12 protein-coding genes and 3 pseudogenes are annotated in these 48,398 nt (G+C 77.1%); 12 read left to right on the top strand and 3 right to left on the bottom strand.

Annotation, left to right across the window (positions count from 1 at the left end; translation table 11 throughout):
* The 4 genes and pseudogenes from OSB71_RS21815 to OSB71_RS21845 all read left to right on the top strand — a co-directional run.
* Positions 1-3,189, top strand: a 3,189-nt coding sequence (locus tag OSB71_RS21815) for a type I polyketide synthase (protein ID WP_265950501.1), incomplete at its 5' end; no start/stop codon positions are given.
* A gap of 126 nt (positions 3,190-3,315) precedes the next feature.
* A complete protein-coding gene (locus tag OSB71_RS21820) occupies positions 3,316-8,301 on the top strand; it encodes a type I polyketide synthase (protein ID WP_441005706.1) in 4,986 nt (1,661 codons plus the stop codon).
* 49 nt (positions 8,302-8,350) lie between these two features.
* Positions 8,351-17,884, top strand: a complete 9,534-nt coding sequence (locus OSB71_RS24555; protein ID WP_323055330.1) for a type I polyketide synthase — start codon at positions 8,351-8,353, stop codon at positions 17,882-17,884.
* 28 nt (positions 17,885-17,912) lie between these two features.
* Positions 17,913-22,124 (top strand): annotated as a pseudogene (locus tag OSB71_RS21845) (type I polyketide synthase); the annotation flags it as partial.
* 324 nt (positions 22,125-22,448) lie between these two features.
* On the opposite strand, the gene OSB71_RS21850 reads toward OSB71_RS21845, so the two are convergent.
* Both OSB71_RS21850 and OSB71_RS21855 read right to left on the bottom strand, forming a co-directional pair.
* On the bottom strand, positions 22,449-25,502 hold the full coding sequence (locus OSB71_RS21850; protein WP_265950503.1) for a non-ribosomal peptide synthetase: 3,054 nt from the start codon (positions 25,500-25,502) through the stop codon (positions 22,449-22,451).
* Between the two features lie 5 nt (positions 25,503-25,507).
* Positions 25,508-26,530 (bottom strand): TauD/TfdA family dioxygenase, encoded by a 1,023-nt coding sequence (locus tag OSB71_RS21855; RefSeq protein ID WP_265950504.1) that lies wholly within the window; start codon positions 26,528-26,530, stop codon positions 25,508-25,510.
* Between the two features lie 616 nt (positions 26,531-27,146).
* On the opposite strand from OSB71_RS21855, the gene OSB71_RS21860 reads away from it, so the two are divergent.
* Both OSB71_RS21860 and OSB71_RS21865 read left to right on the top strand, forming a co-directional pair.
* Complete coding sequence (locus OSB71_RS21860) at positions 27,147-28,004, top strand: menaquinone biosynthetic enzyme MqnA/MqnD family protein (protein ID WP_265950512.1); 858 nt, start codon at positions 27,147-27,149, stop codon at positions 28,002-28,004.
* Between the two features lie 132 nt (positions 28,005-28,136).
* Positions 28,137-36,821, top strand: coding sequence for a type I polyketide synthase (locus OSB71_RS21865; protein ID WP_265950505.1), 8,685 nt, complete (start codon positions 28,137-28,139; stop codon positions 36,819-36,821).
* Positions 36,822-37,118: 297 nt separating this feature from the next.
* Here OSB71_RS21865 and OSB71_RS21870 read toward each other — a convergent pair whose 3' ends face one another.
* The gene (locus OSB71_RS21870) at positions 37,119-37,346 is read right to left on the bottom strand and encodes a DUF5988 family protein (RefSeq protein ID WP_265950506.1); all 228 of its coding nucleotides are present in this window, start codon (positions 37,344-37,346) and stop codon (positions 37,119-37,121) included.
* Positions 37,347-37,522: 176 nt separating this feature from the next.
* On the opposite strand from OSB71_RS21870, the gene OSB71_RS21875 reads away from it, so the two are divergent.
* The 6 genes and pseudogenes from OSB71_RS21875 to OSB71_RS24735 form a co-directional block, all read left to right on the top strand.
* Complete coding sequence (locus tag OSB71_RS21875) at positions 37,523-38,578, top strand: LuxR C-terminal-related transcriptional regulator (RefSeq protein ID WP_265950507.1); 1,056 nt, start codon at positions 37,523-37,525, stop codon at positions 38,576-38,578.
* Between the two features lie 68 nt (positions 38,579-38,646).
* Positions 38,647-39,987, top strand: coding sequence for an FAD-dependent oxidoreductase (locus OSB71_RS21880; RefSeq protein WP_265950508.1), 1,341 nt, complete (start codon positions 38,647-38,649; stop codon positions 39,985-39,987).
* Between the two features lie 335 nt (positions 39,988-40,322).
* Positions 40,323-41,093: a thioesterase II family protein gene (locus OSB71_RS21885; RefSeq protein WP_265950509.1), complete on the top strand. Its 771-nt coding sequence runs from the start codon at positions 40,323-40,325 to the stop codon at positions 41,091-41,093.
* Positions 41,094-41,255: 162 nt separating this feature from the next.
* Positions 41,256-41,306: pseudogene (locus OSB71_RS24725) on the top strand (polyketide synthase docking domain-containing protein); the annotation flags it as partial.
* Between the two features lie 69 nt (positions 41,307-41,375).
* Positions 41,376-43,865 (top strand): annotated as a pseudogene (locus tag OSB71_RS24730) (type I polyketide synthase); the annotation flags it as partial.
* Between the two features lie 408 nt (positions 43,866-44,273).
* On the top strand, positions 44,274-48,398 hold a 4,125-nt coding region (locus OSB71_RS24735; RefSeq protein ID WP_502362185.1), incomplete at its 3' end, for a type I polyketide synthase.

Genomic DNA, 48,398 nt, shown 5'->3' on the forward strand with positions numbered 1-48,398 from the left:
CGCGAGACGGTGGAGTTCGAGCGGGCCACCCGCACCGCCCTGACCGCGGGCCACACCCTGTTCATCGAGGTCAGTCCGCATCCCGTGCTCGCGCTCGGGCTCCAGGGGACGATCGAGGACGCGGGTGTCGAGGCGGCCGCCGTCGGCACGCTGCGGCGCGAGGAGGACGAGGCGCACCGCCTGCTGACCTCGCTCGCCGAGGCGCACTGCCACGGCGCGGAGGTCGACTGGGGCGCGGTGTTCGCCGGTACCGGCGCCCGCCGGGTGGACCTGCCCACCTACGCCTTCCAGCACGAGCGCTACTGGCTGCCGATGCCCGCGGACGGCGCGGGCGACCTCGCGTCGGTGGGCCTGACCCCCACCGAGCACCCGATGCTCGGCGCGGGCGTCCCGCTCGCCGACTCCGACGGTCACCTGTTCACCGGCCGCTTCTCCACCCGCAGCCACCCGTGGATGGCCGAGCACGTCGTCATGGGCACCGTCATCGTGCCCGGCACCGGGTTCGTGGAGATGGCCACGCACGCCGCGCACCACACCGGCTGCGACACGGTGGAGGAGCTGACCATCGAGGCGCCGCTCGTGCTGGCCGAGGGCGCGGCGCGGCAGGTGCAGGCCGTCGTCACCGCCCCCGACGCCACCGGGCGGCGCGGCCTGAGCGTCCACTCCCGCCCCGCCCCGGACGACGACAGCGGCTACGCGGCGCCCTGGGTGCGGCACGCCACCGGCGTCCTGGCCAGCCGCGAGGACGCCCCGGCGTTCGACCTCACCGCCTGGCCGCCGCCGGGCGCCACCGAGCTGCCGCTGGCGGGCTTCTACGAGCAGGCGCAGGCCACCGGCTTCGCCTACGGCCCGATGTTCCGCGGCATCACCCGCGCCTGGCAGGCCGGGGAGGACGTCTACGCCGAGCTCGCGCTGCCGCAGGAGGGCCGGGCCGACGCCGCCGCCTACGCGGTGCACCCGGGCCTGCTGGACGCCGCGTTGCAGTCCATGGGCGTGGGCGACTTCGGCCCCGGCACCGGCAAGGGCGAGGACGCGGGCAAGCCCCGGCTCCCCTTCGCCTGGCGGGACGTGACCGTGCACGCCACCGGCGCCGGTGCCCTGCGGGCCCGGCTGCTGCCCGTGGGCGCCACCGGCATCGGCTTCCAGCTCGCCGACGCCACCGGCGCGCCCGTCGTCAGCATCGGCGAACTGGCCATGCGGCCCGTCGAGGCGGACCACCTGCGGGCCGCCGCCCGCGACGACGGCCCCGACGCGCTGTTCACCCTCGACTGGACGCCGCAGACCCCGGCCGCCCCCGCGCCGGAGGGCCCCTGGGCCTACGTCGGCGCGGAGCCGGACGCCCCGTTCACCGTCCCGGGGTCCCACCCCGCCGCACACGGCACGCTCGACGCGCTGGCCGCGGCCGTGGCGGGCGGCGCCCCCGTGCCCGGCGTGGTCGTGGCCGACGTGCGCGGCACGCCGGGGACACCGGTGGCCGACGCCGCCCACGCCGCCACCGCCGCCGCCCTGGAGCTGCTCCAGCGCTGGCTGGGCGAGGCGGCGTTCGCCGACGCCCGGCTCGTCGTCCTGACCCGGGGCGCGCTGGCCGTCCGGGCCGGGGAGGACGTGCCCGACCTGGCCGCCGCGCCGGTGTGGGGCCTGGTCCGCGCGGCGCAGGCCGAGAACCCCGACCGGATCACGCTCGTCGACACCGACTCCGCCGAGGCGTCCCGCGCCGCCCTGCCGGCCGCGCTCGCCCTGCCGGAGCCCGAACTCGCCCTGCGCGACGGTGCGGTGCTGGCCCCGCGCCTGGCCCGCGCCCCCGCGCCCCCCGCCTTGGAGGCCGCCGACCCCGACGGCGCCGCCGACGCCGGGTGGGGGCTCGACCCGGCGGGCACCGTCCTGGTCACCGGAGGCACCGGTGTGCTCGGCGGGCGGCTGGCCCGGCACCTGGCCACCCGGCACGGCGTGCGGCACCTGCTGCTGGTCGGCCGGCGGGGTCCGGCCGCGCCCGGCGCCGCCGAACTCGCCGCCGAACTGGCCGACGCCGGGGCCGAGGCCCACCTGGCGGCCTGCGACGTCACCGACCGCGCCGCGCTCGCCGCGCTGCTGGCGGCCATCCCGGCCGAGCGCCCGCTGACCGCCGTCGTGCACGCCGCGGGCGCCCTGGACGACGGCGTCGTCACCTCCCTCACTCCCGAGCGGCTGGCCGCCGTCCAGCGGCCCAAGCAGGACGCCGCGCTCCACCTGCACGACCTCACCCGTGACGCGGACCTCGCCGCGTTCGTGCTGTTCTCCTCCGCCGCCGGCACGCTGGGCGGCTCCGGGCAGGGCAACTACGCGGCCGGCAACGCCTTCCTGGACGCGCTCGCCCAGCACCGCCGTGCCGCGGGCCTTCCGGCCACCGCCCTGGCCTGGGGCTACTGGGCCCGGGCCAGCAGCATGACCGGGCACCTGGACGACGCCGACCTGCGCCGCATGAGCGGCGCCGGCGTCCTCGGCCTCACCGACGACCAGGGCCTGGACCTCTTCGACCGGGCCGCCGCGCGCGCCGAGCCCGTGCTGCTGCCCGTCCGGCTGGACTTCGCCGCGCTGCGGGCGCGGGCCGCCGCAGGCGGTCTGCCGCCGGTGCTGCGCGGGCTGGTGCGGGTTCCGGCGCCGCGCGCCACCGACGCGGGCGGCGCGCCCGCCGTGCCGCTCGCCCAGCGCCTGGCCGGGCTCACCGAGGAGGAGCGCGACCGCGTGGTGCTGGACCTGGTGCGCACCCACGCCGCCGCCGTCCTCGGCCACGCGGCGTCCGACGCCATCGAGCCCGGCGGCGCGTTCAAGCAGCTCGGCTTCGACTCACTGCTCGCCATCGACCTGCGCAACCGGCTCAACTCCGTGACCGGGCTCCGGCTGCCCGCCACCCTCGTCTTCGACTACCCCACCCCCGTCGAACTCGCCGCCCACCTGCGCGCGGAGGTGGTGCCCGAGGCCGGTGGCGCCGCCGACCCGGTCCTGGCCGAAGTCGACCGGTTCGCGGCGCTGCTGGCGGGCGTCGCCGACCCGGCGGCCCGCACCGAGATCGGCGACCGGCTGCGGGCCGTGCTCGCCCAGTACGAGGCGCCGCCCGCCAGGGCGGCCGAGGGCGGTGGCGAGGACAGCCTCGACGAAGCCAGCGACGAGGAGATCTTCGAGCTGCTCGGCCGCGAGTTCGGCATCTCGTGAGCGCCCGCACCCGCCCGCACCGCGCCCCCCGGCGCCGCCCGCGCCGCCCCCGGACGGCCCCCGCACCCCTTCCCTTCCAGGAGCGACACCACCATGGCTGACGAAGCGAAGACCGACGAGCAGAAGCTGCGCTACTTCCTCAAGCGGGTCACGGCGGACCTCAAGGAGACCCGCGGCCGCCTCCAGACCGCCGAGGCCAGGGACCGCGAGCCGCTCGCCATCACCTCCATGAGCTGCCGCTTCCCCGGCGGCGTGCGCAGCCCCGAGGACCTGTGGCGGCTGGTGATGTCCGGCACCGACGCGCTCTCCCCGTTCCCCGAGGACCGCGGCTGGGACTTCGACGGGCTGTTCTTCAAGGACCCCGCCGAGCCGGACCGCTCCTACAGCCTGGAGGGCGGCTTCGTCTACGACGTGCCCCAGTTCGACGCCGCCTTCTTCGGCATCTCGCCCCGCGAGGCGCTCGCCATGGACCCGCAGCAGCGCATCGTGCTGGAGTCCGCCTGGGAGTGCGTGGAGCGCGCGGGCATCGACATGGCCGCCCTGCGCGGCAGCCAGACCGGCGTGTTCATCGGCACCAGCTTCCAGGGCTACGGCGCCTCCATCGAGAACCCGCCGGAGGGCACCGAGCTCTACCTCGGCATCGGCACCACCATCAGCGTGGCCTCCGGCCGCGTCGCCTACACCTTCGGCCTCAACGGGCCGGCCGTCACCATCGACACCGCGTGCTCCTCCTCGCTCGTCGCCCTGCACATGGCCTGCCAGTCGCTGCGCAAGAACGAGTGCGACATGGCCCTCGTCGGCGGCGTCACCATCATGGCCAACGCCGGTGCCTTCACCGAGTTCAGCCGCCAGCGCGGCCTGTCCACCTCCGGGCGCTGCAAGGCGTTCTCCGCCGACGCCGACGGCACCGGGTGGGGCGAGGGCATCGGCATGTTCCTCGTCGAGCGGCTCTCCGACGCCCGCCGCGCCGGACGCCAGGTCCTCGCCGTCGTCCGCGGCTCGGGCATCAACCAGGACGGCGCCTCCAACGGCCTGACCGCGCCCAACGGCCCCGCCCAGCAGCGCGTCATCCGCGCCGCCCTGGACGACGCGGGCCTGTCCCCGGCGCAGATCGACCTCGTCGAGGCGCACGGCACCGGCACCCGGCTCGGCGACCCCATCGAGGCCCAGGCCCTGCGCGCCGCCTACGGCCGCAGCCGCCCCGAGGGGCGGCCGCTCATGCTCGGTTCGGTGAAGTCCAACATCGGCCACACCCAGGCGGCGGCCGGTGCCGCCGGGCTGGTGAAGACGGTCATGGCCGTCCGGCACGGCATCGTGCCGCCCACGCTGCACGTCGAGCGGCCCTCCGAGCACGTCGACTGGAACGCCGGGGAGCTGGCGCTGGCGACCGAGCCCACCGCGTGGCCGGAGACCGGAGCGCCGCGCCGCGCGGGCGTCTCCTCCTTCGGCGTCAGCGGCACCAACTCCCACGTCGTCATCGAGCAGGCGCCCGAGGACGCCCCCGGCGAGGAGCCGCCCGCCGAGCCCGCGCGGACGCTGCCTGCCGTGCCGTGGGTGCTGTCGGCCAAGTCCGAGCAGGCGCTGCGCGCACAGGCCGACCGGCTGCTGGCCAGGCTGCGCTCGGACGACACCGGCCCCGGCGTGCTCGACGTCGGCTCCTCGCTCGCCCTGACCCGCTCGCGCTTCGAGCACCGCGCCGCCGTCGTCGCCGCCGACCGGGGCGCCTTCGAGACCGCGCTCGCCGCCCTGGCCGCGGGCGAACCGGGCGACGCCGTCCTCACCGGCACCGCCGCCCGCGCCGTTCGGCCGGTGTTCGTCTTCCCCGGTCAGGGCGCGCAGTGGGCGGGGATGGCCGTCGAGCTGCTGGGGTCTTCGCCGGTGTTCGCGGCGCGGATGGCGGAGTGCGCCGCCGCGCTGGAACCCCACGTGGACTGGTCGTTGCTGGATGTGGTGCGCGGGGTGGAGGGCGCGCCCGGACTGGACCGCGTGGACGTCGTGCAGCCGGTGTTGTGGGCGGTGATGGTGTCGCTGGCCGAGGTGTGGCGTGCCCACGGTGTGGAGCCGGCCGCCGTGCTCGGTCACTCGCAGGGTGAGATCGCGGCCGCGGCGGTGGCCGGGGTGTTGTCGCTGGCGGACGCGGCGAGGGTGGTGGCGTTGCGCAGCCGCGCGATCACCGCGTTGGCCGGGCACGGTGGGATGGTGTCCGTGGCCCAGTCGGCGGACCGGGTGCGTGAGCGGATCACCGCCTGGGGCGGGCGGATCTCCCTGGCCGCCGTCAACGGGCCCTCCTCGGTGGTGGTCTCCGGCGACCGGGAGGCGCTGGCCGAACTCGTCGCCGACTGCCACACCGCGCACGTGCGCGCCCGCACCGTCGAGGTGGACTACGCCTCGCACTCCGCGCACGTGGCGGCGATCGAGGAGGAGTTGGCCCGGGTGCTGGACGGGATCGCACCGCAGTCCGGCAGCGTCCCCGTCTACTCCTCCCTCACCGGCGCCGAGTTGGACGGCACGGAGATGGACGCCGCCTACTGGTACCGCAACCTGCGCGAGACGGTGGAGTTCGAGCAGGCCACCCGCACCGCCCTGACCGCGGGCCACACCCTGTTCATCGAGGTCAGCCCGCATCCGGTGCTCGCGCTCGGCCTCCAGGGGACCATCGAGGACGCCGGGGCCGAGGCCGCCGCGCTGGGCACCCTGCGCCGCGACCACGGCGGGCTCGCCCGGTTCCTCACCTCACTGGCCGAGGCCCACGTGCACGGCGCCGAGGTCGACTGGCACGCGGTCTTCGACGGCACCGGCGCCCGCCGCACCGACCTGCCCACCTACCCCTTCCAGGGCCGGCGCTACTGGATCGCCGACGAGATCCAGCCCCCGCAGCCGCCCGGCGCCGCCCAGGACCCGGCCGACGCCGCCTTCTGGGACGCCGTCGAGTCCGCCGACCTGACCGCGCTCGCCCAGACCCTGCGCGTGGCCGGGGACGACGCCGAGCACACCCTCGGACAGCTCGTCCCGCTCCTGGCGTCCTGGCGCAAGCGGCTGCGGGAGAGGTCGGCCGGCGACGACTGGCGCTACGAGACCACCTGGCGCGTGCCCGCCCAGCCGCCCTCCGGACGGCTCACCGGCACCTGGCTCGTCGCCGTGCCGGCCGCGCTCGCCGACGCCCCGCACACCGCCGCCTGCCTGGCGGCCCTGCGCGACCACGGCGCGACCCCGCGCCCGCTGCTCGTCCCCGAGGAGCACACCGCCGACACCGCCGCGCTCGCCGCCGCCCTCACCGCCGCCACCGCGCCCGCCGCCACGGACCCGGCCGTCGACGGGACGGCCGGGTCCGCGGCCGGCGGCGGGCCCCAGCCCGCGGCCGACCCCGGGCCCGTCACCGGCGTGCTGTCCCTGCTCGCGCTCGACGGCGAGCCGCACCCGCTGGCGCCCGCCGTGCCGCGCGGCTACGCCGCCACCGTGCATCTGCTCCAGGCCCTGGGCCGCGCCGGGGTGCACGCCCCGCTGTGGTGCGCCACCCGCGGCGCCGTCTCCGTGAGCGTCACCGACCCGCTGGACGCCCCCGAGCAGGCGGCCGTGTGGGGCCTGGGCCGCGTCGCCGCCCTGGAGCACCCCGACCGCTGGGGCGGCCTGGTCGACCTCCCGCCCGTCCTCGACGAGCGCACCTCCCGCCTGCTGGCCGACGTGCTCGGCGGCGCCGGACCGGAGGACCAGCTCGCCGTGCGCGCCGCCGGGGCCTTCGTCCGCCGCCTGCGCCGCCTGCCCCCGGGCGCCGAGACCACCGGCGACACCTCCTGGCGTACCCAGGGCACCGTGCTCGTCACCGGCGGCACCGGCGCGCTCGGCGGGCAGGTCGCCCGCTGGCTGGCCGCAGGCGGTGCCGAGCACCTGCTGCTGGTCAGCCGACGCGGGCCCGAGGCCCCCGGCGCCGACGCGCTGCGCGCCGAACTCACCGCGCTCGGCGCCCGCGTCACCCTCGCCGCCTGCGACACCGGCGACCGCGACGACCTGGCCGCGCTCCTGGACGGCCTGCCCGCCGACCTGCCGCTCACCGGCGTCGTCCACACCGCCGCCGTCCTGGACGACAGCGTCATCGACTCCCTCACCCTGGACCAGCTCGACCGCGCCCTCCACGCCAAGGCCCGCACCGCGCTCCACCTGCACGAGCTCACCCGGGACAAGGACCTGGGCGCCTTCGTCCTGTTCTCCTCCTTCGGCGGCACCGTCGGCACCCCGGGCCAGGGCAACTACGCCCCCGGCAACGCCGTCCTCGACGCCCTGGCCCTGCACCGCCGCGGCCTCGGCCTGCCCGCCACCTCCGTCGCCTGGGGCGCCTGGGGCGGCGGTGGCATGGCCGACGGCGACTTCGGCGCGACCCTCGACCGCCACGGCCTGCGCGAGATGGACCCGGCGCAGGCCACCGGCGCGCTCCAGCAGGCCGTCGAGCACGGCGAGTCCAGCCTGCTCATCGCCGACATCGACTGGGAGCGGTTCTACGTCGCCTTCACCGCCATCCGCAGCAGCCCGCTGCTGGAGGACGTCCCCGAGGTCCGGGAGATCGCCCGGGCCATGGCCGAGGCCCAGGGCGGCGACGCGCCCACCGAACTCGTCCAGCGCCTGTCCGGCCTGAGCGCGGACGAGCAGGAGGGCGCGCTCACCGAGCTGGTCCGCGAGTGCGTCTCCGCCGTGCTGGGCTTCGCCGGCGGCGAGGCCGTACCGGTGAAGAAGGCGTTCCGCGAGATGGGCTTCGACTCGGTCACCGCCGTCGAACTGCGCAACCGGCTCTCCGCCCGCACGGGTCTGAAGCTGCCGGTGACCACCGCGTTCGACTACCCCACAGCCCGGAATCTGGCCGCGTTCATGCGCGAGCGGCTACTCCAGAACGGGGAGGCCGCCACGACGGCGGCCCTCGCGGAGCTCGACCGCGTCGAGGCCGCGATGGCGGCCGTCGAGCCCGGTGACGCCGGCCGCGCCAGGGTCCTGCTCCGCATGAAGGCCCTGGTCGCGAGCTGGCAGGAGGAACCGCGCGCCGAAGCGTCGGCGGCGGCGGAGATCGAGTCGGCGTCGGACGACGAGATGTTCCAGCTCCTCGGCACCAAGTTCGGCATCTCCTAGCAAGCGCTGCCCGACGCGGCAAGAACACGTCACGGGAAAGGACGTCAGGGTGGCGAACGAAGACAAGCTCCGCTACTTCCTCAAGCGCGTCAGCACCGACCTCGACGCGGCGCGGGAACGCCTGCGCGAGCTGGAGGCGCGCGACCGGGAGCCCATCGCGATCGTCGGCATGAGCTGCCGCTTCCCGGGAGGCGTGCGCACCCCGGAGGACCTGTGGCGGCTCGTCTTCGACGGGACCGACGCCATGGCGCCCTTCCCCGAGGACCGCGGCTGGGACCTCGGCGCCCTCGTCGACACCGACGCCGGAGCCGACCAGCAGGGCACCACCTACGTCGCCGAGGGCGGGTTCCTGGACGGCGTCGGCGAGTTCGACCCCGGCTTCTTCGGCATCTCCCCGCGCGAGGCGCTGGCCATGGACCCGCAGCAGCGGCTCCTGCTGGAGACCTCCTGGGAGACCTTCGAGCACGCCGGCATCGACCCGGAGACCGTCCGCGGCCACCAGGTCGGCGTCTTCGCCGGAACCAACGGCCAGGACTACCCGCTGCTGCTCGTCGGCGCGCCCGCCGCCGGTCTCGAGGGCTACCTCGGCACCGGCAGCGCGGCCGCCGTCGTCTCCGGCCGCGTCTCCTACACGCTCGGCCTCGAAGGACCGGCCGTCACGGTGGACACCGCCTGCTCCTCCTCGCTGGTGGCCCTCCACCTGGCGGTGCAGTCCCTGCGCAACGGCGAGTGCGCCATGGCGCTGGCCGGCGGCGTGACCCTGATGGCCACCCCCGGCATGTTCGTCGACTTCAGCCGACAGCGCGGCCTGGCCGCCGACGGCCGGTGCAAGCCCTTCGCCGACGCCGCCGACGGCACCGGGTTCTCCGAGGGCGTCGGCATGCTCCTCGTCGAGCGGCTGTCGGACGCGCGGCGCAACGGGCACGACGTGCTGGCCGTCATCCGCGGCTCGGCCGTCAACCAGGACGGCGCCTCCAACGGGCTCACCGCGCCCAACGGGCCCTCCCAGCAGCGCGTCATCCTCAAGGCGCTCGACAACGCGGGCCTGTCCCCGGCCGAGGTCGACGCCGTGGAGGCGCACGGCACCGGCACGACGCTGGGCGACCCGATCGAGGCGCAGGCCCTACTCGCCACCTACGGCCGCGACCGCCCCGCGGGCCGACCGCTGCTGCTGGGCTCGGTGAAGTCCAACATCGGCCACACCCAGGCCGCGTCCGGGATCGCGGGCGTGCTGAAGACCGTCCTGGCCATGCGGCACGGCGTCCTCCCGCGCAGCCTGCACATCGACGCGCCCTCCACCCACGTCGACTGGTCGGCCGGCGACGTCTCCCTCCTCACCGAACGCCGCCCCTGGCCGGAGACCGGGGCACCGCGCCGCGCGGGCGTCTCCTCCTTCGGCGTCAGCGGCACCAACGCCCACGTCCTGCTCGAACAGGCCCCGCGGGACGCGCAGGACGCGCCGCCGGAGGCCCCGGCGCCCTCGCGCGAGCTGCCGGCGGTGCCGTGGGTGCTGTCGGGCGCGTCGGCGCAGGCGCTGGCGGGACAGGCGGCACGGCTGCTGGAGCACCTGCGCGGCACCGCGGACGAGGTGTCGCCGCTGGACGTGGGCTGGTCGTTGGCGTTGACGCGGTCGGCGTTCGAGCACCGGGCGGCGGTGGTGGCCGGTGACCGTGCCCGTCTGGTGGCGGGGTTGGAGGCGCTGGCGGCGGGTGCGCCGTGTGGTGACGTGGTCTCGGGTGTGGCGGGTCAGGCGGAACGTGCGGTGTTCGTGTTCCCCGGTCAGGGTGCGCAGTGGGCGGGGATGGCGGTGGGGCTGCTGGGGTCTTCGCCGGTGTTCGCGGCGCGGATGGCGGAGTGCGCCGCCGCGCTGGCGCCCCATGTGGAGTGGTCGTTGCTGGACGTGGTGCGCGGTGAGCCGGACGCTCCGGGGCTGGACCGGGTGGATGTGGTGCAGCCGGTGTTGTGGGCGGTGATGGTGTCGCTGGCCGAGGTGTGGCGTTCCTTTGGTGTGGTGCCGGCTGGGGTGGTGGGGCATTCGCAGGGTGAGATCGCCGCCGCGGCGGTGGCCGGGGTGCTGTCGCTGGCGGACGCGGCCCGGGTGGTGGCGTTGCGCAGCCAGGCGATCACGGCGTTGGCGGGGCGCGGCGGGATGGTGTCCGTGGCCCAGTCGGCGGACCGGGTGCGTGAGCGGATCACCGCCTGGGACGGGCGGATCTCTCTGGCCGCCGTCAACGGACCCTCCTCGGTGGTGGTCTCCGGCGACCCGGGCGCGCTGGAGGAACTCCTCGCCGCCTGTGAGCGTGACGAGGTCCGGGCGCGTCGTATCGAGGTGGACTACGCCTCGCACTCCGCGCACGTGGAGGCGATCGAGGCGGAGTTGGCCCGCCTGCTGGACGGGATCGAGCCCCGGCCGGGCCGTGTCCCCGTCTACTCCTCCCTGACCGGCGCCGAGCTGGACGGCACGGAGATGGACGCCGCCTACTGGTACCGCAACCTGCGCGAGACGGTGGAGTTCGAGCGGGCCACCCGCACCGCCCTGGCCACGGGACACACCCTGTTCGTCGAGGTCAGCCCGCACCCCGTGCTCGCGCTCGGGCTCCAGGGCACGATCGAGGACGCGGGCGCCGAGGCGGCGACGGTGGGCACACTGCGCCGGGACCAGGGCGGCCTGGACCGGGTGGTGGCCTCGGTGGCCGAGGCGCACGTGCACGGGGCGGCGGTGGACTGGCACGCGGTGTTCGAGGGGACCGGCGCGCGCCGTACGGGGCTGCCGACGTACGCGTTCCAACGCGCCCGCTACTGGCCCGAGTCCGTCGAGCCGCCGCTCGCCGGGGCCGCAGATCCGCAGGACGCGGCGTTCTGGGCCGCCGTGGAGGAGCGGGACCTCGCCGCGCTGACCGAGACGCTGGGCGGCACGGAGCCGTCCGACACCGGGCGGCTGGAGTCGGTGCTGCCCCTGCTGTCCGCCTGGCGGCGTCAGCGCCGCGAGCGCTCGGCCGCCGCCTCCTGGCGCTACGACGTCACCTGGAAGCCGCTGCCCACCGCCGAGCCCGACCCCGACGGCCGCGCCCTCGCCGGGCGCTGGCTGCTCGTCGTGCCCGAGGGCCCGGCCGCCGACGATGCGCTGGTCACGGCCGTGGCGGAGGGCCTGTCCCGGCAGGGGGCGGCCGTCACGCGGATCGCCGTCCGCGCCGACGCCCCCGAGCGGGCCGCGCTCACCGCGCTGCTCGCGGAGGACTGGCGGCCCGCGGGCGTCCTGTCGCTGCTGGCCCTGGCCGACGGCGCGCACGCCGCGCACCCGGGGGTGCCCGTCGGGCTGGCGGCGACCCTCGCTCTCGTCCAGGCGCTCGGTGACGCGGGCGTGCGGGCGCCGCTGTGGTGCGCCACGCGCAGCGCCGTACCCGCCACCGGACGGGAGCCGCTGGGCGCCCGGGAGCAGGCGGCGGTCTGGGGCTTCGGCCAGGTCGCGGCCCTGGAGCAGCACGCCGTGTGGGGTGGCCTGGTGGACCTCCCGGCCGTCGTGGACGAGCGGGCCGTCGCCCGGCTCGCGACCGTGCTGGCCGCCACCGGCGAGACGCGCGGCGAGCACGAGTTCGCGCTGCGCGCCGACGGGCTCCGGGTGCGCAGGCTCGCCCGGGCCGCGGCCGGTCACGGCGCGGGGGAGTGGCGGCCGCGCGGCACCGTCCTGGTGACCGGCGGCACCGGCGCGCTGGGCGGCCACGTCGCCCGGTGGCTCGCGCGCGGCGGCGCGGAGCACCTGGTGCTCACCAGCCGGCGCGGCCCGGACGCGCCGGGCGCCGCCGCGCTGCGCGACGAACTCACCGCGCTCGGCGCCCGCGTCACCCTGACCGCCTGCGACGTCGCGGACCGGGCCGCGCTGGCCGCCGTGCTGGACGCGCTGCCGCACGACCAGCCGCTGACGGCCGTCGTGCACACCGCGGGCGTCCTGGACGACGGCGTGCTGCCCGCGCAGAGCCCCGAACGCCTCGCCCCGGTGCTGGACGCCAAGGCGACCGCCGCCCACCACCTGCACGACCTCACCCGCGACCTGGACCTGGACGCCTTCGTCCTGTTCTCCTCCCTGGCCGGCACCCTCGGCAATGCGGGCCAGGCCAACTACGCGGCCGCCAACGCGCTGTTGGACGGCCTGGCCCAGCGCCGTGCCGCCGCCGGGCTGCCGGCCACCTCGATCGCCTGGGGCGCCTGGGGCGGCGGGGGGCTGGCGACCGACCCGCTGGTCGCCGAGCGCATGCGCCGCGGCGGAATGCCGGCCATGGACCCCGAGGTCGCCGTCTCCGTGATGGCCCGGGCGGTGGCCGGGGGCGCGCCGTGCGCGGCGATCGCCGACGTCGACTGGGCCGTCCTCGCACCGGGCCGGCTGGCCACCGGGCACGCCGCGCTGATCGGTGAGCTGCCGGAGGTGCGCCGCGCCGCCGCCGAACTGGGCGACCGGGCCGTCGAGGAGGCCGCCCCCGACGCCGGTTCGCTGGCCGCCGCCCTGCGGGGCGGCACGGAGGCCGAGGGGGTGCGGATGCTGCTCGACCTGGTGCGCGGGCAGGCCGCGGCCGTGCTCGGGCACCGCTCGGACGAGGCCGTGCTGCCGCACAAGGCCTTCCGCGACCTGGGCTTCGACTCGCTGACCGCCGTCGAGCTGCGCAACCTGCTCGCCGCGGGCACCGGCCTGCGGCTGCCCGCCACGCTCGTCTTCGACCACCCCTCGCCCGCCGCCCTGGCCGCGTTCCTCTACGCCGAACTGGCCCCGGACGTTGCGCCGTCCGCCGGGTCCGCGCCCGCCGCGCCACCGGCGCCCGCCGGTCCGGAGGAGGACGACCCGGTGGTCATCGTCGGCATGGGCTGCCGCTTCCCGGCCGGCGTGGCCTCGCCGGAGGAGCTGTGGGAGCTGGTCGCGGCGGGCACCGACGCGGTGTCGCCGCTGCCCGGCGACCGCGGCTGGACGCTGGAGCAGTTCTTCGACGCCGACGCCGCCCGCCCCGGCGCCTCGCCCGTCCGCGAGGGCGGGTTCATCGACGCCGTCACCGAGTTCGACGCCGCGTTCTTCGGCATCTCCCCGCGCGAGGCGCTGGCCATGGACCCGCAGCAGCGGCTGCTGCTGGAGACCTCCTGGGACGCCGTCGAGCGCGCCGGCATCGACCCGAGCACCCTGCGCGGCAGCCGCACCGGCGTGTTCGTCGGCACCAACGGGCAGGACTACACCAGCCTGCTCATGGGCTCCGACGAGGGCGAGGGCGTGCGGGGCTACGTGGCCACCGGCAGCTCGGCCAGCGTGCTCTCCGGGCGCGTCGCCTACTGCCTGGGCCTGGAGGGCCCGGCCGTGTCGGTGGACACCGCCTGCTCGTCCTCGCTGGTCGCCCTGCACTGGGCCGTGCGGGCGCTGCGCGCGGGCGAGTGCGACCTGGCGCTGGCCGGCGGGGTGACGGTGATGTCCACGCCGGGGGTCTTCCTGGAGTTCAGCCAGCAGGGCGTGCTCGCCGCGGACGGGCGGGCCAAGGCGTTCGCGGACGCCGCCGACGGCACCGGCTGGGGCGAGGGCGTGGGCGTGCTGGTGGTGGAGCGGCTGTCCGCCGCCCGCCGGCACGGCCACCGGGTGCTCGCGGTGGTGCGCGGCTCGGCCGTCAACCAGGACGGCGCGAGCAACGGGCTCACCGCGCCCAACGGCCCGTCCCAGCAGCGCGTCATCCAACAGGCGCTGGCCGACGCGCGGCTGACCCCCGCCGACGTGGACGCCGTCGAGGCGCACGGCACCGGCACCCGGCTCGGCGACCCCATCGAGGCCCAGGCCCTCATCGCCACCTACGGCCGCGACCGGGCCGAGGAGCGGCCGCTGTGGCTGGGCTCGGTGAAGTCCAACATCGGCCACACCCAGGCGGCGGCGGGCGTCGCGGGCGTCATCAAGACGGTGCTGGCCATGCGCCACGGCGAACTGCCGCGCACGCTCCACGTCGACCGGCCCTCCACCCAGGTCGACTGGGCCGGGGGCGGCGTCCGGCTGCTCACCGAGACCCGGCCCTGGCCGGGCCAGGACGCCCCGCGCCGCGCGGGCGTGTCCTCGTTCGGCATCAGCGGCACCAACGCGCACGTCATCCTGGAGCAGCCCGCACCCGCCGCGCACGCACCCGCCGGGGCCGTGGAGCCCGCCGGGGCCGTGGACGTGCCGCCGGTGGTGCCCTGGCTGCTGTCCGCGCGCTCCGCGCGGGCGCTCGCGGGCCAGGCCGCGCGGCTGCTGGAGCGGGTCCGCGCCGACGCCGACGCCACCCCGGCCGACCTCGGCCGCGCCCTGGCCACCACGCGCGCCCACCTGGACCGCAGGGCCGCCGTCACCGCCGCCGACCGGGCCGGGTTCCTGCGCGGTCTGGAGGCCCTCGCGAACGGCACGACGGCCGCCGGTGTGATCACGGGCCAGGACGCGGGCGGCCGCACGGCGTTCCTCTTCCCGGGCCAGGGCTCCCAGCGGGCGGGGATGGGCCGGGAGCTGTACGGCGCCTTCCCGATGTTCGCTGAGGCGTTCGACGCGGTGTGCGCGGAGCTGGACCGCCACTTGGACGCCTCCGTGCGCGAGGTGGTCTTCGACGGCTCCGCACTGCTGGACCAGACCGTCTTCACGCAGGCGGGGTTGTTCGCGCTGGAGGTGGCGCTGTTCCGGCTGCTGGAGCACTGGGGCGTGGTCCCGGACTTCCTGCTCGGCCACTCCATCGGCGAACTGGCAGCCGCCCACGTGGCCGGGGTGTGGTCGCTGGCGGACGCGGCCCGGCTGGTCGCCGCACGCGGCAGGTTGATGCAGGCCCTGCCGTCCGGCGGGGCGATGGTGGCGGTACGGGCCACCGAGGAGGAGGTCACCCCGCTGCTGACCGACGCGGTGTCGATCGCCGCCGTCAACGGGTCCGCCTCCGTCGTCATCTCGGGTGCGGAGGAGGCCGTCACCGCCATCGCCGCGCGGTTCGGGAAGTCCAAGCGGCTCAACGTCAGCCACGCCTTCCACTCCCCGCACATGGAACCGATGCTCGCGCGGTTCCGCGCCGTCGCGGAGGAGCTGACCTACCACCCGCCGCGCCTCCCCGTCGTCTCCAACCTCACCGGGGCGGTCGCCGGAGCCGAACTCGCCACCCCCGACTACTGGGTGCGCCACGTCCGCGAGACCGTCCGCTTCCTCGCCGGCATGCGCCATCTGGAGACCCAGGGCGTCACCACCCACCTCGAACTCGGCCCCGGCGGGGCGCTCACCGCGGCGGGCCAGGACTGCCTGCTCGACGACCGGAAGAAGACACTCGTCCCCGCGCTGCGCACAGGCGTGCCCGAAGCGCACAGCCTGGTCGCGGCCGTGGCCGGGGCCCACGTCAACGGCGCGGCCGTGGACTGGACCCGCTTCTACGCGGGCACCCCCGCCCGCTGGACGGAGCTGCCCACCTACGCCTTCGACCGGCAGCGCTACTGGCCGCAGGCCACCGAACCGCCCGCCGCGGCCCGGAACCCCGCCCCCGGCGCGGCCGTGGCGGCAGCCCCGGCGGTGGACACGGAGCTGTGGGACGCCGTCGAGCGCGGCGACCTCACCGGCCCGCTCGCGGACCTGGGCCTCGGCGCGGACGCCCCGCTGCGCGAGGTGCTCCCCGCGCTGGCCGCCTGGCGCCGCGGCCGGCGCCACCGGGCGGTGGCCGACGGCTGGCGCTACCGGGTCGTGTGGCGCCCGCTGCGGGTGCCGGCCGGCCCGCCCGCCCTGACGGGCCGCTGGCTGCTGGCGGTACCCGCCGCCGACGCCGCCCAGGAGGCGGCCGCGTGGTGCGAGCGCGGGCTGAAGGAGGCCGGTGCCGAGGTGGTCCGCCTCGACGTGCCGGACGCCGACGCCCTCGCCGGCCTCGCCGCGCCGACCGGTGAGGCCCCGGCCGGAGTGGTCTCCCTGCTCGCCCTGGACGACACCGGCGGCGCCCGCGGCGTCGCCCCGGGCCTGAGCGCCACCCTCGCCCTCGTGCGGCACCTGGGCGCGGCCGGGAGCCAGGCGCCCCTGTGGTGCCTGACCCGGGGCGCGGTCTCCACCGGCGCCCACGACCCGCTGGGCAGCCCGGCGCAGGCGCAGGTGTGGGGCCTGGGCCGGGTGGTGGGCCTGGAGCACCCGGGGCGCTGGGGCGGCCTGGTGGACCTGCCGTCCGACCTGGACGCCGCCGCCTGGGACCGCACCGCCGCCGTCCTGGCCGGAGCGGGCGGCGAGGACCAGGTGGCCGTCCGCGCCGGGGGCGGCCACGTGCGGCGCCTGGTGCCGGCCGAGCCCGGCCCGGAGCGCCCCTGGCGGGCCCGGGGCACCGTCCTGGTCACCGGGGGCACCGGCGGCCTGGGCGCCCGCGTCGCGCGCTGGGCCGCCGCGGCCGGAGCGGACCGCGTCGTCGTCACCAGCCGCCGCGGCCCCGACGCGCCCGGCGCCGCCGGACTCCTGGCCGGGATCGAGGAACACGGCGCCACCGCCACGGCCGTCGCCTGCGACGTCACCGACCGCGCGGCGCTGGCGGCGCTGCGCGACCGCCTGGCGGCCGAGGGCACGCCGGTCACCGCCGTCGTGCACACCGCCGGCATCGGCCAGGCCACGGCGCTGGACGCCATGACCGACGCCGAACTGGGCGACGTGCTCGACGCCAAGGTGGCCGGGGCCGCCCACCTCGACGCCGTCTTCGCCGACGCCGACCTGGACGCGTTCGTGCTGTTCTCCTCCATCGCCGCCACCTGGGGCAGCGGTTGGCAGGGCGGCTACGCCGCCGCCAACGCCCACCTCGACGCGCTCGCCGAGCACCGCAGGGCGCGCGGCCTGGCGGCCACCTCGCTGGCGTGGGGCCCGTGGTCCGGCGGCGGGCTGGCCCAGGGCGAGGCCGTCGACCAACTGCGGCGGCGCGGCCTGGACCTGATGGACCCGGACGTCGCCATCACCGCGCTGGACCAGAGCCTGGTCGCCGACGCGGCCTGCGTGACCGTGGCCGACGTCGCCTGGGAGCGGTTCGCGCCGTCCTTCACCGCGCTGCGCCCCAGCCGGCTGCTCGGCGAGCTCACCGGCGAGGACGGCCCCGCCGCCCCCGGCGCCGAGGCGGGCCAGGGAGGCGAAGACGACCCGGACCCGGGAGCCGCGCTGCGCGAGCGGCTGGCCGCCCTCCCCGCCGACGAGCAGCGCCGCGTCCTGGCGGACCTGGTGCGCGGCGAGGCGGCGCAGGTCCTCGGCTTCGCCTCCGCGGCGGCCGTCGAGGCCGACCGGGCCTTCCGCGACCTGGGCTTCGACTCCGTCATGGGCGTCGAGCTGCGCAACCGGCTGAACGCGGCCACGGGGCTGGCCCTGGAGTCGACGGTCGTCTTCGACGAGCCGTCCCCCGAGGCGCTGGCCGAGCGGGTCCGCGACGAGCTGCTGCCCCGGGTCGCGCCGGGGGACGCCGAGGACGCGGACGCGGCCGCCGGGAACGGAGTGGACGCGGACTCGGGCGCGGGCGCGGACGCGGGCGACGGAGCGGACGCGGGCCCGGGCGACCGCGGCGAGGAGATCCGGGGCATGGACGTCGAGGCCCTGGTCCGCATGGCCATGAACACCAGCAACCGATGACGGCGCGAGCGTACAAGGGGAACCTCTGATGGATACAGGCGCTGATCGGATCGTCGAAGCGCTCCGCACCGCCCTCGTCGACAACGAACGGCTGCGCCGGGAGAACGAGCGGCTCGCCGACGCCCCGGGCGAACCCGTGGCCATCGTGGCGATGAGCTGCCGCCTGCCCGGCGGCGCCGTCTCCCCCGAAGCGCTGTGGCGCGTGGTCGCCGACGGCGTCGACGCCGTCGCGCCCGCCCCCGCCGACCGGGGCTGGGAGGCCTGGCTCGGCACGCCCGGCGAGGCCGACGGCGGCGCCGGTGCCGACGCCGGTGCCGGTGCCGACACCGGCGTTGACGGTGGGCGGGACGGCGCGTCCGCGGCCGCCGTCGCGGGCGGCTTCGTACCGGACGCGACCTGCTTCGACCCGGCCCCCTTCGGCATCTCCCCGCACGAGGCGCTGGCCATGGACCCGCAGCAGCGCATGCTGCTGGAGGGCACCTGGGAGGCGCTGGAGCGCGGCGGCATCGCCCCGACCTCCCTGAAGGGCTCGCACACCGGTGTCTTCGTGGGGGCCTCGGCCTCCGGCTACAGCGCGACGATGTACGGCGACGCGCAGGGCAGCGAGTCCTACCTGCTCACCGGCACCGCCGGGGGCGTGCTCTCCGGGCGGCTGAGCTACGTCTTCGGCCTGGAGGGCCCGGCCGTGACCGTCGACACGGCGTGCTCCTCGTCCTCCGTGGCGCTGCACCTGGCCGTGCGGTCGCTGCGCGCGAACGAGTGCGCGCTGGCCGTGGCGGGCGGCGCCGCCGTCATCGCCACGCCCGGCGTCTTCGCCGAGTTCGGCAAGCAGGGCGGGCTCGCCGCCGACGGCCGCTGCAAGGCGTTCGGCGCCGACGCCGACGGCACCGGCTGGGCCGAGGGCACCGGCGTGCTGCTGCTGGAGCGCCTGTCGGACGCGCGCCGCAACGGCCACCCCGTGCTCGCCGTCATCCGCGGTACGGCCGTCAACCAGGACGGGGCCTCCAACGGGCTGACGGCGCCCAGCGGCCCGGCCCAGCGCCGGGTCATCCGCCAGGCGCTGGCCGACGCCCGCCTGACCACCGCCGACGTGGACGCCGTCGAGGCCCACGGCACCGGCACCTCGCTCGGCGACCCGATCGAGGCCCGCGCCCTGCTGGCCACCTACGGCCAGGACCGCCCCGCCGACCGCCCGCTGTGGCTCGGCTCGCTGAAGTCCAACCTCGGCCACCCGCAGGCCGCCGCCGGAGTCGCCGGCGTCATCAAGATGGTGCTGGCCCTGCGGCACGGCACGCTGCCCCGGACCCTGCACGCGGACGAGCCCTCGCCGCACGTGGACTGGTCGGCCGGCGCGGTCGAACTGCTCACCGCCTCCCGGCCCTGGCCGGCGCGGGAGGGCCGCCCGCGCCGCGCCGGGGTCTCCTCGTTCGGCATGAGCGGCACCAACGTGCACCTCATCCTGGAGGAAGCCCCCGCACGGCACCCGGAGCGGACGCCGGGGCAGGCGCCGGAGCGGGCCGCGGCGCAGGCCCCCGGACAGGTGGCCAAGCGGGCCGCGGACCAGGCCTCGGAGCGGGCGTCGGACGGAGCGTCCGGCGAGGGGCCCGGGGCGGCCGCCGCGCCGGCACCGGCCGCCCCGCCGCCCGTCGCCCTGTGGCCGGTGTCCGGCAAGACGGCGCGGGCGCTGCGGGCGCAGGCCGAGCGCCTGCGGGCCTGGCTTCCCGAGCACCCGGACGCCCCGCTCGCGGACGTCGGCTACTCCCTGGCCACCACCCGCACCGCGTTCCCGCACCGCGCGGCCGTGCTGGCCACCGACCCCGAGCAGTGCGCCGCCGCGCTGGCGGCCCTGGCGGCGGGCGCCCCGTCCGCCGCCCTGGTGACCGGCGTCGCGGGCCGCGCCACCCGCCCGGTGTTCGTCTTCCCCGGGCAGGGCGCCCAGTGGGCGGCGATGGGCCGCGAACTGCTGGAGACCGCACCGGTGTTCGCCGCCCGGCTGGCCGAGTGCGCGGCCGCCCTCGCCCCGCACACCGACTGGCACCTGCCGGACGTGGTGCGCGGCGCCCCCGACGCCCCCGCACTGGACCGGGTGGACGTCGTCCAGCCGGTGCTGTGGGCGGTCATGGTCTCCCTCGCCGAGCTGTGGCGCTCCTACGGCGTCCAGCCCGCCGCCGTCGTCGGCCACTCCCAGGGCGAGATCGCCGCGGCCGCCGTCTCCGGCGCCCTCACTCTGGAGGACGCGGCCCGGGTCGTGGCCCTGCGCAGCCGGGCGCTCACCGCGCTGGCCGGGCGCGGCGGCATGGTCTCCCTGGCCTGCTCCGCCGACGAGGCGAGACAGACGCTCGCCGCCTGGCCGCCGGGGCGGCTGTCCGTCGCCGCCGTCAACGGCCCCGCCTCGGTCGTCGTCTCCGGCGACCCGGGGGCGCTGGACGAGCTGGTCGCCCACTGCGCGGAGCGGGACGTGCGCGCCCGCCGCGTCGAGGTCGACTACGCCTCGCACTCCGCGCACGTGGCCGAGATCGAGGCCGACCTCGCCCGCGCGCTGGCGGGCGTCGCCCCCCGGCCGGGCACCGTGCCGCTCTTCTCCTCCCTCACCGGCCGCCGGCTCGACGGCGCGGAGCTGGACGCCGGGTACTGGTACCGCAACCTGCGCGAGACGGTGGAGTTCGAACAGGCCACCCGCGCCGCGCTCGCCGCCGGGCACAGCCTCTTCCTGGAGGTCAGCCCGCACCCGGTGCTCGCCGTCGGCGTGCAGGGCACCATCGAGGCGGTCGGCGCGGACGCCGCCGCCGTCGGCACCCTGCGCCGCGACGAGGGCGGCCTGCACCGCTTCCTCACCTCGCTGGCGGAGGCCCACGCGCACGGCGCGGCCGTCGACTGGGACGCCGTCTTCGCGGGCACGGGCGCGAGCACCCGCACGGACCTGCCCACCTACGCCTTCCAGCGCGTCCCCTACTGGCCCGCCGCCCCGGCGCCGGGCACCCTGGCGCCCGGCGCGGCGAGCGGGCCCGGCCCCGGGGCCGCCGCCGAGGGCGTCGCCGACGGCCCCGGAACGGCCGCCGCCGACGAGGCGTTCGTGGCCGGACTGCGCGCGGCGGCGCCCGCCGAGCGGCACTGGCGGCTGCTCGCACTCGTCAACCAGCACGCGGCCGCCGTCCTGGGCCACGCCTCGGCCGACGCCATCGAGGACACCGGGTTTCTGGAGCAGGGCTTCGACTCGCTCACCGCGCTGCGCATGCGCAACAACCTCCAGGGCGTGCTGGGCGTCCCGCTGTCCGCGACGCTGCTGTTCGACCACGGCACGCCCAGCGCCCTGGCCCGCCACCTCGCCGCCCGCGTCGCGCACGGCGCCGAGACGGACCCGGGGCCGGACCCGGCGGCGACGGGTGACGGGGCGACGGGCGGTGCCGAGGGCGGGCCGGAGGGCGGCGCGAGCCAGCCCGCGGCCGGTCTGCTCGGCCGGCTCTTCCGGCACAGCCGCGACACCGGCCGGCCGGTGGAGTACACCGACCTGCTCATCGACCTCGCCTCCTTCCGCCCCGCCTACACCGACCACACCGCCCTGGAGACGCCGCACCGCGCGGTGCCGCTCGGCCCGCCGGCCACCGCGGCGGACCGGCCGGTGCTGGTGAGCTGCTGCACCATGTCCATGCTCTCCGGCGCCCACGAGTACGCCCGGCTCGCCGGCGGCTTCCGCGGCGTGCGCGACGTGTACGCCCTGCCGCACCCCGGTTTCGGCGCCGGACAGGACCTGCCCGCCGACCGCGGCGTCCTGCTGCGCACGCACGCCGACACCGTCCTGCGCACCGTGGGCGAGCGGCCGTTCGTCCTCACCGGCCACTCCGGCGGCGCGATGGTCGCCAACGTGCTCTCCGTCGAGCTGGCCCGGCAGGGCCGGGCCCCCGAGGCCGTCGTCCTGATGGACAGCTACCCCGTGGACAGCCCCGTCCTGGTCAACTGGATCCCCCAGATGCTCGACGGCATGGTGGAGCGCGACAGCGCCTACACGCCGATGGACGACTACCGCACCACGGCCTGGGCCGCCTACCTGAAGTTCTTCTTCGACTGGACGGCCCAGCCGCTGGACGTGCCCACCCTCCTCGTCCGCGCCGGGGAGCCGCTGGGCGCGCCGCCGGAGGAGGGCGACTGGCGCGCCCACTGGCCGCACCCGCACGACGTGGTGGACGTGCCCGGCGACCACTTCACCATGCTCGGCGACCACAGCGAGGACGTGGCCAAGCGCGTCCAGGAGTGGCTGGCCGACCGGGGCCTGTGACCCGCCGGGCGCGAGCCCGGCCACGCCGTGCGGGGGACCGGTCCACGGTCCCCCGCACGGCGTCCGCGTCCCCGGGCGCGCGTCCGACGGGCGTGCGTCCGGGGGCTCTCGGCAGGCCACTGGGCCGGGACGGCGGGGCCGGGCTGGGGCGCCGGGGCGGACCAGTGGCGGAACGACGGAACGACGGAACGACGGAAGGACGGGGCGGCAGGACGCCGGGGCGGCGTGCGGACGGCGGAGAGCGGCGGCCCGCCCGGGCCGCCGCTCTCCGCCTTCCGTGCGGGGCGCGGGCTACCCCGCCCGTGCCTCCTCCGCGAGCCGGGTGACGTGGCTCAGCGTCGGCCGCGCGATGAATGCCGCGCGGTGCGCCATGAACGCCCGCTCCCGCTCGGCGCCCACCACCTCCGACGCCACCCGGGCGAGCATGGCCAGCAGCGTCACCGAGTCCCCGCCCAGCGCGTGGAAGTCCGGGTCCGGCCCGAGCCGTTCGGGGGGCAGCCCGAGCGCCTCGGCCCAGATCCGCGCGACGGCGGCCTCGGTGGCGCCGCGCTCGGCCACCTCGCCCGCGTCCGCGACGGCCTCCTCGCCGGCGAACGGACGCGGCAGCGCCGCGGCGTCCACCTTGCCGTTGCGGGTGAGCGGCAGCTCGTCGATCACCAGCGTCGCCGCGGGCACCAGGTAGCGCGGCAGCCGCTCGCGCACGTGCTCGGCCAGCTCCTCCACCGCGACCGGCGCCGCCCGCCCGGACGCGGGCACCACGTAGGCGTACAGCGCCTTGTCGGTGCCGCCGCCGGGCCGGGCCGCGCCCAGCACGAACGCCCGGGCCACCGCCGGGTGCTCCTCCAGCGTGCGGGCGACCTCGGCCGGCTCCACCCGGTGTCCGGCCACCTTCACCTGCTCGTCGGTGCGCCCGGCCGACTCCAGCTCGCCCGAGGGGAGCCGCCGCGCCAGGTCGCCGCTGCGGTAGGCCCGGGTGCCGTCGGCCAGGCGCACGAAGCGCTCGGCGTTCAGGTCGGGGCGCCCCCGGTAGCCGCGCGCGAGCTGGTCCCCGGCCAGGTACATCTCGCCCACCTCGCCGGGTTCGACGAAGCAGCCGCGCGCGTCCAGCAGGTGGATGCGCGTGTTCGGCGTCGGCAGGCCGATCGGCACCGAGGGCAGCTCGGCGTCCCGGGCGGCGTCGAACCGCCGGGACATGCAGCCGATCGTCGTCTCCGTCGGCCCGTACTCGTTGAAGATGCCGCAGTCCGGCCCGAACAGCTCCTGCGCCCGCGCGGCGACGGCGCCGCGCAGCAGCTCGCCCCCGGCGACGACCGTGCGGAAGCCCTCCGGCCGCAGGCCCAGCCGGTTGATCAGGTCCAGGTGCGTCGGCGTGAGCTTGAGCGCGTTCGCCCCCGACTCCGTCAGCAGCGAGCGCAGCACCACGTGGTCGAGTTCGTCGGGGACGAGCGCGACCGAACCGCCCACCAGCAGCGGCAGGTACAGCGCCGTGTTGGACAGGTCGAAGGCGAGCGAGGTGAACAGCGGGAAGCGCGTGTCGGCGTCGACGCCGTACTCGCGGACCGCCCAGTCGGCGAACACCGTGAGCTGCGCGTGCTCCACCTCCACGCCCTTGGGCCGTCCGGTGGACCCGGAGGTGTAGATGACGTAGGCCAGGTCGCCCGGGCGCGGGCCCGCCGCCTCCCCCGGCGGCAGCGCGCGGCCGCCGTCGACCGCGTCCTCCAGCACCGCCGGCTCGCAGCCCACCGGGGCCAGCGCCCGCTTGGCCTGCTCCCGCCCGGCCAGCACGAGCGTGGCGCGGGCGTCGGTGAGCAGCCCGCTCAGCCGCGCGTCCGGGTGGGCCGGGTCCAGCGGCAGGTAGGCGGCGCCCGCCCGCAGCACGCCGTAGATCCCGGCGACGGCCGCGACGGTGCGCCCGGCGGCCAGGCCGACGACCGACCCGCGCCCCAGGCCGCGCGCCCGCAGCTCGGCGGCGACGGCCGCCGCCTTGCGGTCCAGCTCGGCGTAGGTCACCTCGCCCTCGGGACCGGTGAGGGCGACCGCGTCCGGCGTGCGCGCCACCTGGGCGGCGAACTGCTCGACGACGGTGCCGGTCCGCTCCGGCGGCCGCGCGGTCGCGTTGCCCGCCCAGTGCCGGCGGTGGCGCGGCGACAGCTCCTCCTCGACGGCGTCGAGCAGCGCCTCGGCCCGTTCGGCCATCCCAGGCCCGTCGTGCCAGCCCAGAGTGATCTCGGTGCGCCCGCCGAACTCCACCAGGTCGATCTCCGGCGGGCCGACGGGGCCGGAGTTGGGCAGCGCGAAGACCTCGGTGGCCCGGAACGCCGGGGCGGTGAACGCCGCGGCGTCGATGCGGCCCATGTGCGAGAGGATCGCCAGCGCCGCGTAGGTGCCGCGCCGCGCCGAGTAGGCGTCCAGCTCGGCGATCTGGCGGCGCAGGGTGTCGAACGGGAGCCGGGTCAGCACCGGGTCGGCGCGTGCGGCGAGGTCGTGCCCCTCGGCCAGCAGCGTCAGCATGCGCTCGTGCGCGTCCTCCCAGCCCGCGTCGGCGTCCACCTCGAAGAGCGGATTGTGCGTCAGGTTGCCGGTGGAGCGCAGCTCCGGGGCGTGGCGGCGCAGATCCACCGGCACCATGAACCGGCCGGTGGCCAGGCCGCGCGCCCGGGTGAGCGCCAGCGCGGCCTTGGCGACGGCCGCGGGGTGGGAGCCGTCGACGGTGCGGCGGCGCCAGAAGAAGCCGCGCCGCGCCGCGTCGGTCGGCCTGCGGCCCAGCGCCGACGGCCAGTCGAGGTCGGGCTCGATGCCGGGCGACGCGGGCACGCCCCGCGCGTCCAGCCGCTCCAGCAGCCGCGCCTCGCTGACCGGGTCGGGGGCGCCGGCCGGCGGCTCGCCGCGCAACGCGCGGAACACCTCCTGCGCCCACAGCAGCAGCCCCTTGCCGTCCAGCGCGCCGTGGAAGGCGCGGAAGACGACGTCGGTGCCGCGGCCGCCGTCGGGGTGCCGCTCGCGCGGCGCCACGAGCACCTCGCAGGTGGGGCCGCCGTCGCCCATGAGCGGGCGGTGCAGGTCCGGGGCGTCCGCGGCCGGGTCCAGGCCGCCCTCGGGCAGCTCGCGCACCTCGGGGGCGACGCCGCTGTCCGTCCACGTCATGCCCTCGCGGGTCAGCCGCGTGCCGGGGCAGGCCGCGGCCGCCTGGGCGACCGCGGCGGCGAGCTGCGGGCGCGCCAGGTGCCCGGCGCCGCGCACGAACAGGTGCATGACGCCGGGCACGTCGTCCGGATAGACCAGGAACCAGGCCTCCATGGGGGAGACCGGCCTGCGGTAGTGGGTGGGGTCCGCCCCGATGGGCATGTCGGTTACCTCTCCGTGGTCGTTCGCGGGTGCCGCGCCGCGCTGCGCAGCACCTGGCCGCCGTCCGGGCGCAGCGCCCGGGAGCGGCGGTGGTCGATGTGGACGAAGATCCGCTGGAGCCAGCGGTCCGCGCCGTCGTAGCGGGGCTGGAAGGCGTTGCGGCCGTGCAGCGCCATGCGGTTGTCCACGAGCGCCAGGTCGCCGGGGGCGAGCAGCAGCTCGCGGTACCCGCGGTCGACGGCCTTCTCCAGCAGCCGCAGCGCCTCGGCGGCCTCCTCGTCCAGCGGTGTGGTGCTGCTGAAGTCCACGGTCAGGTCCGGGTCGTCCGGGCTGCCGGTGAGCAGGCCGCGCGGCTCCTCGCTGCCGGACGGCAGGGCGAAGGAGGCCGGGGCGGCGATGGTGAACCGCGGCTCGCGCAGCACCGCGCGCACCGGCTCGGGCAGCAGCGGCACGACGGCGCGCACCGAGGCCAGCCGCAGCCGGGCGACGTCGTCGTGGTCGTTGCGCAGGCACAGCAGGCCCACGAAGTCCGGGCGCAGCGGGTGGAAGGCGTTCTCGGTGTGCATGTTGAGCCGGGTGGAGCCCGCGTTGCCCTGGAAGGACTCCATGCCCGGCACCGGCACCACGTCGTGCACCAGCGCCCCGGACTTCTCCTTGTCGTAGGAGATCACTTCGCCCAGGGCCATGCCGACGAGCAGGAGCGCGGCGGCGGGCGTGGTGGCCGCCCGCTGCACCGACCCGGCAACCGTCGGCGTGGCCGGGACCGCGGCCGGGTCGACGGGCAGGTTGCGCACCAGCAGCGAGGCGTCGGCCCCCGCGTCCCAGGCGAAGTGGCGCAGCCGGGCCCGCAGCCGCACGGGCAGCTCCCCGGACAGCGCGCGGGCGGCGGCCACGCAGCGCGGGTCGTCCACCAGCCCCGGCGCGGTGTCGCACACCGCGCCGGCCAGGGCCGCCAGCTCCGCCCGCTCCGCGTCGTCGAGCCGGATCACCGAAGCCGTGTCGCTCTCCATCTCCGTCAGGGCGGACATGCGTCTCCATTCGTTGCCGGGATGCGATGAGGGAACGCGAGGACCTGTTCCTGCTCGGGACGTCGAACGCCAGCCCGGGGAAGGAAAACCCCGCCTATGATCCACCGGCAGGCTAGAAGTGCGCGGAATTGCGTGGCAACCCTTATCGATAGGGGTAGCGCCCCCTATCGATAAGGCCACTTGGGGCCTGGCAACATGTTGCCGCACACGCTTTCCCGACCGCCTGGGCGCAGCGGTTATGGTGGCGCACTCAGACAGCTCTCGACGGCGGCCGACAATCGCCACGGAAAAACGTCGGAACGGCAGCCAGGCGGTCACGGTCAGGGCCTCGGAATTCGAGCACCGGGAAGCGTGGACACCCTTGAGCACACAGACGACGGGAATATCCCACTCGGCGGACGCCGCGAAGCTCCGCCCCGCCCGGCTGCCGGCACCGCGCGACGGCGAACCCGCGCTCACCGCCCCGGCCCCGGCCCACCCGGCGTCCGGGTCGGCGTCCGGGTCGGCGCCGGCGTCCGCGTCCCAGGGCGGCTTCCGGGACGCCTGCCAGGGCGGGCCCGAGCCGTGGCCGGGCACCGGCGCGGGACCGGCGCGGCGGCGGCCCCGGTTCGGCCACATCTCCTTCCTCAACTGCCTGCCCCTGTACTGGGGCCTGGCCAAGACCGGCAGCCTCATCGACCTCGACGTCACCCGCGCCAGCCCCGAGGTGCTCAGCGCGGCGCTCGCCCAGGGCCGGCTGGACGTCAGCGCCATCAGCCTCCTGGAGTTCCTGCGGCACGCCGACGACCTGGTGGTGCTGCCCGACATCGCCGTCGGCAGCCTCGGCGACGTGCGCTCCTGCCTGATCCTGAGCAGACTGCCGCTGGAGGAGCTCGACGGCGCCCCCGTCGCGCTGGGCTCGGCCAGCCGCACCTCGGTCCGCCTGGCCCGACTGCTGCTGGCCGAACGCGTCGGCGTCCGGCCCGTGTACCACACCACCCCGCCCGACCTCACCGCCATGCTGCGCGAGCACCAGGCCGCCGTGCTCATCGGCGACGTCGCGCTGCACGCCGCGCTGCACCAGGCGCCCGCCCTCGGCCTGCACGTCCACGACCTCAGCGGCATGTGGCGGGAGTGGACCGGACTGCCGTTCGTGTTCGCCGTGTTCGCCGCCCGCAAGGAGTTCGCCGCCCGCGAGCCGCGCCTGCTGCACCGCGTCCACCAGGACCTGCTGGAAGCCCGCGACCTCTCGCTCCAGGAGATCGACCTCATCTGCGAGCAGACCGCGGAGTGGGAGACGTTCGACCGCGACACCCTGCGCGACTACTACGTGCACGCGCTCGACTTCTCCTTCGGCCCCCGGCACCTGGCCGCCGTCACCGAGTTCGCCCGGCTCACCGGCGGACCCGGCGCCGGGTTCCCCGCCGACGTCCGCGTCGACGTCCTGGGCACCGCGCCCGACCCGGCGGCCGGACCCGCCCGGGACCTTCGGTGACCGCCCGGTAGGGGCGGCGCAGGGGGCGGCAGGGGTTCGGCGGCACACCCGCCCGGACCACACTGGCGCGGCACCCTCGGCGCATCCAGCGCCCGACCGCAGCCCGCCGAACGAAGAGATGGAGAGGGTGACATGCCGCGTGCCGAGCTGATCCGTCCGATCCCCGACCTCCTGCGCCAGCACGCCCGGGAGCAGGGGGGCAAAGCGGCCTTCCGCGACGCCCGGCGCACCCTCACCTACGCCGCGCTGCACGCCCGCACCGGGCGCCTGGCCGGCCACCTCGCCCGGCTCGGCCTGCGCCCCGGCGACCGGCTCGCCATCCTCCTGGGCAACCGCGTGGAGCACGTCGAGTCCTACCTCGCCGCCGTGCGCGCCGCCGCCGTCGGCGTGCCGGTCGACCCGCGCGTGGCCGACGCCGAACTGGCGCACATCCTCACCGACAGCGGTGCCCGGCTCGTCATCACCGACGCCGCCCACGCCGACCAGGTGCGCCGCGTCGCCGCCGGTCCCGCCGCGCCCACCCTCGTCCTGGTGTCCGACCCCGACCCCGGCCCCGCCCCCGACGCTGCCGACGCCCCCGACGCCCCCGACGCCCCTGATGTCGAGGCGGCCCCGCCGGCCGCACCGGACGCCCACGGCTTCGAGGTCCTGGCCACCACCGAGCCGCCCGAACCGGCCCGCGACAGCCTCGGCCTGGACGACGTCACCTGGACGCTCTACACCTCCGGCACCACCGGACGGCCCAAGGGCGTGCTCTCCACCCAGCGCAACGCCCTGTGGTCGGTGGCCGCCGCCTACGCGCCGATCGCCGGGCTCGGCCGCGCGGACCGGGTGGTGTGGCCGCTGCCGCTGTTCCACAGCTTCTCCCACATCGCCTGCGTCGTCGGCGTCACCGCCGTCGGCGCCACCGCCCGCCTCCTGGACGGCCTGTCCGCCGAGGACGTCACCGCCGCCGTCCGCGCCGAGTCGGCCACCTTCCTCGCCGGCGTCCCGGCCCTCTACCAGCACCTGGTCGACGCCGCCGCCGCCGGCGGCGGCCGGTCCGCCCCCGGGGGCAGCCTGCGCACCTGCATGGTCGCCGGCGCCGTCACCACCGCGGCGCTGCAGAGCGCCTTCGAGACCGCCTACGGCGTCCCGCTGCTCAACCTCTACGGCAGCACCGAGGCGTGCGGCGCCGTCACCATGAGCCCGCCCACCGGCCCCCGCGTCGAGGGCTCCTGCGGCCGTCCGGTGCCCGGCCTGGAGGTGCGCCTCGTCGACCCCGCCACCGGGGCGCCCAGCGCCCCCGGCGCCGAGGGCGAGATCCACGTCAAGGGCCCCAACGTCATGCGCGGCTACCACAACCGGCCCGAGGCCACCGCCGAGGTGCTGCGCGACGGCTGGTACCGCACCGGCGACCTGGCCCGCAGCGCCCCCGACGGCCACCTCACCATCACCGGGCGGCTGCGGGAGCTGATCATCCGCGGCGGGGAGAACATCCACCCCACCGAGGTCGAGGACGTGCTGCGCGCCCAGCCCGGCGTCGCGGACGTCGCCGTCGCCGGCGCGCCCCACCCCGTGCTCGGCGAGGTCCCCGTCGCCTACCTGGTGCCCGGCCCCGGACTGCCGTCCGCCGACGCGCTGCTGGCCGCCTGCCGCGCCCGGCTGAGCTACGTGAAGGTCCCGCACGCGCTCTACGTCGTGCCCCGCGTCCCGCGCACCGCCTCCGGCAAGATCACCCGCCGCGCCCTGCTCGACGGCCCCGCCCGCCTGCTCGCCGTCACCGACCAGCTCGACGACCTGCACCGACCCGTGTGGACGCTGCGGCGCCCGGCCCCCGCGCCGACCGCCCCGCAGGGCTCCTGGGCGCTCGTCGGCCCCGTCGGCCCCGTCGGCACCGCGCTCCACGACGCCCTGCACGCCCACGGCGCCACCGTGCACGCCCACCGCGACGCGGCGGCCCTCGCCACGGCGTGCGCGGCCGAAGCGGGCGCCGGGGCGCCCGACGTGGTGGTCCTCACGGGAGGCTCCGACGCAGCAGCAGCCGACGCCGCCGCCCTCACCGACCACCTCACCGCGCAGGCCCGCACGCTGCTCACCGCGCCCGCGCTGCGGGACGCCCGCGTGCTCCTGCTCACCCACCACGCCGTCTCCGCTGGGCCCCACGACCCCGCGCCGCACCCGGCGCGGGCCGCCGCACACGGCGCCCTGCGCGCCCTGGCCGCCGACCACCCCGGCCGCTGCACTGCCGTCGACCTGGACGACCCGGCCACCGCGCTCCCCGCCCTGGCGGCCACCCTGGACGCCGCCCTGCCCGCCTGCGCCGTCCGGGGCGGCTCCGTCCTCGTCCCCCGGCTCGCCGGCACCACCGGCTCCCCCGCCCGTCCCGGGCAGGCCGCCCCCGGCCCGCTCGACCCCGGGGAGGCCGTGCTCCTCACCGGCGCGCGGCCCCCGGAGACCGCCGACCTCGCCCGCCACCTCGTGGCCGCCCACGGCGTCCGCCACCTGCTGCTCGACCCCACCGCAGCGGGCGGCGGGGCCGACGGCGCGAACGGCGCGAACGGCGCGGACGGCGCGAACGGGGCCGCCGGAGGCACCGGGGACGCCGCCCGGGCGGCCCTGCGTGCCGAACCGGCGGCCGCCGGCGCCCGCGTCACCGACCCCGATGCCCCCGCGCCGACCGAGCCGCCGCCCGCGCCCCTCACCCTGGCCGTCCACACGCTCCCCCCGGCGCTGACCGACGCCGTCACCGGCGTCGAGGACCTCGCCGACCGGCTGCGCGCCGCGCGTCCGGACGGCGCGCCCACCCGGCTCGTCCTCATCGTCCCGCCCGGCGCCGAGCCCGCCACCGGGGCCTACGCGCACGCCCTGGCCGCCCACCGGCGCGCCCACGGCCTGCCCACCGTCGCCCTCACCACCGCCGACGGGCTCACCGCCCGCGACCGGTGCCGCGCGCTGGACGCCGCCCTCCTGCTCGACGTGCCGAGCCTGGTCGCGGACCCCGACCCGCATCCGGCCGACCCCGCCGACGCCCCCGCCCCGGGCGCCGCCGACGCCCTGCGCCGCGAACTCGCCGCCCTCGACCCGGCCGGACGGCTCCGCACCCTGCTCGACCTGGTGCGCGCCGAGGCCGCCGACGCCGTCCGGCTCCCCGGGCCCGACGCCCTCGACCCCCAGCGGGCCTTCAAGGAACTGGGGTTCACCTCCGCGACCGCCGTCGCACTGCGCCGCCGGCTCACCGCCGTCACCGGACTCGACCTCCCCGTCACGCTCGCCTTCGACCACCCCACCCCGCACGCGCTCGCCCACCACCTGCGCACCGTGCTCGCCGGGCACGACCCCGCCGAGGCGCCCGGCACCGCCGGGCGCGAACCCCGGGGCGGCGCGGCGTCCGACGAACCCCTCGCGATCGTCGGCATGGCCTGCCGCCTCCCCGGCGGGGTGCGCAGCCCGGAGGACCTCTGGCGCCTGGTCACCGAGGGCGGCACCGGCCTGACGCCGTTCCCCGACGACCGGGGCTGGGACCTCGCCTCCCTCCACCACCCCGACCCCGCCCACCCCGGGACCACCCACGTCCAGCGCGCGGGATTCCTCCCCGACGCGGCCGCCTTCGACGCCGGGTTCTTCGGCGTCAAGCCCCGCGAGGCACTGGCCATGGACCCGCAGCAGCGCCTCGTCCTGGAGTCGGCCTGGGAGGCCCTGGAGCGGGCCGGTGTCGTCCCGGCCGACCTGCGGGGCACCCGCACCGGCGTCTACGTCGGCCTCATGCACCACGACTACGGCACCGCCCCCGGCGTGGCGCTCGGCGCGGCCGAGGGATACGTCTGCACCGGAACGGCGGGCAGCGTCGCCTCGGGCCGCGTCGCCTACACCCTGGGCCTGGAGGGTCCGGCGGTGACGGTGGACACGGCGTGCTCCTCCTCCCTGGTCGCCCTGCACCTGGCCGCGCGCTCGCTGCGGTCGGGGGAGTGCGACGCCGCGCTGGTCGGCGGCGTGACCGTGATGGCCGGGACGGGGTCGTTCGTCGAGTTCTCCCGGCAGGGCGGGCTCGCCGCCGACGGCCGGTGCAAGTCCTTCGCCGAGGCGGCGGACGGCACCGGCTGGTCCGAGGGCGTGGCCATGCTCTTCGTCGAGCGGTTGTCGGACGCGCGGCGCAAGGGGCACCGGGTGCTCGCGGTGGTGCGGGGTTCGGCGGTCAATCAGGACGGTGCGTCGAACGGGTTGACGGCGCCGAGTGGTCCGGCGCAGCAGCGGGTGATCCGGGAGGCGCTGGCGGATGCCGGGTTGGCGGCGTCCGAGGTGGGTGCGGTGGAGGCGCACGGCACGGGGACGCGGTTGGGTGATCCGATCGAGGCGGGGGCGTTGCTGGCCACGTACGGGCAGGGGCGTGGGTCTGAGGGGCCGCTGTGGCTGGGGTCGCTGAAGTCGAACCTGGGGCACACGCAGGCTGCGGCTGGTGTGGCGGGTGTGATCAAGATGGTGCTGGCGATGCGGCACGGGACGCTGCCGCGCACGCTGCACGCGGACGAGCCGTCGTCGCGGGTGGAGTGGGCTTCGGGCGGCGTGGAGTTGCTGACCCGGGCGCGGGAGTGGCCTGCGGGCGAGCGTCCGCGTCGGGCGGGTGTGTCCTCGTTCGGGATCAGCGGGACGAACGCGCACGTGATCGTGGAGGAGGGGGACGCCGAAGCCGTTGAGGCTCCGGAGGCTTCGGCTCCGGCTTCGGCTCCGGTGGTGGTGCCGTGGGTGTTGTCGGCGAGGTCCGCGCAGGCGTTGGCCGGGCAGGCGGGGCGGTTGCTGGAGCGGGTGGACTCACTCGGGTCGCCGGTGGATGTGGGGTGGTCGCTGGCGGTGTCGCGGTCGGTGTTCGAGCACCGTGCGGTGGTGGTCGGTGCTGACCGGGCCGGACTGCTGGCGGCTGTGGCACAGGGGCTGGCTCCGGCGGGTGTGGTGACCGGGCAGGCGGGTGGCGGTCGTGCCGCGTTCCTGTTCTCCGGTCAGGGCTCCCAGCGGGCCGGGATGGGCCGCGAACTGTACGGCGCCTTCCCGGTGTTCGCGGATGCCTTCGACGCGGTGTGCGCGGAGCTGGACCGCCACCTGGACACCCCCGTGCGGGAGGTGGTCTTCGACGGCTCGGAGCTGCTGGACCAGACCCAGTACACGCAGGCGGGGTTGTTCGCGCTGGAGGTGGCGCTGTTCCGGCTGCTGGAGCACTGGGGCGTCACCCCCGACTACCTGCTCGGCCACTCCATCGGTGAGCTGGCCGCCGCCCACGTGGCGGGGGTGTGGTCGCTGGAGGACGCGGCCCGGCTGGTCGCCGCACGCGGCCGGCTCATGCAGGCTTTGCCGTCCGGTGGGGCGATGATCGCCGTGCAGGCCACCGAGGAGGAGATCACCGCGCTGCTGGTCGACGGGGTGTCGATCGCCGCCGTCAACGGACCCACCTCCGTGGTCATCTCCGGCGACGAGGAAGCCGTGGCGGAGATCGCTGCACGGTTCGACAAGAGCAAGCGGCTCAACGTCAGTCACGCCTTCCACTCACCCCGCATGGACCCCATGCTTCAGGAGTTCCGCACCGTCGCCGAGAGCCTGACCTACCAGCCCCCGCGCATCCCCGTCGTCTCCAACCTCACCGGTGACGTGGCCGGGGAGGAGCTGGCCACCGCCGAGTACTGGGTGCGGCATGTCCGGGAAGCCGTGCGCTTCCACGACGGCATGCGGCACCTGGCGGGTCTGGACGTGAGCACCTACGTTGAGGTCGGGCCGGGCGGCACCCTGACCGCCATGGCCCAGCAAGCCACCAACCCCGCCCCCGAACCCGGGTCCGACGGTGCGGCAGCCGCCGCGTTCGTGCCCGCCCTGCGCAAGAGCCGTCCCGAGCCCGAGTCCCTGGTCACCGCGCTCGCCGAACTCCACGTACGCGGCACCACCGTCGACTGGCAGGCGTACTACGCCGGGACCGGAGCCCGACGCGTCGACCTGCCCACCTACGCCTTCCAGCACCAGCGCTACTGGCTGCCCTCGGCATCGGGATCGGAGTCGGCGGCCGACGCGGGGGGCCTGGGGCTGGAAGCCGCGGCGCACCCGGTCCTGCGGGTGGTGGCCGAGGTGGCCGGGTCGGACGCGTACGTGTTCAGCGGCCGGGTGTCCGCGTCAACGCACGCGTGGCTGACGGACCACGTGGTCATGGACACGGTGCTGGTGCCCGGCACCGCGTTGGTGGAGTGGGCGCTGTCCGCGGGGGAGCGGGTCGGGTGCGGCACGCTGGAGGAGCTGACCCTGCGGGCGCCGCTGCCGCTTCCCGCGCAGGGCGCGGTGGCGGTGCAGGTGGTGGTGGAGGCCCCGGAGTCCGACGGCCGGCGCGCGGTGCGCGTCCACGCGCGTCCCGACGGGCAGCCCGGCGCGGTGTGGGTGGAGCACGCCGCGGGTGTGCTGTCGGACGCCGTGGCGGAGCCGGCCGAGGCGCTCGCGGTGTGGCCGCCGGAGCAGGCCGAGCCGGTGCCGGTCGAGGCCGCGTACGAGGAGCTGGCGGCGCTGGGGCTGGCGTACGGCCCGGCGTTCCAGGGGCTGCGGCGGGTGTGGCGGCGCGGTGACGCCGTCTTCGCCGAGGTGGCGCTGCCGGAGGAGCGGCGCGCCGGTGACGAGCGCTTCGGCCTGCACCCCGCCCTGCTGGACGCGGCGCTGCACCCGGTGGCGCTGGGGCTTCCGGGGCGCGCGGACGCGGCCGACCGTGCCGCCCCCGCCCTGCCGTTCGCCTGGACCGACGTCCGGCTGCACGCGGTGGGCGCGGAGAGCCTGCGGGTGCGCGTCACCCGGGCGGGCGGTCCGTCCGGTACCGGGGTCTCGGTGCTGGTGGCGGACGGTACGGGCGCGCCGGTCGCCACCGTCGGCTCGCTGGCGCTGCGCCCGGTGGACCGCGAGCAGCTCGCCCGGGCGGGCGGCGGAGCGGTCGGGGAGGGGCTGTTCGCCCTCGCGTGGACGCCGGTGGAGGCCGCGCCTGCCGGGCCCGGGGCGCCCGGCGTGGACGTGCTGACCGTGCGGTCCCCGGCGCCCGGCGCGGACCCGGTGGCCGACGTGCACGCCAGGACCGCCGAGGTGCTCGGTCGCGTCCAGGAGTGGCTGCGCGCGGCCCCGTCCGAGGACGCGCGGCTGGCCGTGGTGACCCGGGGCGCGGTCGCCACCGACGACGGCGACGTGGCCGACCCGGGCGCGGCGGCCGTGTGGGGACTGCTGCGCGCGGCGCAGTCGGAGCACCCCGGACGGCTCCTGCTGCTCGACGCGGCACCCGACGACGCGCCCGAGCAGGCGCCCGGTCCCGTGCCCGAGCAGGTGCCCGACGGCGCGCCCGACCCGGTGCTGCTCGGCCGTGCCCTGGCGACCGGCGAGCCGCAACTCGCCCACCGCGCGGGCCGCCTCCTCGCCCCCCGGCTCGCCCGCGTACCGGCCGCCGAGTCCGCCGCCCGGCCCGAGGTGGACGGCACGGTCCTGGTGACCGGCGCCTCCGGCGTGCTGGGTGGCCGCGTCGCCCGCCACCTGGTCACGGAGGCGGGAGCGCGGGATCTCGTGCTGGTGAGCCGCCGCGGCCCGGACGCCCCCGGAGCCGCCGAACTCGTCGCCGAGCTGGCCGAGCTGGGCGCCACCGCGCGCTTCGCGGCGTGCGACGTGGCCGACCGCGCGGCGCTGGCCGCCCTGCTCGACGGCGTCACCGCCGACGGCCGCCTGGCCGGGGTGGTGCACACCGCGGGCGTGCTCGACGACGGCGTGTTCGGCGCGCTGACCCCCGACCGGCTGGCCACCGTGTTCCGGCCGAAGGTCGACGCCGCGCGCCACCTGCACGAGCTGACCGCCGGGCTCGACCTGTCCTTCTTCGTGCTGTTCTCCTCCGTCGCGGGGGTCGTCGGCTCCCCGGGGCAGGCCAACTACGCCGCGGCCAACGCCTACCTCGACGCGCTCGCCCGGCACCGGCGCGCCCGCGGACTGCCCGGCGTCGCGCTCGCCTGGGGCCCGTGGGCCGAGGGCGGCATGCTGGGCCGGCTGAACGAGACCGACGTGCGGCGCCTGCGCCGCTCCGGCCTGCGTCCGCTGCCACCCGCCGACGGCCTGGCGCTGTTCGACGCCGCGCTCGGCTCGCCCCGCCCGGCGCTGGTGCCGGTGCTGCTCGACCTGCCGGAGTGGCGCCGGATCGCCGCGGCGAGCGGCACGGTGCCGCACCTGATGCGCGACCTGGTGCGGGCCGTGCCCCGCCGGGCCGCCGCCGGGCCGGGGTCCGGTGCCACGGGCGAGCCGACGCTCACCGAACGGCTGGCCGCCCTCGCGCCGGAGGAGCGGGACGAGGCGGCGCTCGACGCGGTGCTGGCCGAGGTCGCCACCGTGCTCGGCCACCCGGCGGACCACCGCGTCCCGCCGCACCGGACGTTCAGCGAGCTGGGCTTCGACTCGCTCGTCGCCGTCGAGCTCAGGAACCGGTTGAACGCCGTCACCGGGCTGCGCATGCCGCCGACCCTCACCTTCGACCACCCCACGCCCGAGGCGCTGGCCGGCCATCTGCTCACGCTGGCCGCGCCCGCCGCGCCGCCGCCCGCCCCCGGCGGCGGCGACCTGATCGGCGAACTGGAGCGACTGGAGAAGGCGTTCGCGAACCTCACGCCCGGCACCGTGCGCGCCGCCGCCGACGCGGGAGGCTCGGCGGACGCGGTGACGCTGCGGCTGGCGGCGCTGGCCGACCGGTGGCGCGACGCCCAGGACACGGCCGACCCGGCGCACCCGGACGTGCGCCAGGAGCTGGGCACGGCGTCGGACGACGAACTCTTCGCCTTCATCGACCAGTTGGGCGCGCCCTGACCGCGGCGCGGCCGAGGGGCGCGCGGCGCGGCTCGCAGCCGTACCGCGGAGCCGGGGGCGCCCCGCGCGGCGTGGTGACCACGCGGCGCGTGGTGCCCACCCGCGGCACCCGTCCACGGCGTCCTCCACGGCCTTTACGGCACGCATCCGCGACACGCATCCGCGGCACCCGTCCGCGGCACCCACCCGCGGTGCCCGCGCGGTGCCCCTCCGCGCGCGTGCCCGCGGGCGCCCGCCCGATACGACGAACGGGCCCGCGCCACCGCAGGGGTGGAGCGGGCCCGGGCGCGTGGACGGCTACTCGGCGATCTTCGTGCGGCCGACCCAGCGGAACGCCGTCGGCGCCGGGCCCGCCGCCTCGTAGTGCTCGTATCCGTTGCCGTGCCGGATCTTGATCTTCTCGTCCGAGTAGACGACCTCGGCCAGCTCGGCGAGATTCACCGTGCCGGAAAGGTCGACAGGCCCCCCTTCGAGCCGGACGGGGTTCACGGTCGTGCCGGTGGAGATTTCCATGGAGTTTGGCATGGGCGCACCTCTCGTCTCGAATTCGATAGTGCGGCGGGGGAAGTTGGTATGACACCCCTCACACCCCCCTATAGGGGACGGTGCATTTCGCTAGGGGTTATCGGGCAGTGAGGGGAAAAGGTCCTTGTGCTTATGCTGAAAGCGCCCGTGGGAAAGGACTGGAAGGAAAGCTTCTGGTGGAGACCTTGGGAATAGACGCCGGCATGCGGCCCGTCTACCACGCACTCCTGGAGGGCGGGCCGAAGACCCCGGCAGCCCTCGCCGCGCGGGTCGGGCAGGACGAGGCGGACGTCCGCCACGCCCTCGCCCGCCTCTCCGCGCTGTCACTGGTGCGCCCGCACCCCCGGGCCCCCTCCCGGGCCGCCGCCTGGTGCGTCGTCGATCCCGAACTCGGACTGGGCGCCCTGCTCGCCGCGCAGGAGGCGCGCCTGTCCGCGCACCGGCGGGAGGTGCAGCGCAGCCGGACGGCCGTGCTCTCGCTGCTCGCCGCGCGCGCGGCCCGGCCCGCGCCCGGCACCGCCCGGACGCGACCGGAGGTGACCGCCCTGGCCGGCGCGCAGGAAGTGGACCTCGCGGTGGAGCGCCTGTGCCGCCAGGCCACCGCGGAGATCCTGTGCGCGCTCCCCGGCCCCGCCGCCCCGCACCCGGCGCTCGACGCCCCGGCCGCCGACGCGGCCGACCCCCTCCCGCCGCCCGGCGTGCGCGTCCGCGCACTGCTCCCGGCCGCCGCCCCGCGCGCCGGGCGCGGCCGCCGACCCGCGCCCGGCGGCGCGGAACTCCGGCACGCCGCGACGACGCCGCCGGTGCGCATGACGATCGCCGACCGGTCCGCCGCCGTGGTGCACGCCCCGTCCGACGACGGCTCCCCGGCCGCCGAACTCGTCACCTCCCCGGCCCTGGTCACGGCCCTGTACGCGCTGTTCCAGCGCGAGTGGGCGGCGGCCCGCCCCGCCGAGGCTCCGCCCCGGCGCCGCGAGACGGGCCTGACCGACCAGGAACACGCCCTCCTGGAACTGCTGCGGGAGGGGCTGACCGACGAGATGGCCGCCCGCCGCCTGGGCGTCTCGCCCCGCACCGTGCGCCGCACCATGTCGGAGCTGCTGACCCGCACCGGCGTGCGCAGCCGGTTCCAGATCGGCGTCGTCACCGGGGAGCGCGGCTGGCTCGACGGGCCCCCGGCGGCGCGGTCCCACCGCCCCGGGCCGCCGCCCGCCCCGGCCCACAGCGCCTGACCCCCGCCGCCCCGCGCCGCGCGGGGCGCCCCGCACATCCCACCCGCATCCCAGCAGAGACGGCGAACATGGCGAACCTGACCTCTCCCCGGACCACCCCGCAGTCCTACGACGTGATCGTGGCGGGCGGCGGCTCGGCCGGCGTCGCCGCGGCGGTCGCCGCGTCCCGCGCCGGGGCCCGCACCCTCCTGCTCGAACGCGGACCCTGCCTGGGCGGCGCGTCCACCCTGCGCAACGTCCTCACCTACTGCGGCATCTACACCCGGCAGGACCCGCCCCGGCAGGTGGTCTTCGGCATCGCCGAGGAGGTGCTGGCCGCCCTGCGCGCCGAGGGCGCCGTCAGCCCGCCGCAGCGCTTCAACGGCGTCTGCGTGGTCTTCGACCCGGAGGCCGTCAAGCGCGTGCTGGACGGCCTGTGCGCCGCCGCCGGCGTCGACGTGCGCCTCTACAGCCACGTCGCCGAGGCCCGGCGCACGGACGGGCGCGTCACGGGCGTGCGCGTGGCCGACCACCAGGGCGTCACCGAGCTGACCGCCGCCGCCTTCGTCGACGCCACGGGCGAGGCCGACCTGGCCGCCTTCGCCGGAGCCGCCGTGCGCTACGGCAACGACGGCATGGTGCAGAACGGTTCGCTCGGCGTCCGCTTCGGCGGCATCCCCCGGCACGCCGAGGTCACCCGGGAACGCGTCGGCGCCGCCGTCCGGGCCGCCCGGGCGCGCGGGGTGGGCCCGCTGCTGTCCGCCCAGGGCCTGGTGGCCCGGCTCCCGGTGTCCGGCGACGTCATCGCCTACCTGGTCGACGAGGGGTACGACGCCCGCGACGCCGCCGACGTCAGCCGCGCCGAGGCCAGCGCCCGCGCCCAGGCCCGCGCCTACCTGGAGGTGATCCGCTCCCTGGACGGCTGCGCCGACGCCTACATCGTCAGCACCGGACCGGAGATCGGCACCCGCGAGTCCCGGCACGTCGTGGGCCGCTACCAGCTCAGCGCCGAGGAGGTGCTCGGCGCCGCCCGCTTCGCCGAGGCGGTCGCCGTCGGCGCCTGGCCGGTGGAGTACCACCCGGGGCCCGGCGTGCCGTCCCAGTGGCACTTCATCGACGGCGACGGCCACTTCGAGATCCCGCTCGACGCGCTGCGCAGCATCGACACCGACAACCTGTTCGCCGCGGGCCGCAACGTCGACGGCGACCGCCTGGCCGGCGGCTCGGTGCGCGTCATGGGCACCGCCTTCGCCACCGGGCAGGCCGCCGGCATCGCCGCCGCCCTCACCGCCCGCGACGCCACCGCCCGCGACGCCACCGCCCGCGACGGCGGCGCCCGCGACGGCGGCGCGCTCACGCACGTCGAGGTCCGCGCCGAACTGCTGCGCCAGGGCGCCCGCTTCCCCGAGCCTGCCCCCGTCCCCGCCTGAACCACCCGGCCGCGCCCCGCCGACCGGACCCCTACGCGCGGGGGCGGCGTAGGGGGGAGGCCCCGGTCCGAAGGGGTTGGGGGGCGGCCGGGCTCCTCCTACGTTCGGGGCGGACGGACACACCCGCACCGCGAGAGGCGCCCCGCCGGACGCGCCGCCCACCGGGCACCCGGACCCGCCGCCCGCCGGACGCACGCTCCGGTCACGCGCCTGACGCGTGCACCGCCGGGCGCGGTGCCGGGCGTCCTCGCCACGGTGCCACCACGGGTGCGCGCCGGCGCCGGCCGGACGTACCACCGCACTCCGCGGAGAAACGGAAAGGACAGATCGCCACGATGACTGCCTCGGAAGTCGATCCCGGTCTGTGGATACGCAGTTTCCACCCGGCCCCCGCCCCCGGCAGCACCCGCCTGGTGTGCCTCCCGCACGCGGGCGGCTCGGCCTCCTTCTACTTCCCCGTCTCCCGGGCCCTCGCCGCCGACCTGGACGTGGTGGCCATCCAGTACCCGGGCCGCCAGGACCGCCGCCACGAGGAGTGCGTCGACTCCGTCGAGGAGCTGGCCCGGCGCGTCGTCGACGTCCTCGACCCGCGCCCGGACCAGCCCGTCGCCCTGTTCGGCCACAGCCTGGGCGCCACGCTCGGCTACGAGATGGCCCGCCTGATGGAGCAGCGCGGCGTCGTGCCCCGGCACCTGTTCGCCTCCGGCCGCCGCGCCCCCTCCCGGCACCGGCACGAGACGGTCCACCAGCGCGACGACGAGGGCATCCTGGCCGAGCTGAAGACCCTGAGCGGCACCGACGCGCGCGTGCTCGGCGACGAGGAGGTGCTGCGCATGTCGCTCCCGGCCATCCGCAGCGACTACCGGGCGGCCGAGACGTACGTCCACCGGCCGGGCCCGCCGCTGTCCTGCCCGATCACGGCGTTCACCGGCGAGGACGACCCCAAGGTGACGCTCGACGAGGCCCGCGCCTGGTCCGAGCACACCACCGCCGCCTTCGCGATGCACACCTACCCCGGCGGCCACTTCTTCCTCTCCGACCACGCGCCCGCCCTGCTCCGCGTCATCTCCCAGGAGCTGGCGCCGGTGATCGGCGGCGCCCGGTAGCACCACCGGGGCGCCCGCGGCCGGGCGCGGCACCACGGGGCGGCGGCGCGGCACCACGGCACGGCGCCCGCCCCGCCCCGCCGTTCCCGGGTCCGGCGGCCGCCTCCCTCCCCGACCCACCCGCACACCCCGCTCGTTGGCTCCCGGACAGGTGACGCTCAGATGGCGAACGAAGACAAGCTCCGCGCGTACTTGAAGCGCGTCACGGCAGACCTGCACGAGACGAGCGAGCGGCTGCGCCGGGCGGAGGCCAGGGACCACGAGCCGATCGCGATCGTCGGCATGGCCTGCCGCTACCCCGGCGGCGTCACCGACCCCGAGGGCCTGTGGCGGCTCGTGTCCGACGGCACCGACGCCGTCACCGGCTTCCCCACCGACCGCGGCTGGGACCCGGCGCACCTCTACGACGCCGACGGCCCGCACCCCGTCCGCCCCGGGATGAACGCCGGCGGCTTCCTGCACGACGCGGGCGACTTCGACCCCGAGCCGTTCCGCATCGCCCCGCGTGAGGCCCTCGCCATGAACCCCCAGCAGCGGCTGCTGCTGGAGACCTCCTGGGAGGCGGTCGAGCGGGCCGGGCTCGACCCCACCACCCTCAAGGGCTCGCGCACCGGCGTCTTCGCGGGCTTGATGTACCACGACTACCTCGCCGACCCCGACGAGGTGCCCGCCGGGGTGGCGGGCCTGCTCGGCATCGGCAACATCGGCAGCGTCGCCTCCGGCCGCATCGCCTACACGCTGGGCCTGGAGGGCCCGGCGGTGACCGTGGACACCGCGTGCTCGTCCTCCCTGGTCGCCGTCCACCTCGCCGCACAGGCGCTGCGCGGCGGCGAGTGCGCCCTCGCCCTGGCCGGCGGCGTGACCGTGATGGCCACGCCCACCGCGTTCGCCGACTTCCAGCGGCAGGGCGGGCTCTCCTCCGACGGGCGCTGCAAGTCCTTCTCCGACGACGCCGACGGCACCGGCTGGTCCGAGGGCGCCGGCGTGCTGCTCCTGGAGCGGCTCTCGGACGCGCGCCGCAACGGGCACCCGGTGCTCGCCGTCGTCCGGGGCACGGCCGTCAACCAGGACGGTGCGTCCAACGGCCTCACCGCGCCCAGCGGCCCGGCGCAGGAGCGCGTGATCCGGCAGGCGCTGGCCGCCGCGGGGGTGGCCGCCGCCGAGGTGGACGCGGTGGAGGCGCACGGCACGGGGACGACGCTGGGTGACCCGATCGAGGCGCAGGCGCTGTTGGCCACGTACGGTCAGGAGCGGTCCGCCGACCGGCCGCTGTGGCTGGGCTCGTTGAAGTCCAACCTCGGGCACACGCAGGCCGCCGCGGGCGTCGGCGGCGTCATCAAGATGGTCATGGCGATGCGGCACGGCACGCTGCCCCGCACCCTGCACGCGGACCGGCCGTCGGCCAAGGTGGACTGGTCGGGTGGCGCCGTGGAACTGCTGAACGCGGCGCGCGACTGGCCGGAGCCGGGCGACCGTCCGCGCCGCGCGGGCGTCTCCTCCTTCGGCGTCAGCGGCACCAACGCCCACCTGATCCTGGAGCAGGGCGAGGAGCCGCCCGCCGAGTCCGGCGGCGCGGCCCCCGGCCCGGAAGCCGCCGCCGCACCGACCGCCGCACCGACGGCCGCAGCGACCGCCGTGCCGGTGCCGGTGCCGTGGGTGCTCTCCGCCACCTCCGAAGCGGCGCTGCGCGGCCAGGCCGCCGCGCTGCTCGCCCGGGTGGGCGCCGCCGACGCGCCCCGCGCGGCCGACATCGGCTGGTCGCTCGTCACCAGCCGGACGCGCTTCACCCACGGCGCGGCCGTCGTGGCCGACGGGGACACCGCCCCCGTACACCTGCTGGAAGCGCTGGCCGAAGGCCGCTCGGCCCCGGGGCTCCTCCGCACCACCGCCCCCGCACGCGGCCGCACGGCGTTCCTCTTCCCCGGCCAGGGCTCCCAGCGGGCGGGGATGGGCCGGGAGCTGTATGACGCCTTCCCGGTGTTCGCGGACGCTTTCGACGCGGTGTGCGCGGAGTTGGACCGCCACCTGGACGCGTCCGTGCGTGAGGTGGTGTTCGGGGGTTCGGAGCTGCTGGACCAGACGCGGTTCACGCAGGCGGGGTTGTTCGCGGTGGAGGTGGCGCTGTTCCGGCTGCTGGAGCACTGGGGTGTGGTGCCGGACTACCTGCTGGGGCACTCGATCGGTGAGGTGGCCGCCGCGCATGTGGCGGGGGTGTGGTCGCTGGCGGACGCGGCGCGTTTGGTCGCCGCGCGCGGCCGGTTGATGCAGGCCCTGCCGTCCGGCGGGGCGATGGTGGCGGTGCGGGCCACCGAGGAGGAGGTCGCTCCGCTGCTGGTCGACGGGGTGTCGATCGCCGCCGTCAACGGGCCGGCTTCCGTCGTCATATCGGGCGACGAGGAAGCCGTGGCGGAGATCGCCGCACGGTTCGGGAAGTCCAAGCGGCTCAACGTCAGCCACGCCTTCCACTCCCCGCGCATGGACCCGATGCTGGAGGAGTTCCGCGCCGTCGCGGAGAGCCTGACCTACCGGGCTCCCCGTCTTCCGGTCGTCTCCAACCTCACCGGCGGCCTGGGCGGGGAGGAGCTGGCCACCGCCGACTACTGGGTGCGCCACGTCCGGGAGGCCGTCCGCTTCCACGACGGCATGCGCCACCTGGCGACGCGGAACGCCACCACCCACCTCGAACTCGGCCCCGGCGGCGTCCTCACGGCGCTGGCCCAGGACTGCCTCCCCGAGTCCTCCGAGGCCGCCCTCGTCCCCGCCCTGCGGCGCGGACGGCCGGAAGCGGAGTCACTGGCCACGGCGCTCGCGGCGCTGCACCTGAGCGGCACCGGCGTCGACTGGCAGGCGTACTACACCGGAACCGGCGCCCGCCGCGTCGACCTGCCCACCTACGCCTTCCAGCGCGAGCGCTACTGGCTCAACGCCACCTACCCCCGGGCGGGCGGACGCGCCCCGGCCGGCCCCGCCGACCCGTGGCGCTACCGCACCACCTGGCAGCGCCTGACGGGCGCGGGCACCGCACCGCCCGCGCTCACCGGGGCCTCGCTCCTGGTCGTCCCGGAGTCCTGCCCGCAGGCCACCGCGCTCGCGGACGCGTGCCGCGGCGCGCTCGGCGCCGAGGGGACGAGCGTCGTCCCCGTGCCGACCGGAGCCGACCGCGCCCTGGTGGCCGACCGGGTGCGGGACGCGCTCGGCACCGAGGGGCTCCCGGTCGCACGCGTCCTCTCGCTGCTCGCCCTGGACGAGCTCCCGCACCCCGCGAACCCGGCCGCACCGGCCGGGTTCACCGCCACCGTCGCGCTCGTCCAGGCCCTCGGCGACCTGGGCGTCGAGGCACCGCTGTGGCTCGCCACCCAGGGCGCCGTCACCACCGGGGGCGCGGACTCCGTCACCCACCCCGCGCAGGCCCTCGTCTGGGGGCTGGGCGGGGTGGTCGCCACCGAGTACCCGCAGCGCTGGGGCGGCCTCCTGGACCTGCCCGAGACCCTGGACCGCGCGTGCGGCACGCGGCTTCGGCACGCCCTGGCCCGCACCCACGACGAGGACCACCTCGCCGTCCGCGCGACCGGCACCCACGCGCGCCGCCTGGTGCGCGCGCCCCTGGGCGACGCCCCGCCCCAGCGCCCCTGGCACCCGCACGGCACCGTCCTCGTCACCGGCGGCACCGGCGCGCTCGGCGGCCACGTCGCCCGCCACCTCGCCCACGCCGGGGTCGACCGGCTCCTGCTCACCAGCCGCCGGGGCCCGGACGCGCCGGGCGCGGCCGAGCTCGTCGCCGAGTTGGAGGCCACCGGCTGCCGGGTCCACGTCGAAGCCTGCGAGGCCGACGACCGTGCCGCACTCGCCGCGCTGCTCGCCTCCGTGCCCGACGACGCGCCGCTCACCGGCGTCGTGCACGCGGCGGCCGCGCTCGACGACGGCCTCCTCGACACGCTCACCCCCGACCGGATCGCCCACGCGCTGCGCGCCAAGGTCGGCGGCGCCCTCGCCCTGCACGACCTCACCCGGGACCTGGACCTCGAGGTCTTCGCGCTGTTCTCCTCCCTCGCGGGCACCGTCGGCACCCCCGGGCAGGGCAACTACGCGCCGGGCAACGCCTTCCTCGACGCCCTCGCCCACCACCGGCACGCCGCCGGGCTGCCCGCCACCTCCGTGGCCTGGGGCCGCTGGGCGGGCGCCGGACTGGCCGAGGGAGACGGCGCCGCCGCCCGCCTCGACCGCCTCGGCGCCGCGGCCATGGACCCCGAGCCGGCCCTCCTCGCGCTCCGGCAGGCCGTCGAGCAGGGGGAGGCCGGCCTCGTCGTCGCGGACGTCCAGTGGCAGCGCCTGGTCGCGCACGCCACGGGCGGCCGCCCCGCCCCGCTCCTGCGCGACCTCGCCGAGTTCCGCGCGCCCACCGGCGCACCGGACGCGCAGGCACCCGGGCGCCGACTGCCCGAGCGCGCCGCCCGCCTGCTGGAGCTCACCGGCGCCGAACGCGAGCGCGCCGCGCTGGACCTGGTGCTCGCCGAGACGGCCGCCGTGCTCGGGCACGCCGACGCCTCCAAGGTGCTGCGCGACCGCACCTTCCTGGACTCCGGCTTCAACTCCATGACCGCCGTCGACCTGCGCGACCAGCTCGGCACCGCCACCGGCGTCCCCCTGCCCACCACCCTCGTCTTCGACTACCCGACCCCCGCCGCGCTCGCCCGGTACCTGCTCGACCAGCTCGACGGCGGCTCCCGGGACACGGCCACCGCCGCCACCGCCGACACCGCGCCGGCCACGGCCGGCGAACCCCTCGCGATCGTCGGCATGGGCTGCCGCTTCCCCGGCGGCGTCACCGGCCCCGAGGACCTGTGGCGGCTGCTGGTGGACGGCGCCGACGGCATCGGCCCCTTCCCGGCCGACCGCGGCTGGGACACGACCGCGCCCGTGACGCGGGGCGGTTTCCTGCACGACGCGGACGCGTTCGACCCCGCCTTCTTCGGCATCTCCCCGCGCGAGGCCCTCGCGATGGACCCGCAGCAGCGCCTGCTGCTGGAGACCACGTGGGAGGCCGTGGAGCGGGCGGGCATCGACCCGCTGTCGCTGCGCGGCTCGCGCACCGGCGTCTTCGCCGGGACCAACGGCCAGGACTACGGCGACCTGACGCGGGACGCCGAGGACACCTCGGACGGCCACGGCGTCACCGGAACCCTGGCCAGCGTCCTGTCCGGCCGGGTGTCCTACGCGCTGGGGCTGGAGGGTCCGGCGGTGACGGTGGACACGGCGTGCTCCTCCTCCCTGGTCGCCCTGCACTGGGCGATCCAGGCGCTGCGCGCCGGGGAGTGCGACCTCGCCCTGGCCGGCGGCGTCACCGTGATGTCGACACCCGCCGCGTTCGTGGAGTTCGCCCGGCAGGGCGGGCTCGCCGCCGACGGCCGGGTGAAGGCCTTCTCCGACGCGGCCGACGGGACGGGCTGGGGCGAGGGTGTGGGCGTGCTGGTGGTGGAGCGGTTGTCGGACGCGCAGCGCAACGGGCACGGGGTGCTGGCGGTGGTGCGGGGGTCGGCGGTGAACCAGGACGGTGCGTCGAACGGGTTGACGGCGCCGAACGGGCCGTCGCAGCAGCGGGTGATCCGGGAGGCGCTGGCCAGTGCCGGGTTGTCGGCGTCCGAGGTGGACGCGGTGGAGGCGCACGGTACGGGGACGACGCTGGGTGACCCGATCGAGGCGCAGGCGGTCCTGGCGACCTACGGCCAGGAGCGTGGGTCGGGTGAGCCGTTGTGGCTGGGCTCGGTGAAGTCGAACCTGGGGCACACGCAGGCTGCGGCTGGTGTGGCGGGTGTGATCAAGATGGTGCTGGCGATGCGGCACGGGACGCTGCCGCGCACGCTGCACGTGGACGAGCCGTCGTCGAAGGTGGACTGGTCGGCGGGTGCGGTGGAGCTGCTGACCCGGGCTCGAGAGTGGTCGGCGGGCGAGCGTCCGCGTCGGGCGGGTGTGTCCTCGTTCGGTATCAGCGGGACGAACGCGCACGTGATCGTGGAGGAGGGGGAGGCGGAGCCCGTTGAGGCTCCGGAGCCTTCGGCCCCGGCTCCGGTGGTGGTGCCGTGGGTGCTGTCGGCGAAGTCGGCGCAGGCGTTGGCGGGGCAGGCGGGGCGGTTGCTGGAGCGGGTGGGCTCGCTGGGGTCGCCGGTGGATGTGGGGTGGTCGCTGGCGGTGTCGCGGTCGGTGTTCGAGCACCGTGCGGTGGTGGTCGGTGCCGACCGGGCCGGACTGCTGGCCGCGGTGGCACAGGGGCAGGCTCCGGCGGGTGTGGTGACCGGGCAGGCGAGCGGCGGTCGTGCCGCGTTCCTCTTCTCGGGCCAGGGTTCGCAGCGGGCCGGGATGGGCCGGGAACTGTACGGCGCCTTCCCGGTGTTCGCGGATGCCTTCGACGCGGTGTGCGCGGAGCTGGACCGTCACCTGGTTGAGCCGGTGCGCGAGGTGGTCTTCGACGGCTCGGAGCTGCTGGACCAGACCCAGTACACGCAGGCGGGGTTGTTCGCGCTGGAGGTGGCGCTGTTCCGGCTGCTGGAGCACTGGGGTGTGGCCCCGGACTACCTGCTGGGCCACTCCATCGGTGAGCTGGCCGCCGCACACGTCGCGGGGGTGTGGTCGCTGGAGGACGCCGCCCGGCTGGTGGCCGCACGCGGCAGGCTGATGCAGGCGCTCCCCGCCGGGGGCGCGATGATCGCCGTGCAGGCCACCGAAGACGAGATCAACCCGCTCCTGACCGATGGGGTGTCCGTCGCCGCCGTCAACGGACCTACCTCCGTCGTCATATCGGGCGATGAGGAAGCGGTGGCGGAGATCGCCGCGCGGTTCGACAAGTCCAAGCGGCTCAACGTCAGCCACGCCTTCCACTCCCCCCGCATGGACCCCATGCTGGAAGACTTCCGCACCGTCGCGGAGAGCCTGACCTACCACGCCCCGCGCATCCCCATCGTCTCCAACCTCACCGGCACCCTCGCCGGAGACGAACTGACCACCGCCGACTACTGGGTGCGCCACGTCCGGGAAGCCGTGCGCTTCCACGACGGCATGCGGCACCTGGGCGGCCTGGACGTGAGCACCTACGTCGAGGTCGGGCCGGGCGGCACCCTGACCGCCATGGCCCAGCAAGCCACCAGCCCCAACCCCGAACCCGGGTCCGACGGCGCGCAGCAAGCCGGATTCGTGCCCGCCCTGCGCAAGAACCGTCCCGAGCCCGAGTCCCTGGTCACCGCGCTCGCCGAACTCCACGTGCGCGGCACCGCCGTCGACTGGCAGGCGTACTACGCCGGGACCGGAGCCCGC

The sequence above is a fragment of the Streptomyces marinisediminis genome, from assembly GCF_026262575.1.
Classification (GTDB): Bacteria; Actinomycetota; Actinomycetes; order Streptomycetales; family Streptomycetaceae; genus Streptomyces; species Streptomyces marinisediminis.

Coding starts and splice junctions, on each gene's coding strand:
- OSB71_RS21885 (WP_265950509.1), top strand. CDS start 40,323: ATGACTGCCTCGGAAGTCGATCCCGGTCTGTGGATACGCAGTTTCCAC.
- OSB71_RS21880 (WP_265950508.1), top strand. CDS start 38,647: ATGGCGAACCTGACCTCTCCCCGGACCACCCCGCAGTCCTACGACGTG.
- OSB71_RS21850 (WP_265950503.1), bottom strand. CDS start 25,502: ATGCCCATCGGGGCGGACCCCACCCACTACCGCAGGCCGGTCTCCCCC.
- OSB71_RS21855 (WP_265950504.1), bottom strand. CDS start 26,530: ATGTCCGCCCTGACGGAGATGGAGAGCGACACGGCTTCGGTGATCCGG.
- OSB71_RS21870 (WP_265950506.1), bottom strand. CDS start 37,346: ATGCCAAACTCCATGGAAATCTCCACCGGCACGACCGTGAACCCCGTC.
- OSB71_RS21865 (WP_265950505.1), top strand. CDS start 28,137: ATGCCGCGTGCCGAGCTGATCCGTCCGATCCCCGACCTCCTGCGCCAG.